51 protein-coding genes and 1 pseudogene (2 of these 52 cut by a window edge) are annotated in these 56,274 nt (G+C 72.6%); 16 read left to right on the top strand and 36 right to left on the bottom strand.

What is annotated here, in order from left to right; translation table 11 throughout:
* Positions 1-578, top strand: the 3' portion of a protein-coding gene (locus CP975_RS03520) for a VOC family protein (protein ID WP_055526797.1). The gene continues 292 nt to the left of window position 1, outside the view; 578 of the gene's 870 nt are visible here — the last part of the coding sequence; the start codon falls outside the window, past its left edge; it ends in the stop codon at positions 576-578.
* Between the two features lie 26 nt (positions 579-604).
* Here the strand turns inward: CP975_RS03520 and CP975_RS03525 are convergent, their stop codons facing one another.
* From CP975_RS03525 to CP975_RS03545, 5 genes are all read right to left on the bottom strand, one after another.
* Positions 605-2,236, bottom strand: a complete 1,632-nt coding sequence (locus tag CP975_RS03525; RefSeq protein WP_055526799.1) for a phytoene desaturase family protein — start codon at positions 2,234-2,236, stop codon at positions 605-607.
* A gap of 12 nt (positions 2,237-2,248) precedes the next feature.
* Positions 2,249-2,701: an SRPBCC family protein gene (locus tag CP975_RS03530; RefSeq protein WP_055526801.1), complete on the bottom strand. Its 453-nt coding sequence runs from the start codon at positions 2,699-2,701 to the stop codon at positions 2,249-2,251.
* A gap of 119 nt (positions 2,702-2,820) precedes the next feature.
* Complete coding sequence (locus CP975_RS03535) at positions 2,821-3,996, bottom strand: FUSC family protein (protein WP_055526803.1); 1,176 nt, start codon at positions 3,994-3,996, stop codon at positions 2,821-2,823.
* Positions 3,997-4,033: 37 nt separating this feature from the next.
* Entirely contained in the window at positions 4,034-4,930 is an 897-nt protein-coding gene (locus CP975_RS03540) for an SDR family oxidoreductase (protein ID WP_055526804.1), read from the bottom strand.
* Positions 4,931-5,091: 161 nt separating this feature from the next.
* Positions 5,092-6,597 carry a SulP family inorganic anion transporter gene (locus CP975_RS03545; RefSeq protein WP_055526806.1) on the bottom strand — a complete coding sequence of 502 codons (1,506 nt, stop codon included), beginning with the start codon at positions 6,595-6,597 and terminating at the stop codon, positions 5,092-5,094.
* A gap of 377 nt (positions 6,598-6,974) precedes the next feature.
* Between CP975_RS03545 and CP975_RS03550 the strand changes: the two genes are divergently transcribed.
* The 5 genes and pseudogenes from CP975_RS03550 (at position 6,975) to CP975_RS03565 (ending at position 11,374) form a co-directional block, all read left to right on the top strand.
* The gene (locus CP975_RS03550; protein ID WP_055526808.1) at positions 6,975-7,616 is read left to right on the top strand and encodes a carbonic anhydrase; all 642 of its coding nucleotides are present in this window, start codon (positions 6,975-6,977) and stop codon (positions 7,614-7,616) included.
* Positions 7,617-7,670: 54 nt separating this feature from the next.
* Positions 7,671-9,242 (top strand): SulP family inorganic anion transporter, encoded by a 1,572-nt coding sequence (locus CP975_RS03555; RefSeq protein WP_150476565.1) that lies wholly within the window; start codon positions 7,671-7,673, stop codon positions 9,240-9,242.
* Positions 9,243-9,333: 91 nt separating this feature from the next.
* Positions 9,334-9,498, top strand: a complete 165-nt coding sequence (locus CP975_RS34945; RefSeq protein ID WP_167532667.1) for a hypothetical protein — start codon at positions 9,334-9,336, stop codon at positions 9,496-9,498.
* A 118-nt stretch (positions 9,499-9,616) separates the two neighbouring features.
* Positions 9,617-10,837 (top strand): annotated as a pseudogene (locus CP975_RS03560) (hypothetical protein); the annotation flags it as partial.
* A gap of 45 nt (positions 10,838-10,882) precedes the next feature.
* Positions 10,883-11,374, top strand: a complete 492-nt coding sequence (locus CP975_RS03565; RefSeq protein WP_150477780.1) for a glycine-rich domain-containing protein — start codon at positions 10,883-10,885, stop codon at positions 11,372-11,374.
* Between the two features lie 134 nt (positions 11,375-11,508).
* On the opposite strand, the gene CP975_RS03570 is transcribed toward CP975_RS03565, so the two are convergent.
* Genes CP975_RS03570 through CP975_RS03585 form a run of 4 tightly spaced genes read right to left on the bottom strand, consistent with a single transcriptional unit; the run spans position 11,509 to position 15,809 of the window.
* Entirely contained in the window at positions 11,509-12,975 is a 1,467-nt protein-coding gene (locus tag CP975_RS03570) for an amino acid adenylation domain-containing protein (RefSeq protein ID WP_055526810.1), read from the bottom strand.
* 1 nt (position 12,976) lies between these two features.
* A complete protein-coding gene (locus CP975_RS03575) occupies positions 12,977-14,266 on the bottom strand; it encodes a condensation domain-containing protein (RefSeq protein WP_055526811.1) in 1,290 nt (429 codons plus the stop codon).
* Positions 14,263-15,516 (bottom strand): cytochrome P450, encoded by a 1,254-nt coding sequence (locus CP975_RS03580; protein ID WP_055526813.1) that lies wholly within the window; start codon positions 15,514-15,516, stop codon positions 14,263-14,265. The genes CP975_RS03575 and CP975_RS03580 overlap by 4 nt, the downstream gene beginning before the upstream one ends.
* Positions 15,513-15,809, bottom strand: coding sequence for a phosphopantetheine-binding protein (locus CP975_RS03585; RefSeq protein WP_055526815.1), 297 nt, complete (start codon positions 15,807-15,809; stop codon positions 15,513-15,515). The genes CP975_RS03580 and CP975_RS03585 overlap by 4 nt, the downstream gene beginning before the upstream one ends.
* 181 nt (positions 15,810-15,990) lie before the next feature.
* Here CP975_RS03585 and CP975_RS03590 point away from each other — a divergent pair, with 181 nt between their 5' ends.
* Positions 15,991-17,301 carry a phytase gene (locus tag CP975_RS03590; RefSeq protein WP_055526839.1) on the top strand — a complete coding sequence of 437 codons (1,311 nt, stop codon included), beginning with the start codon at positions 15,991-15,993 and terminating at the stop codon, positions 17,299-17,301.
* A gap of 37 nt (positions 17,302-17,338) precedes the next feature.
* Here the strand turns inward: CP975_RS03590 and CP975_RS03595 are convergent, their stop codons facing one another.
* From CP975_RS03595 to CP975_RS03630, 8 genes are all read right to left on the bottom strand, one after another.
* On the bottom strand, positions 17,339-17,662 hold the full coding sequence (locus CP975_RS03595; protein ID WP_055526816.1) for a hypothetical protein: 324 nt from the start codon (positions 17,660-17,662) through the stop codon (positions 17,339-17,341).
* Between the two features lie 120 nt (positions 17,663-17,782).
* Positions 17,783-19,327 (bottom strand): FAD-dependent oxidoreductase, encoded by a 1,545-nt coding sequence (locus CP975_RS03600; RefSeq protein ID WP_150476566.1) that lies wholly within the window; start codon positions 19,325-19,327, stop codon positions 17,783-17,785.
* A gap of 51 nt (positions 19,328-19,378) precedes the next feature.
* Entirely contained in the window at positions 19,379-20,293 is a 915-nt protein-coding gene (locus CP975_RS03605; RefSeq protein ID WP_055526817.1) for an AurF N-oxygenase family protein, read from the bottom strand.
* A gap of 147 nt (positions 20,294-20,440) precedes the next feature.
* On the bottom strand, positions 20,441-21,631 hold the full coding sequence (locus tag CP975_RS03610; protein ID WP_199782847.1) for an MFS transporter: 1,191 nt from the start codon (positions 21,629-21,631) through the stop codon (positions 20,441-20,443).
* Positions 21,609-22,169: a GNAT family N-acetyltransferase gene (locus CP975_RS03615; protein WP_055526819.1), complete on the bottom strand. Its 561-nt coding sequence runs from the start codon at positions 22,167-22,169 to the stop codon at positions 21,609-21,611. Before CP975_RS03615 ends, CP975_RS03610 begins: the two co-directional genes overlap by 23 nt.
* Complete coding sequence (locus tag CP975_RS03620) at positions 22,166-23,344, bottom strand: type III PLP-dependent enzyme (RefSeq protein ID WP_055526820.1); 1,179 nt, start codon at positions 23,342-23,344, stop codon at positions 22,166-22,168. Before CP975_RS03620 ends, CP975_RS03615 begins: the two co-directional genes overlap by 4 nt.
* An 8-nt stretch (positions 23,345-23,352) precedes the next feature.
* Positions 23,353-24,672 (bottom strand): DUF6271 family protein, encoded by a 1,320-nt coding sequence (locus tag CP975_RS03625; RefSeq protein ID WP_055526822.1) that lies wholly within the window; start codon positions 24,670-24,672, stop codon positions 23,353-23,355.
* Positions 24,654-25,745 (bottom strand): phytanoyl-CoA dioxygenase family protein, encoded by a 1,092-nt coding sequence (locus tag CP975_RS03630; RefSeq protein WP_055526823.1) that lies wholly within the window; start codon positions 25,743-25,745, stop codon positions 24,654-24,656. The genes CP975_RS03625 and CP975_RS03630 overlap by 19 nt, the downstream gene beginning before the upstream one ends.
* A 327-nt stretch (positions 25,746-26,072) precedes the next feature.
* Between CP975_RS03630 and CP975_RS03635 the strand changes: the two genes are divergently transcribed.
* On the top strand, positions 26,073-27,182 hold the full coding sequence (locus CP975_RS03635; RefSeq protein WP_055526824.1) for an NHL repeat-containing protein: 1,110 nt from the start codon (positions 26,073-26,075) through the stop codon (positions 27,180-27,182).
* Between the two features lie 124 nt (positions 27,183-27,306).
* On the opposite strand, the gene CP975_RS03640 is transcribed toward CP975_RS03635, so the two are convergent.
* The 3 genes from CP975_RS03640 to CP975_RS03650 all read right to left on the bottom strand — a co-directional run bounded on the left by CP975_RS03640 (position 27,307) and on the right by CP975_RS03650 (position 30,759).
* A complete protein-coding gene (locus CP975_RS03640) occupies positions 27,307-28,116 on the bottom strand; it encodes an SDR family NAD(P)-dependent oxidoreductase (RefSeq protein WP_055526825.1) in 810 nt (269 codons plus the stop codon).
* Positions 28,117-28,258: 142 nt separating this feature from the next.
* A complete protein-coding gene (locus CP975_RS03645; RefSeq protein WP_055526827.1) occupies positions 28,259-29,737 on the bottom strand; it encodes an integrin alpha in 1,479 nt (492 codons plus the stop codon).
* Positions 29,738-29,853: 116 nt separating this feature from the next.
* A complete protein-coding gene (locus CP975_RS03650) occupies positions 29,854-30,759 on the bottom strand; it encodes a glycoside hydrolase family 16 protein (protein WP_055526828.1) in 906 nt (301 codons plus the stop codon).
* Positions 30,760-31,006: 247 nt separating this feature from the next.
* Between CP975_RS03650 and CP975_RS35675 the strand changes: the two genes are divergently transcribed.
* Positions 31,007-33,148 (top strand): choice-of-anchor A family protein, encoded by a 2,142-nt coding sequence (locus CP975_RS35675; protein ID WP_246201391.1) that lies wholly within the window; start codon positions 31,007-31,009, stop codon positions 33,146-33,148.
* A 38-nt stretch (positions 33,149-33,186) separates the two neighbouring features.
* On the opposite strand, the gene CP975_RS03660 is transcribed toward CP975_RS35675, so the two are convergent.
* Positions 33,187-33,873, bottom strand: coding sequence for a L,D-transpeptidase (locus tag CP975_RS03660; protein ID WP_055526831.1), 687 nt, complete (start codon positions 33,871-33,873; stop codon positions 33,187-33,189).
* Between the two features lie 120 nt (positions 33,874-33,993).
* Here CP975_RS03660 and CP975_RS03665 point away from each other — a divergent pair, with 120 nt between their 5' ends.
* Together CP975_RS03665 and CP975_RS03670 are read left to right on the top strand one after the other, a co-directional pair.
* Positions 33,994-34,374, top strand: a complete 381-nt coding sequence (locus CP975_RS03665) for a DUF779 domain-containing protein (RefSeq protein ID WP_055526833.1) — start codon at positions 33,994-33,996, stop codon at positions 34,372-34,374.
* Between the two features lie 71 nt (positions 34,375-34,445).
* Complete coding sequence (locus CP975_RS03670) at positions 34,446-35,723, top strand: phosphodiester glycosidase family protein (RefSeq protein ID WP_055526835.1); 1,278 nt, start codon at positions 34,446-34,448, stop codon at positions 35,721-35,723.
* Between the two features lie 18 nt (positions 35,724-35,741).
* On the opposite strand, the gene CP975_RS03675 is transcribed toward CP975_RS03670, so the two are convergent.
* The 12 genes from CP975_RS03675 to CP975_RS03730 all read right to left on the bottom strand — a co-directional run bounded on the left by CP975_RS03675 (position 35,742) and on the right by CP975_RS03730 (position 48,063).
* Positions 35,742-37,310, bottom strand: a complete 1,569-nt coding sequence (locus CP975_RS03675) for a hypothetical protein (RefSeq protein ID WP_150476567.1) — start codon at positions 37,308-37,310, stop codon at positions 35,742-35,744.
* A 79-nt stretch (positions 37,311-37,389) separates the two neighbouring features.
* Positions 37,390-37,584 (bottom strand): hypothetical protein, encoded by a 195-nt coding sequence (locus CP975_RS03680; protein ID WP_030776270.1) that lies wholly within the window; start codon positions 37,582-37,584, stop codon positions 37,390-37,392.
* Positions 37,585-37,713: 129 nt separating this feature from the next.
* On the bottom strand, positions 37,714-38,586 hold the full coding sequence (locus CP975_RS03685) for a phosphatidylinositol-specific phospholipase C/glycerophosphodiester phosphodiesterase family protein (RefSeq protein WP_150476568.1): 873 nt from the start codon (positions 38,584-38,586) through the stop codon (positions 37,714-37,716).
* Positions 38,587-38,917: 331 nt separating this feature from the next.
* Positions 38,918-39,574, bottom strand: a complete 657-nt coding sequence (locus tag CP975_RS03690) for an ABC transporter ATP-binding protein (RefSeq protein WP_055535500.1) — start codon at positions 39,572-39,574, stop codon at positions 38,918-38,920.
* Complete coding sequence (locus CP975_RS03695) at positions 39,567-40,466, bottom strand: ABC transporter ATP-binding protein (RefSeq protein WP_150477782.1); 900 nt, start codon at positions 40,464-40,466, stop codon at positions 39,567-39,569. Before CP975_RS03695 ends, CP975_RS03690 begins: the two co-directional genes overlap by 8 nt.
* 44 nt (positions 40,467-40,510) lie before the next feature.
* Positions 40,511-41,386, bottom strand: coding sequence for an ABC transporter permease (locus CP975_RS03700; protein ID WP_055535495.1), 876 nt, complete (start codon positions 41,384-41,386; stop codon positions 40,511-40,513).
* Positions 41,379-42,344, bottom strand: a complete 966-nt coding sequence (locus tag CP975_RS03705; protein WP_055535504.1) for an ABC transporter permease — start codon at positions 42,342-42,344, stop codon at positions 41,379-41,381. Before CP975_RS03705 ends, CP975_RS03700 begins: the two co-directional genes overlap by 8 nt.
* A 59-nt stretch (positions 42,345-42,403) precedes the next feature.
* A complete protein-coding gene (locus tag CP975_RS03710) occupies positions 42,404-43,996 on the bottom strand; it encodes an ABC transporter substrate-binding protein (protein WP_055535494.1) in 1,593 nt (530 codons plus the stop codon).
* Between the two features lie 100 nt (positions 43,997-44,096).
* Positions 44,097-45,203, bottom strand: a complete 1,107-nt coding sequence (locus tag CP975_RS03715) for an acyl-CoA dehydrogenase family protein (protein WP_055535491.1) — start codon at positions 45,201-45,203, stop codon at positions 44,097-44,099.
* Positions 45,200-46,387 (bottom strand): acyl-CoA dehydrogenase family protein, encoded by a 1,188-nt coding sequence (locus tag CP975_RS03720; protein ID WP_055535490.1) that lies wholly within the window; start codon positions 46,385-46,387, stop codon positions 45,200-45,202. Before CP975_RS03720 ends, CP975_RS03715 begins: the two co-directional genes overlap by 4 nt.
* The gene (locus CP975_RS03725; RefSeq protein ID WP_055535489.1) at positions 46,384-47,352 is read right to left on the bottom strand and encodes an NADPH:quinone oxidoreductase family protein; all 969 of its coding nucleotides are present in this window, start codon (positions 47,350-47,352) and stop codon (positions 46,384-46,386) included. The genes CP975_RS03720 and CP975_RS03725 overlap by 4 nt, the downstream gene beginning before the upstream one ends.
* Positions 47,353-47,451: 99 nt before the next feature.
* Positions 47,452-48,063, bottom strand: a complete 612-nt coding sequence (locus tag CP975_RS03730) for a helix-turn-helix domain-containing protein (RefSeq protein WP_246201392.1) — start codon at positions 48,061-48,063, stop codon at positions 47,452-47,454.
* 119 nt (positions 48,064-48,182) lie between these two features.
* Here CP975_RS03730 and CP975_RS03735 point away from each other — a divergent pair, with 119 nt between their 5' ends.
* Positions 48,183-49,181, top strand: coding sequence for an NAD(P)/FAD-dependent oxidoreductase (locus tag CP975_RS03735; RefSeq protein WP_150476569.1), 999 nt, complete (start codon positions 48,183-48,185; stop codon positions 49,179-49,181).
* Positions 49,182-49,341: 160 nt separating this feature from the next.
* Positions 49,342-50,292: an SDR family oxidoreductase gene (locus tag CP975_RS03740; RefSeq protein ID WP_150476570.1), complete on the top strand. Its 951-nt coding sequence runs from the start codon at positions 49,342-49,344 to the stop codon at positions 50,290-50,292.
* 8 nt (positions 50,293-50,300) lie between these two features.
* Here CP975_RS03740 and CP975_RS03745 read toward each other — a convergent pair whose 3' ends face one another.
* The 3 genes from CP975_RS03745 to CP975_RS03755 form a co-directional block, all read right to left on the bottom strand.
* Positions 50,301-51,134 carry an enoyl-CoA hydratase/isomerase family protein gene (locus CP975_RS03745; RefSeq protein WP_150476571.1) on the bottom strand — a complete coding sequence of 278 codons (834 nt, stop codon included), beginning with the start codon at positions 51,132-51,134 and terminating at the stop codon, positions 50,301-50,303.
* A 71-nt stretch (positions 51,135-51,205) separates the two neighbouring features.
* Entirely contained in the window at positions 51,206-51,973 is a 768-nt protein-coding gene (locus tag CP975_RS03750) for a PIG-L deacetylase family protein (protein WP_030776306.1), read from the bottom strand.
* A gap of 120 nt (positions 51,974-52,093) precedes the next feature.
* Complete coding sequence (locus tag CP975_RS03755; protein WP_055535359.1) at positions 52,094-53,395, bottom strand: alpha/beta fold hydrolase; 1,302 nt, start codon at positions 53,393-53,395, stop codon at positions 52,094-52,096.
* A gap of 138 nt (positions 53,396-53,533) precedes the next feature.
* On the opposite strand from CP975_RS03755, the gene CP975_RS03760 reads away from it, so the two are divergent.
* The 3 genes in view from CP975_RS03760 to CP975_RS03770 are tightly spaced (each overlapping or abutting the next) and all read left to right on the top strand, a layout consistent with a single transcriptional unit that may run on beyond the window.
* On the top strand, positions 53,534-54,352 hold the full coding sequence (locus CP975_RS03760; protein ID WP_055535387.1) for a (Fe-S)-binding protein: 819 nt from the start codon (positions 53,534-53,536) through the stop codon (positions 54,350-54,352).
* Positions 54,349-55,836, top strand: coding sequence for a LutB/LldF family L-lactate oxidation iron-sulfur protein (locus tag CP975_RS03765; protein WP_055535361.1), 1,488 nt, complete (start codon positions 54,349-54,351; stop codon positions 55,834-55,836). The genes CP975_RS03760 and CP975_RS03765 overlap by 4 nt, the downstream gene beginning before the upstream one ends.
* Positions 55,833-56,274 carry the 5' portion of a LutC/YkgG family protein gene (locus CP975_RS03770; RefSeq protein WP_055535363.1) on the top strand. The gene runs 206 nt beyond the window's last position, so only the first 442 of its 648 coding nucleotides appear in the window; its start codon is at positions 55,833-55,835; its stop codon lies off the right edge, out of view. Before CP975_RS03765 ends, CP975_RS03770 begins: the two co-directional genes overlap by 4 nt.

Below are 56,274 nucleotides of genomic sequence, written 5' to 3' on the forward strand. Positions count from 1 at the left end.
GGACGCCCTACTTCGCGGTGCTGAGCGCCGACGAGACGGTCAGCCGCGTGCGGGAGCGCGGCGGCACGACGGCGGTGGGCCCGATCCCCTTCCCCAACGGGCGCGCGGCCCTGCTCTCCGATCGCGACGGCGCCGTCTTCGGCATCTGGGAGGGCGAGATCCTCACCAGTTGGCGCAGCGAACTCCACTCGGCGCCCGCGTGGCTGCGGCTGCGCACGCGCGACGCCTTCGACGCCGCCATCTTCTACGGCGAGGTCCTCGACTGGGCGTGCGGGCGGCCCGAGTGCTGCGAGGTGCGCTACCAACAGGAAGAAGTGGTGGTCTACAGCGCGGGCCGCCCCACGGCCCGGCTGAGTTCGGGCGCCGTCGAGGCCGATCCGGACCCGGCGGTCCGCCCGCACTGGCAGGTCCACTTCACTGTCGCGGACGTCGAGGCGTGTGTGCGGGCCACGGCCGAGAACGGCGGGCACGTGGTCGACCAGGACCTCTCGGCCCAGCCGCCGCTGGCCACGCTGCGGGACCCCGACGGCGCGCAGTTCAGGGTGGTCGCCGGGGACCCGGGGCAGCCGCCGGTCTGATTGACCCGGGCAGCCGCGGGCCTGCTTCAGGGCCGCCCCGGCTCCCTGCCGTTGCGGTCGCGGCGGCCCAGCGCGCGCTGGGCCGCGAAGAAGACGCCCGCCCCGTAGCGGGCGCGCAGGGCGGCCCGCGCGGCGTTGGCGCCCGGGGCGCCGTGCACCCCGCCGCCCGGATGCGCCGAGGCGGACGCGAGATAGAGACCGGGCACCGGGGTCTCCGGTCGGCCGGCCCCGGGGAACGGCCGGAACACGAGCTGCTGGTGCAGGCTGGTCGTACCGGAGTTGATGGCCCCGCCCCGCAGATTCGCGTTCAGCGCTTCCAGGGTGGGCGGTGCCAGGACGCGCCGGGCGATGATCCGCTCGCGGAAGCCGGGCGCGAGCCGTTCGATCCGCGCCTCCACGCGGTCGGCCATCGCCTCGCTCTCCCGCTCGTCCCACCTGCCCGTCAGAGAGTCCGCCCCCGCGTCGCCCTTGATGTGCTGCGGAGTGTGCGTGTAGGCCCAGGCCGACTCGGTCCCGGCCGGTGAGCGGGTGGCGTCGGCCGTGGTCATCTGCCCGACGAGGGCGAACGGCCGGTCCGGCACGAGGCCCCGCGCGATCTGGGCGGCGAACCGCGTCAACTCGTCCACGCCCTCGGCCACATGGACCGTCCCGGCCCGCCGGGCGTCCTGTGCCGTCCAGGGGATGGGCCGGGACAGCGCCCAGTCGACCTTGAACGTGGCGAAGTCCCACTGGAAGCGCCGCAGGTCCCCGAGGAGGCGCGGCGGCAGATGAGCGGCGTCGACCAGCTGCCCGTACAGGGCGGGAGCGGCCACGTCGGCCAGTACCGCCCGGCGTGCCACGACCCCCTCCCCCGCCGCGGTGCGCACCCCGACCGCGCGCCCGCCCCGCACCACCACTTCCGTGACGCGCTCGCCGCAGTGCACGCTCCCTCCGCGGCGTTCGAGCCTGCGGACGAGAGCGGCCGTCAGCGCGCCCGCTCCGCCCACCGGCACGGGGAAGCCGTGGGTCTGTCCCAGCATGGACATCAGCCAGCCGAAGCCGCCGCTCCCCGCTGCCTCGGGCGCCAGATCCGCGTGCAGGGCGTTGCCCGCGAGCAGCAGCCGCCCGCCCTCGCCCTCGAACTCCTCCTCGCCCAGCCGGCGCACCGGGAGCAGGAGCGAGCGGGCCAGCCGCAGACCGCCGCCCGCCCGGACCCGCGCGGCCAGGCCCAGGGCGGGGCGCACCGGCGGGAACGGCGTGAACAGCGCCTGCATCAGCGGCTCCCGCAGGCGCTCCCACATGTCGTACAGGCGGTCCCAGCCGCGGCCGTCACCCGGGGCGAACGCGTCCAGCGACGCGCGGGTCAGGGCGCGGTCACGGTCCAGCACGGCGCAGCGTCCGTCGGCCAGCGGATGTGCCAGGACGTGCCCGGCGTGCGACCACCGCAGGCCTTCGCGTTCCAGGTGCATGGCGCCGAGGACCGGCGAGGCGGCCGCCAGCGGGTAGAAGGCGCTGAACATGTCGCTGACGTAGTGCGGGTGTACGCCATGGTCACTGCGTACGGCGCCGCCGGGCTCCTCCTGGGCCTCCAGGACCACGACGCTCCAGCCCGCGTCGGCCAGTACGTTCGCCGCCACGAGGCCGTTGGGCCCCGCGCCGATCACCACCGCGTCCGGCATGTCCGCTCTCCTTCAGCTCGCGTGAGCCGGGGCGCCGTCGCCTTCGACGAGCCGCGCCAGGCGGCTCAGCATGCTGCGGTGCCGGACCTGGATGAGGGCGTCGACCACGGCGTTGTGCAGCACCCCGCCGGGGCCCTGGAGCGGATGCTCGTCGACGATCACCAGCGTGTGCGCGCCCCACTGCCGCACCTCGATGGCGATACGGGCGGTGCCGAGCGCCCCGCTGTACGCCTCCAGCTCAAGCCGGTCCGGCTTGTCGAGGTGGCGCACCACGGTGTGTCCCGTGACCTTCCGGGGGCCGAGCTTGACGGTGTACTCGATCCGCGAGCCGACCGCCGGCCACCGCGTGTCGAGCGGTCGGGAATCGTGCGTCCCGACCACCCAGTCGGCGTACCGGTGCCCGTCTTCCAGCACCTCCCACACCTGGGAGGGCGGCCTCTTGACCAACTGGTGGCGTACGGCCACGTCCTGCCTCCTCGTCCCGTGCCGACCCCTTGCGGCCGGCGCTCTTGCGTATCCGGACACTCCTTGTGCATCAGCCCACAGCACTCTCGTGCGGCCCGCCACATGTGCGGCCCCGGGTCCTACGCTTCCGCGCTGTCGGTCTGCGGGTCCCCCGCGAGGGTCGTGAGGTCGCTCAGAAGGCGTTGCGTGTCGGCGGTCAGGCCGCCGAGGGCGGGGGTGACCCGGTAGCGGCTGTCCGTCAGCAGGTGGGTCAGCCGCTGGTGGGCCTCCTGCGCCGTGCGCAGCGCGCTGTGGCGGTCCTGCGCCGTCTCCGGGCGGTCCCGCCGCTCGGACCCGGGAGCGTCGCTCACGTCGAGGGCGCACACGTCCCCTGCCGCCCGCAGCAGCTCGGCGAGGATGTCCGACGCGCCTTCCGGCAGGTCGGCGAGGTTCGGGCGGTCCTCGCCGGTCTCGGCGAGAGTGCGCACGGTCGTCCTGATGTGTTCCGTGATCCTGTCCCAGGCGAAGTCCCAGTCGGACGCGGGGGCGCGGGAGACGGACCGGCGCAGTTTGCGGGCAGGGTTGAAGCGGTGGCTCTCGTACGACCAGCGCCGCGCGGTGCGCAGATCCGTCACGAGGTCGGTCAGCCGCTGTGCCCTGTCGTACCAGCCCTGGGCCTTCTTCGTGTCGAACGGCTCCTCCTGGATCCCGTCCGCGACCGCGTGCAGCAGGTCACCGCTCTCCTGGGGCAGCCGGCTCCGCAGGTGCAGGACGTCACGCTCGTGTACCGGCGGCAGGATCAGGGCGTTCACCGCGATGCCGATCACGGCGCCGACCGCGGTCTCGAAGAGGCGGTGCAGGATGTCGTAGCCCGAGTACGTGCCGTACGCGAGGACGAACAGTGCCGCCGTCGGGGCGTACATCCCCTGGGTGCCGAAGCGGGCGTAGGTGCTCAGGAGCACGGTGACGGGCAGGACGAGCGCCATCGCGGCCAGCGTGTTGTTCCCCGTGAGGACGGCAGCGCCCGCGGCCAGCAGCGTGCCGACCATGACGACCGCGATCTGCTGCATCGCCGAGCGCAGCGAGCGGTAGACGGTGCTCTGCACGAGGAACAGTGCCGTCCAGGGGGCGAGGAGGGCCATCGGCGCGCTCCACCACCACCCGGCCACCGCCCAGGCGAGCACTCCGGCGCCCGCCGCCTTGAGCGACTGGACGGTCGTGTCGCGTTCCGGCCCCGGGGTCCTGACCGCCCTGCGCGCGGATTGCCACAGGGCCGAGACCTCCCGGGTCAGCGCGTTCCACCGAATACTGGTCACCTCTTTCCTTCCGTATGCCGCGTCCGGGCGGGCCGCCTCAGGGCAGCGGGGTGCCACCGGTGGCGTTCATGATCTCGGCGGTGATGAAGCTCGCGTGCTCGGACGCGAGGAAGACGTAGGCGGGTGCCATCTCGGCGGGTTGCGCGGGCCGTCCGATCGGCGCCTGCTTGCCGAACTCCTTGGTGTCCGGCAGCGTCGCGGGGATCAGCGGCGTCCACACCGGGCCCGGGGCCACCGCGTTGACGCGGATGCCGTCGTCGACCAGCATCTGCGCGAGTCCCTGGGTGAAGGTGACGATCGCGCCCTTGGTCATGGCGTAGTCGAGGAGGTGCGGGCTCGGCTTGTAGGCCTGCACGGACGTGGTGTTGATGATCGATCCGCCGCGCGGGATGTGGGGCACGGCCATCTTGCAGAGCCAGAACATCCCGTACAGGTTCGTCCGTACGACCTGGTCGAACTGTTCGGTGGAGATGTCACCGATGCCTTCGGGCTGGGACATCTGGTAGGCCGCGTTGTTGACCAGGATGTCGATCCGTCCGAACTCCGTCACCGCGCGCTCCACGAGTCTGCGGCACTGCTCCTCCTCGCGGATGTCGCACGGCACGGCGAACACCTGCCGCCCGGCGTCCTCGACGAGCCGCGCCGTCTCCCGGGCGTCGCCCGCCTCCGAGGGGAGATGGGTGAAGACGATGTCCGCGCCCTCGCGTGCGAAGGCGAGGGCGACCGCCCGGCCGATGCCTGAGTCGCCGCCGGTCAGCAGCACCTTGCGGTCCTTCAGCAGGCCGCTGCCCCGGTACGACTCCTCGCCGTGGTCGGGCGGCGGGTCCATGGCGCCGGTCCAGCCGGGCGGCTCCTGGTCCTGCTGCGGGAACTCGGGCCGGGGATGACGTGTGGTCGGGTCCTGCCGGCCTTCTGCACCGGGGGTGTCGTTCATCTGTCTGCGCCTTCCTGTTCGTCCCTTCCCACCCTCCGCCGCGGGGGCGGCTCCCACCACTTGGGAGGTGGCGGGGCCGCGTGCCGGCCGACTGGTGCCGCCGCCCGCGCGGGGGTCCGTCGGGTGCCCGGGCGGGCCAGCGTGAAACAGGGAGGTGCAGGTCAGTCGCTTCCGGTGAGTTCGCCGCTGAGCTTGTCGTGGAGGTGTGCGCTCGGCTGGTTCAGGCCGATGATCTCGACGGTCTTGCCGCGCCGCGCGTACTTGGTCTCGATCGCGTCCAGGGCCGCGACGGAGGAGGCGTCCCAGATGTGGGCGGCGGTGAGGTCGATGACGATCTTGTCGAGGTCGACGGTGTAGTCGAACTGACTTACGAGGTCGTTGGAGGAGGCGAAGAACAGCTCGCCGGTGACGGAGTAGACCACGCTGTCGCCGTCGGGGCCGGTGGCGGAGGTGACGTGGACGAGGTGGGCGACGCGTCTGGCGAAGATCACCATCGCGGTGAGGGAGCCGGCGACCACACCGACGGCGAGGTTGTGGGTGGCGACCACGCACACGACCGTGACGACCATGACGGTGATCTCGCCGGCGGGCATCCGCTTCAGCGTGCTCGGGGCGACGGAGTGCCAGTCGAAGGTCGCGAAGCAGACCATGACCATGACGGCGACCAGGGCGGCCATGGGGATCTCGGAGACGACGGGGCCGAAGACGATGCAGAGCACCAGCAGGAACGAACCGGCCAGGAAGGTGGAGAGGCGGGTGCGGGCGCCGGACACCTTTACGTTGATCATCGTCTGGCCGATCACGGCGCAGCCGCCCATGCCGCCGAGGAAGCCGGTCACGATGTTGGCGATGCCCTGGCCGATCGACTCGCGGGTCTTGGAGGAGTGCGTGTCGGTGAGGTCGTCGACCAGCTTCGCGGTCATCAGGGACTCCATCAGGCCGACGAGCGCCATGGCGAGCGCGTAGGGCGCGATGGTCGTCAGGGTCTCCACGGTGAACGGCACGTCGGGGATCCCCGGCACCGGCAGGGAGGACGGAAGGTCGCCCCGGTCGCCCACGGTCGGCACGGCGATTCCCGCGCCCACCGTGAGGGAGGTGAGGATCACGATGGAGACGAGGGGCGCCGGGACCACCTTGGTGACCTTCGGGAGGAACACCATGAGCGCCAGGCCGCCGATGATCAGCGGGTAGACCGCCCAGGGCACGTCGCGCATCTCGGGAACCTGCGCCATGAAGACCAGGATGGCGAGGGCGTTGACGAAGCCGACCATCACGCTGCGCGGCACGAACCGCATCAGCCTGGCGACGCCGAGCACGCCGAGGACGATCTGGAAGACGCCGGCCAGGATCACGCAGGCGATCAGATGGCCGAGGCCGTGCTCGCGGTTGAGCGGGCCGATGACGAGGGCGACGGCGCCGGTCGCCGCGGAGATCATGGCGCGGCGCCCGCCGACGACCGAGAGGGTCACGGCCATGGTGAAGGAGGCGAACAGGCCGATCGCAGGGTCGACTCCGGCGATGATCGAGAACGAGATCGCCTCGGGGATCAGCGCGAGGGCGACGACGAGGCCCGCCAGGACCTCGGTGCGCCACACCTTCGGATCGGACAGCCAGTCGGGGCGAAGACCCCGCAGCCGGTCGGCCGGGGAGAGGGTGGAGGAGGACAAAAGTGCGGGAACCTGTCGTGCTCGGGCACACCGGGGGTCACTAGGGGGTGTGCGGGGGGCCTGAACGGCAAACACTTGACTGTACCCGTCTGCCCCGCATGCTCCACATGATCTCCATGCGAACCCCTGCCCAACGGTTGATCACTGCACTAACTCGCAGGCCAGTGACGGTTATTACTCATTCTTTGGCAAGAATTTTCTCTGCTGCCGAACCTTAATGTGATGGTAAAGTAGTGGACATGACAGCCGATCAGGCTGTGTCCGGGGCGACGCGAAGTCCGCTGCCACAGCGGCCCGCGCCGCCCCACTGTCACCATCGACCCGACCACACCGCGTCCCGGCACCAGCCGAGGAGACGCAGGAGGCAGGCCACCACCATGAAGTCCCTGATCGACAACGCCCGTTCGTTCGCCGCGACGCACGTCGCGGATCCCCGGAACGCCGCATCCTTCGAGGCCCTCGGGGCCGGGCAGTCCCCCGAAGCACTGTTCGTCACATGCTCCGACTCGCGCGTCGTCCCGTCCCTCATCACCGGAGCGCGCCCCGGCGAACTCTTCGAACTCCGTACGGCGGGCAACGTCGTACCCCCTTACCCCTCCGAGGGTCACCCGGACCGCGCAGGCCACCCCATGAGCGAGGCGGCCACCATCGAGTACGCGGTCCGCGTGCTCGGCGTCCGCGACATCGTCGTCTGCGGACACTCGCACTGCGGCGCGGTGGGCGCCCTGGTGCGGGGCGAAGACCTGTCGGCCGTCCCGGCCGTACGCGACTGGCTGGAGCACTCCGTCGCTCCCGACGCCGCCCTGCGCACCCTCGCCCCGGCCACGCCGGACGTGGCGGAGGCCGTACAGACGCATGTGCTCGCCCAGTTGGAGAGGCTCCGGGAGTACCCCTGCGTCAGCGAGCGGACAGCCGACGGCTCGCTCACCCTGCACGCCTGGTACTACGAAGTGCACACCGGCGTCGTCTCCGCCCACCGTCCGTCGTCCGACGGCCGCGCGGCGTTCGGTCCGCTGTGAGGACCGTCGCGCTCCTCCGCCCGGCCCGCTCCGACGACAGGACTCCCCACCCTCATGTCCTCCTTCCTCTCTTCCTCCCTCGCTCATTTCCGCCCGCTGCGTGAGCCCGGCGTCCTGCGCCAGGACATCCTCGCCTCGCTCGTCGTCTTCCTGGTCGCCTTGCCGTTGTGCGTCGGCGTGGCGGTCGCCTCGGGTGTGCCGGCCGAACTGGGCCTGGTCACCGGCATCGTCGGCGGTCTCGTCGTCGGCTTCCTGCCGGGCAGCGCCCTCCAGGTCAGCGGGCCCGCGGCCGGCCTGACCGTGCTCGTCTTCGAGGCGGTACAGGAGTTCGGGCTCGGCATGCTCGGCGCGATCGTGCTGCTGACCGGCGCGCTCCAGATCACCCTCGGCCTGCTGCGCTGCGGCCGGTGGTTCCGTGCGATATCCGTCTCCGTCGTCCAGGGCATGCTGGCGGGCATCGGACTCGTACTGATCCTCGGTCAGCTGTACACCATGGCCGGGGCCAAGCAGCCCCGCTCCGGGATCGACAAGATCGCCGGACTGCCCGGACTGTTCGCCGACATCGCGAGCGACAGCGCTTCGCTGACCGCCGCGGCCGTCGGCCTCGGCACCATCGCGGTCCTCGTGCTCTGGCCGAAGCTGCCCGCCGCCGTGCGTGTGGTGCCCGCCCCGCTGGCCGCCGTCGCGCTGGCCACCGCCGTCGTCGCCGGGTTCGGCCTGGACGTGGCGAACGTCTCGGTACGGGGCCTGGTCGACGCCGTGCAGCCGCCGGGGCTCGGTGACCTGGCGGAGCTGGGCAGCGTGGCGGTGCTCGGCACCGTCCTCGCGTTCACCCTGATCGCGTCCGCCGAGTCGCTGTTCAGCGCGGCGGCCGTGGACCGTATGCACGACGGGCCCCGCACGCACTACGACAAGGAGCTCGTCGCCCAGGGCGTCGGCAACACGGTGTGCGGCGTGCTCGGCGCACTGCCGATGACCGCGGTCATCGTCCGCAGCTCCGCCAACGTCGCGGCGGGGGCCCGCACCCCGCTCTCGCGCATCCTGCACGGCGCGTGGCTGCTGCTGTTCGCCGTGCTGCTGCCCACCGCGCTCGGCATCATCCCGCTGGCCGCGCTCGCCGGCGTCCTGGTGCACGCGGGCTGCAAGCTGATCCCCGTCAAGGAGATCGTCCCGCTCGCCCGCGCCCACCGCGGCGAGGCCTTCGTGCTGGCCGCCACGGCGATCGCCATCCTGGTGACCAACATGTTCGAGGGCGTGGTGCTCGGCCTGATCCTCGCCGTGGTCAAGTCCGCCTGGGAGACCTCCCATGTGCACGTGGACGTACGGGAACTGCCCGGCGGCCGGCAGATCGTGACCCTCACCGGCAACGCCACGTTCCTGCGGCTGCCCCGCATCCTGGAGACGCTGGAGGCCCTGCCCAAGGACCGGCCCATAGAGCTGGACCTGACCGTGGTGCGCCACCTGGACCACGCCTGCCGCACGACGCTGGAGAACTGGGCGTTGCGGCACAACGACAGCGGCACGGAAGCGGTCCGGATGCGGACGCTGCCAGTGGCGGTCGCCCCGGCCGCCGGGCCTGCCGCGGCCGAGGAGCCCGAGCGCGCCGAGGCCCAGGCACGGAGCTGACGCTCCTGCCGTTCCCCCATCCGTCCGGGCACGGCGTTCTGCCTCGCCGTGCCCGGATGTGCTGCATACCCACCACCTATGGAGGTTCACCATGGAACAGCTCATCAAGCGCATGACGCAGGAGTCCGTCTGGCAGAAGTGGGTCGCCGCCAACTCGGCCGGCGGCGCCACGCAGGCCGCGAAGGACGGCTGCATCAGCGCGACGCCGAAGAGCGGGTGCATCAGCGCCGCCGGCAAGACCGGCTGCATCTCCTGACCGGATGAGCCCCGCGGGGCCGCCGCCACGGCCGTACACGCCGTGGCGGCGGCCCCGCTCCTTCCAGAGCCCGCGTCGAGAAACCCCTGCCACTCCCCGACCCCGCACCGGAGCCCCCTTGAACCCCGTGCCGAGCGCCGACGTCCTGGACCGCATCCGGGACATCCCCCTCTACCGCGCGTCCGTCGAGCGCGGTGACTTCCCGATCCTGGAGAAGCCGGAGATCGCCCGGGACTTTCCCGACAACTGGATGACCCCCGAGCTGGCCCGCGCCCTGGAGACGGGCGACGCCGAGTTCGTGCTGTCCACCGGCACCAACCACGCCCGGATGCAGCTGATTCGGCCTCCGTACTTCCTGCTCCGCTCCTACTACCGCCTGTGGAGCGAGCACCCCGACCTCGGGCCCCTCTGGCACGCCGGTGCGCGGCGGATCTCGCTGACCACCGTCCTCGCCACCGAGCACGTCGCCCGCGTCAACTCCCGCAAGCCGGGCGGCACACCGGGCGAACGCTGGCTCGACGACCGGACGCTGTACCTCAACCGCCGCCTGGACCCGGCCGACTGGGACCGCGCGGAGGTCGAGCGCATGCTCGTGGAGATCCGGGAGGTCGCCGCCGCCCACCCGCAAGGCTCCTATCTCCTGGACTGTTCCGGCTACCACCTGGCTCACCTCGTCCGCAAAGTCACCGAATGGGAGCTGTGGGACGACTTCCCGCGGCCCTCGGGCATCGTGCACGCCTACGAGTACACGCCGCTGAATGTCCGCGCCTACCTGCGCGCCCACTTCGACTGCCCCGTGATCGACCTCTTCGGCAGTACGGAACTGGGCTATCTGTTCTACAGCGACGCCGACGGCTCCTACCGGCCCTACCTGCACGGGATGAGCGTGGAGTTGATCCCCGTGGAGCCCGGCAGCGGCATCCACAGCCTCATCGTCACCAGCATCCGCAACCCGTACATGCCGCTGGTGCGCTACCGCTCCGGTGACTGCGTGCGCACCAGCGACGGCAGCGCCGACCCGGAGCGGATCGTCTCCTTCTGCGGCCGCGAGAAGGAACTCCTCGCGACGCCCGAGGGCCCGGTGGCCCAGGCCGACCTCGACGCCCGCGTCGCAGCCGTCAGCCCCCGCGTGTTCCTGCACCAGCTGCGTCTGACCGGTGACGGCCGGTGCCGCCTGTCGTACACGACGTTCGACGGCGAGCCCCTCGCCGCCGAGGCGGAGGCCGAACTGGCTGCGTCCGTAGGCGCGTTGACGGGCCGCACCTGCGGCGTGGAGCACCGCGCGCACGTGCCGATCGGCCGGTCCGGCAAGTACGCGTGGCTCACCGCACCGGAAAGCACCCCGGACAGCGCCCCGGACACCACGCCTCCCACCGCCGAAGCGCTGCTGGGCCATGACCTGCACGACGAGGTGGTGCGCCACTTCGCCGAGAAGCCCGGCGCACCCGAGGCCGACCAGGTCAGGCATCAGGTCCGCGAGTGCCTCCGCTACCTCTACCTGGTCTCCCGTCACCCCGACCGGCTCGGCGGCCTCTTCCTCCCCGTCGAGCAGGACATCGACGAGATCTGGCACTACCTCATTCTCCAGACCCGCGAATACCGGGAGCTGTGCGAGCAACGGCTCCCCGGCGGCTACTTCATCCACCACCGGAGCGTTTCCTACGACACCTACCAGGCGGCCCCGGGGCGTGAGGCGGCCGCCGAGGAGGCGCTGCGCTGGATCCCCCTCTACACCGCCGCGTTCGGGCCGTTCGACGAGGACGCCCTGCCGCACTGGACGGTCGTACGGTTCCTGCACGACGAACTGGGCATGACCCTGGCGGAGATCGCGGCCCTGGAGGCGGGGGTGGCAGCGAGCCCGGCGGACATGCGCTAAGGTTGATCTTGTGCTCGTCGCCGAAACACCGGTGACAGGCCCGGCGTTGGTGGTCCAAGGAAAGGCGCCCTACTTCCTGTAGGGAGATGCAGGTGCAAGGCCTGCCCAGCGCTCGTGAAAGGCCCCGGTATCCGTCATGGACACCGGGGCCTTCTTGTTGTCGCCCGGCGGTCCAGCGCTCGGTAGTCGACCTTTCCGTTGGGCAGGCGGGGCAGCGCGGGCACGGCGACGACGCGGGCGGGCAGGGCGGTGGTGGGGAGGCTGCTCAGGAGTTGCGTGCGGATGCGCCGCTCGTCGAGCGCGCCGCCGTCGGTGACCACGAAGCCGATCGGGCGCGGCCTGGCCGTGCCGGTGACTCCGACGCCCGCCTCCGTGATGCCGTCGCAGGACGTGAGGGCCTGCTCGATCTCGGCCCGTTCGACGCGCATGCCGCCCAGTTTGAGCTGGTGGTCGGTGCGGCCGTGGAAGAGCAGCTCCCCGTCGTCCCTGACCGTCACCAGGTCGCCCGTACGGAAACAGCGCATGCCGTCGCGGATCACGAAGCGGTCCGCTCTGCCACCTTCCACGGCCAGGCCGGGGCCGGCGAGGTACAGCTCCCCGGGGGCGCCCTCCTCGCTGGGCTCGATGTGCGCGGTGACTCCGGTGACGGGCCTGCCGATGGGTACCGTGCGTGCCGCCGCGTCGGCGGGTGTGCAGGTATGGACGGTGGCCCATACCGTGCACTCGGTCGGCCCGTATTCGTTGTACAGCGCCGCCCGTGGCAGGTCCGCGAGGTGGCGGGCGACCAGCGCGGGTGGGCACGTCTCACCGGCCACGATCACGGTCGTGAGGGTACGCAGCCGGGGCGCGAGGCCGCCGCGCAGCGCGGCGCCGTACAGCGAGGGGACCATCAACACGTGGGTGGCATCGTGCAGTTCGGCGGCGCGGGCCAGGGCGAGCAGGTCGCCGGGGCGGCCGTCGGGGACGACGAGCAGACCGCCGGTGGCGAGGGTCCACCAGATGCCCGCCATGGAGCTGTCGAAGGAGATCGACGAGCAGAGCAGGAAGGCTCCGACCGGCGCCGGGTAGTGCGTCAGGCGTGCGGCGGTGGACCAGCCGAGCGCGGTCGCGGAGATGGTCACCGGTTCGGGCAGGCCCGTCGAGCCACTGGTGAAGCACGTGTAGGCGTGGCTGCCCCGGCGGAGCGGGAACCGGTCGTCCCGCGGGGCGTCCGAGAACGCAGAACCGCAGGGGACGGGCTCGGGCCCGCCGGGCAGGGCGAGGGCGTGCCCGTCCGGTGCGAGGAGGAAGCGGGCGCCGCTGCGGCGGACCATCAGGCGCCGGCGCTCCCCGGGGAAGCCCGCGTCGACGGGGACGAAGCGGCAGCCCGCGCGCACCACGCCGAGCAGCGCGGCGACGGTCCCTCGGGAGGCGGTGGCGTGCACCACGACCGGCTCGTCGCGCCGTGCGCCGCGTGCGAGCAGCAGGCGGGCCACCGCCCGGGAGGCCGCGTCCAGTTCGCGGTAGCCGAAGGTCCCCTCGCTGTCGGCGACGGCCGGTCCGGGCGCGTGCAGGCGGGGCTCGACGAGGTCGAGGATGTGGGGTGGTCCGCTTGCGCCCATGTCAGCGGACCAGTTCGCTCAGGACGCCCAGGTAGGTGTCGACGGCGCGCTCCATCCACGCTGTGCTGAACAGGTGCGCGTCGTAGGTGACGTATCCGCCCGGCTCGTCGTCCCAGCGCATGGTCCACAGGAACGGCAGCGGGATCGGCAGCGGCGGCTGGGCGTCCAGGGGCAGGCGGTCGAGACGGAGGTCGGATGTCTCGTGCGAGGGGCGCTCGGGCCGGCGGACGATCATCTGGAAGACGGGGGCGACGCGGTCGCGTGCGGTCATGCGCTCCAGGAGGTGCGGGTTCTCCCGCAGGACGGGCAGGAGCGGGATGTCGTTCGCGTACGCCTCGCGGCACCGCCGGTCGACGCGCGGGAGCAGGTCGTGCAGGCCGTCGCGGCCGGTGTGCTCGACGCGGATCTGGAGGACGTTGAGCAGGAATCCGACGGTGTTCCACTCGGAGGGGATGCGCCCCGCGGTGATCACCGGCACCATCGCGTCGCCGGGCGGCAGCAGCGCGCCGACGAACGCGGTCAGGAGCAGCGTGAAGGGGGTGGTGCGCCCGCGCCGGGCGGCGTCGCGCACCGCGCGGCGCAGCGCGCCGTCGACGCGGAAGGCGTGTACGGCGCTCGGTCCGGGCGCGGCGTCCGGTGTCTCGGCGGGCAGGCCGAGCCCCTGCGCGTCGGCGAGGCGGTCGCGCCAGTACGGCAGTGCCTCGGCGATGCGGGCCTGCCACTCGTCGCTGCGGTCCTCCGCGGCGATGTCGGCGTACTGCATGACATCGGCAGGGAGGGGTTCCTCGCCGCGCAGCCGGGCGGTGTAGGCGGTGGCGAGGTCGTGGGCGATCACGTCCTGCGACCAGGCGTCGGACGCGATGTGGTGGGCGACGAGGGCGAGGAGCGTCACACCCTCGTCGCGGTGGGCCACGTAGGCGTAGAGCAGGGGGAGTTCGTCGTGGGGGTGGGGCCGGGTGGTGACGTCGGCGATCCAGTCGTCGGCCGATTCGTCCGGGCCGAGGCGGGTGACGGTCAGGGGGACGGACTTCGGCGGGAGCACCCGCTGGCGCAGGGTTTCGCCGTCGCGCAGGAGCAGGGTGCGCAGCGCCCCGTGCCGGGCGACCACGTCGTCGAGCGCCTGGCGCAGGGTCTTCTCGTCCACCGGCCCCGACAGGCGGTAGGCCGCGCGGACCAGGAATCCCGGTTGGAGGACGGTGCCCGGCAGGAGCGTCTCCACCAGGTTCAGCAGGTCCTGCGCGTACGTCGCTTCATACGTGCCCTCTGTCGCGCTGGGCGTGGCCGCGGTCACCGCGCCACCTCCTTGTGCCTCGGCTGTACGTGTACGGGCAGGTGTGTGATGCCGGCGAGGAACGTCGAACGGGCCCGCAGGGGCGCGCCGGTCACCTCGATCCGCGCATACCGGTCGAACAGTTCCGCGAAGAACAGGCGGAGCGTCACCCGGGCGACGCTCGCCCCCGCGCAGTAGTGCGGTCCCGCGCCGAACGCCAGATGGCGGTTGGGGCGGCGGGCCGGGTCGAACACCTCGGGCCGGCCGAAGGCCGCGGCGTCGCGGTTGGCGGAGCCGAGCCAGGCCACGACCGCGTCACCGCGCGCCACCCGAACGCCCGCCAGGTCGAGAGGGCGGCGCGCGTGCCGCATGAAGTGGCCGGCGGGCGACGCCCACCGCAGCGCCTCCTCCACGCCGCTGCCGAGGAGTTCGGGGCGGGCGGCCCAGTGGGCGTAGCCGCCGGTGCGGGCCAGTTCGAGGACGGCGGCCGGGGGGACGTGGGCGAGTGTCACGCCGGCGCCGAGGAGCAGGCTGTAGCAGTTGGACAGGACCTCGCCGGGTGTCAGGCGCTCCCCGTCGACCTCCATCGTCAGGAGTACGTCGACCAGGTCCTCCGCGCTCTTGCCGGGCCGTTCCGCCAGTCGGCGCCGCCGGTCCCGCACCAGGTCGGAGAAGTACGCGAACAGTTCGCGGTGGGCCTGCCGCAAGGTGGCCTCGGGGCCACCGGGCAGCTGGTGTCCGGGGTCGTCCTCGGCCGCGCACATCATCGCCAGACGCACCAGGCGGGGGCGGTCCCGGGCGGGCAGTCCGAGCAGCGGTCCGAGGACCACCAGGGGGAGCTGCGCGCAGGCCTCGGCGAAGTCGAAGGAGCACCCGGTGCCGGGCGGGGCCTCGGGCAGCAGCGCTCGGATGCCCGCCCGGATCTCGTCGGCGTGGGCCTCCGCGGACCGCAGGCGCAGCGCCCGGTGCAGCGGGGCCCGCATCCGGCCGTGGCGGGGCGGGTCGGTGACCGCCATCTGACGGCCCCCCGCCGGGTCGTGGCGGCCGAGGAGGCTGAGCAGGGTGCCGCGCTCGGAGGTGAAGCTCGCGTGATCCTCCAGGACCCGTTCGACGTCCGGGTAGCGGGTCACGGACCAGAAGCCGAGGGAGTCGCCGACCGGCTGCCAGTGGACGGGGTCGCGTTCGCGCAGCGTGCGCCAGACCGCGTGCGGGTCGCCGACGGCGTACAGGTCCGGGTCGGCGAGGTTCACCTGCGGGGAGCGCGTGTTCATGGCCTCGGCTCCGGGCGCGCGGCCCGCCGGGCCGCCTGCGCCTCCTCGGCCGCCGCTGCCAGGGCCTGCGCGAGGGCGGCGACGGTGGGTGTCAGGAACAGTGCGGCGGCGGGCACTTCGACACCGAACTCCTGGTCGATGGCCAGTTGCAGCTCGGCGGCGAGCAAGGAGTCACCGCCGAGTTCGAAGAAGTCGTCCGCCACCCCGATGGGCGCGACCTCCAGACCGGCGCTCCAGAGGGCGACGAGGCGGTGCTCGGTGGGGGTGCGGGGGGCGAGGTAGGCGGAACTCATGCCGAGTAACTCCCGCTGCTTCACCGTTTGTTCACGTCCCGCATCGGTCGCGGACGCGTTACCTCGCGGTAAGTCTTCATACGCGGAACACACACTCTGCACGTCCTTGCCTCCCGATCTTCCGTTCTCTTACGTGTGCTTGCTTTCTCTTGCGTTCTCTCTGAAGGAGCCCCGCGTGGTCATGAACCGCGATGCCCGATCGACGACGCTCGCCCTCGCCACGGCGGTCGTGGCGCTCGCCGCGGCCGCCCTGCCCGGCGAGGCCCTGGCCGCCCCGGCCGCCCCGGCCGCCCTGCCCGCTGTCGCTCCGCGGGCCGAGACCCCGCCGCTGCACGATGACGAGGCGGGCGGTGACGCCGACGCGGACGACCCGGCGATCTGGCGCGATGCCGCCGCCCCGGGCCGCAGCCTGGTGATCGCCACCGCCAAGCAGGGCGGCCTGCGCGTCTACGACCTGGAAGCCCGCGAGGTGCAGTCCGTGCCCGCACCCCCCGCGCCGGGCCCGGACCACGCGCCCGGCCGCTTCAACAACGTCGACCTGGTGCACGGTCTGCGCCTTTCCTCGGGCCGCGCCGACCTCGCCGTGACCAGCGACCGGGGCGGGGACCGGCTCCGCTTCTACCGCGTCGACCGCGACCGCGCGGGCGGCCCCCTCACCGACGTCACGGACCCGGCCGCGCCGCCCGTGTTCTCCGCCTCCCAGGAGGAGATCGACGAGCAGCGCACCGCGTACGGGCTCGCCACCTGGACGGACAAGTCCACGGGCCGCTCCTACGCGCTGGTCAGCCGCCGGGAGCGGACGAGCGTCGCCCTGCTGGAGATCACACCCGGAGCCGGCGGCAAGGTCGGCTACCGCAAGGTCCGCTCCCTCGACCTGCCCGCGACGTTCCGCCTCCCCAACGGCACTTCGTGGACCCCCTGCGGCGAGCCCGGCGAACTCCCCCAGGTCGAGGGCATGGTGGTCGACCCGGCCAATGGCACGCTGTACGCGGGTCAGGAGGACGTCGGCATCTGGCGGATGCGCGCCGACCTGACCGGAGCACCGGAACTCGTCGACAGGGTCCGCGAGTTCGGCGTACCCGGCACCTACGACGAGGAGACCGAGGAGTGCGAGGCGGGCGCCGACCCCGGCTACGGCGGCACCCGCCTCAGTGCCGATGTCGAAGGACTGACGCTGCTCACCGAGCCGGACGGCGACGGCCACCTGCTGGCGTCCAGCCAGGGCGACAACACGTTCGCCGCCTATGACCGCGAGCTGTCCGACGCCAACGAGTACGAGGGCGGCTTCCGCGTCACCTCTGCCTCCTCCGCCCTCGACGGTTCGGAGGAGTGCGACGGGGCCGCCGCGCTCGCCGCGCCGCTCGGCCGCAGGTACCCGAACGGCCTGCTCGTCGTGCAGGACGGCCACGACGCTCCCGGGGACGGCGAACGCCCCTCCACCAACTTCAAGTTCGTGGACCTCGGGGACGTCCGGGAAGCCCTGGAGGACTGAAGCCGGCAGGTCACGTCAGCGGTGTCGGCGCCCGCCGTCAGTAGATGTTGACGAAGCCCCACCATGTCGTGCCGCTCCGCTGGCAGTAGCCCTCGTTCGCGGGCGTGGCAATGATGTGCTGGAGGACACCGGCGTCACACCGCGGCTCCGTCGAGTAGGGCGACAGGCAACGGAAGCCCGCTCTGGGCCTCGGCGCGCCGGGCGGACAGGACAGGATTCCCACGTCGGACGCCGATGCCTGTGCCGGGGCGGACCGCGTGGGCGCGGACTGGGCCGGGGCGGCCTGTGCGGGGGCCGCCACGGCTCCCAGGGCCAGCGCGGCGCCCAGCCCCGCGCTCGCGAGCAACGTACGAACAGCCATGGTGTTTCCCCTCCGAGGACGCCGACTGGTTTCCACGCCCCACTGTGCGGCGCGGGCCTGCGGCAGACCTTGGAGATACCTTGAATCGGCAGCGTACGGACCTCGCGGCGGCCAGCACACTCAGCGCGCCGCCCCCGCCCGCCGCCGCCCTCGACCGCGGCGGGCGCGGCCGCGCGCCAGGCGGTGGAAGGCGCGGGAGGCCCGCGTCGGTGTGGGCAGGGTCCCGGCGACCGCGTCGGCCAGCAGGGTCGAGACCGTTTCGGCGGCGCAGGTGCGGTTGGCCCCGATGCCGCCGGTGGGGCCGCGTTTGATCCAGCCCACGACGTAGGTGCCCGGATGTCCGGTGACCCGGCCGCCCTCGTGCGGGACCGTGCCGGTGCTCTCGTCGAAGGGAAGTCCCGGCACCGGCAGACCGCGGTAGCCGATCGCACGGAGCATCATGCCCGCGCGCAGGGTCCGCTCCCCCGCGTCCGAGGTGACGCGCACGGCCTCCACCCGGCCCTCGCCGAGGACTTCGGTGGGACGGCTGTGGAAGCGCAGGACGATACGCCGCCCGGGCGCGGGCGGCTCGTCCCAGTCGAGGTGCCTGCGCGTGACGCCGCGCAGGAGGGCCGCCTTGCTCCCCGGGCCGGCCGCCTCGACGGCGGCGGCTGTCCGCGGGTCGTGGTCGTCGACGACCAGCTCCACACCGGGCAGGTGCGTGAGGGCGAGCAGTTCGGAGGTGGTGTACGCGGCGTGTTCGGGTCCGCGGCGCGCGAGCAGGACCACCTCGCGGACCGCACTGCCGCGCAGCGCCGCCAGGGCGCATTCGGCGATGTCGGTGCGGGCCAGGGCGTCCGGGTCGGCGAGCAGGATGCGGGCCACGTCGAGGGCGACGTTGCCGTTGCCGACCACGACGACGCGCTCCGCCGACAGGTCGAAGCCCTCCGGCGCCGCTTCGGGGTGGCCGTTGTACCAGGCGACGAACGCGCTCGCGGCGACGCTGCCGGGCAGGTCCTCGCCGGGTACGGACAGCCGGCGGTCGGCGGACGCCCCCACGGCGTAGATCACCGCGTCGTGGTGCGCGGCCAGCTCCGCCGTGGTGACGTCGGTGCCCACGTCGAGTCCCAGGTGCATCCGCACCCGGGGATGCGTGCGGAAGCGGGCGAAGGCGTCGCCCACCTTCTTGGTGGCGGGATGGTCGGGCGCGACGCCGTAGCGCACGAGTCCGCCGGCCACCGGCAGCCGGTCGACCAGTGTCACCTCGGCGCTGGTGTGCAGCAGAAGATCCTGCGCGGCGTACATGCCGGCCGGGCCGGTACCGACGACGGCGACCTTGAGCGGCGCGAAGTCCGCGGGCAGGACGCGCGGGAAGTCCGGCTCGCCCCAAGGGTGGAAGTTCGGCCCGTCCGGGTCCTGTCGGGGTGCCTCGGCTTCTTCGAAGTACGCCGCGTTGATCGCGGCGTACTCCTTCTGGGCCGCGGGCAGGCGGTCCACCGGGAAGATCGCGTCGACCGGGCAGGCGTCGGCGCACGCGCCGCAGCCTATGCAGGTGGCGGGGTCGATGTGCAGCATCTCCGTGCTGCCGAACGCCCGCTCCTGCGGTGTGGGGTGGATGCAGTTGACGGGGCACACGGCCACGCAGGCGGCGTCGCCGCAACAGGTCTGGGTGATGGCGTAGGTCATGTTCCTGGACTCGGCTCGGCGAAGGCGACGGTGACAGTGACGGTTACGGCGTCAGATGAGGTGGGCGCGCTTGTAGAAGGCCAGCGCGGGCTTGGTGAGCAGGCCGCACGAGGCCAGGAACTCCATGAGGCCCGCACAGCTGGAACGCATCATGGACTTGTGGTGTTCGTTGGTCCTCGCCTCCGCGAGGGCACGCGCCTCGTCGAGCCCGGCGTTCGCGTAGACCTGGCGGTTCACCATGCTGGTGACGATGACGTACGACGCGATGGCGATCACGAGGGCGTTGACCTGGCGGCGCACCCGGCCCGCGCCGGCCAGCCGCTTGCGCGTCTGGTCGCGGGCGAACTTCATGTGCCGCGACTCCTCGACGACATGGATGTTGTTGATGGTGCGGACGAAGGGCACGACCCTCTCGTCCCGCATCCAGTCGCGCTGCATGACGTCGAGCACCTCTTCGGCGACGAGGATCGCGGCGTACGCCGCCTCCCCGAAGGCGACCGTCTTGAAGACCCTGCCCAGCTCGACCGCGCTCCGGCGCGGCCGGTACGGGGGCGCGCCCAGCTTCTCGGCTCCGCGCGCGAACATGATCGAGTGGCGGCACTCCTCGGCGATCTCCGTGAGCGCCCACTGGACTTCGGCGCTGGTGGGGTCCTTCGCGTAGACATCGCGCAGCACCATCTGCTGGAGGATCATCTCGAACCAGATGCCGGTGCTGGCCACCGACGCCGCCTCCTGCCGGGTCAGCTCCTTGCGCTGCTCCTCGGTCAACTCCTGCCAGTACGCGGTGCCGTAGAGCGTGCTCCACTCCGGGCTCGCGCCGTGGCAGTCGCGGTCCAGCGGGGTCTCCCAGTCGACCTCGGTGGCGGGGTCGTACGCGAGGACCGCGGCCGAGTCGAGCAGCCGCCGGGAGATGTCGCCCTCCGGGGAATCCTCCTGCGCGCTCGGCCGGACAGTGCTGCTCGCCATGGTGCGGCTCCTTGACTCGGACGTCAGGGCAAGGACCGCGACGCCCGCCTCGCGGCACGCCACGACCCCCTTGTTAGACAGACCGTATAACAAGGGGGTCGGGTAGGCCTACCCTCAAGTAGGCACGAGTGAGGCGGGATGCGGGAGTTACGTGCGGGTCAGCTGCTCGGGCTCGGCGGCCGTCCACGTGATCCGCGTACTGCACGCGCAGACGACGAGCGCCGACGCGGCGACCGCCGCGAAGCCCCAGACCAGGCTGCTCGCGCCCGCGATGAAGCCGATCAGCGGTGGCCCGGCCAGCAGACCCGTGGTCCCCATGGCGGCGACGAGCGTCAGCGAGTCGGAGCCCTGCCCGGCCGCGGCCACGTAGACGCACGGGGTGACGGCCGCGATGCCGAGGCCCACGCAGGCGAAGCCGAGCAGCGCGGGGACCAGACCGCCGCTGAGCAGGGCGAGGAGCAGGCCCACGCCCGCCAGCGCGCTGCCGGCCAGGACGACGCGGCCGTCGCCCCAGCGGCCGCGCCATCCGTCGGCGAAGAGCCGGGCCACGACCATCATTCCGGAGACGACGGCGATGCCCAGGGGCGCCAGCTCGGCGGAGGCGTCGGTGACGTCCTCCAGATAGAGCGCCGACCAGTCGTTCATCGCACCTTCGGTCACGGTGCCGAACGCCATCGCGACACACATCCACAGCGTCACGCGGGAGGGCGCGGTCCACTTCCCGGCGCGCTTCTTCTTCTTCTGCCCTGTCTCCGCCGGGAGTTGATCGTCCGTCAGCAGCCCGGTACGCGCGTACGCCACCAGCAGGAGCAGGATCGCGGCGGCCGCGGTGAAGTGGACGGCCACCGCCGACGTGACCGCGTTCATGCCGGAGGCGAGCAGCGCCGCGAGCAGGGAGCCGCCGCTGAACGTGGCGTGCAGCCGGGCCATGGTGTTGCGCTCGAATCTGGTTTCGAGGGCAGCGCCTTGGGCGTTCATGGCGACGTTGAGGCAGCCCACGAGGACGCCGTCGACGCACATGACCAGCAGGGCGACGGGGTAGTTCGGCGCCGCGGCGAGGGCCGGGAGCAGCAGGGCCAGGCAGAGCGCCGACAGGAGCGCGAGGCGCTGGGAGCCGAGGTGCCGCATCAGCGCCGCGACCACGGGGAAGGACACCGCGGCGCCGACGCCCGCGGCCATCAGCAGGACGCCGACCTCCGCCGCGCTCAGACCGAGGCCGCTCTTGAGAGCGGGGATCCGGGATGCCCAGGTGGCGTACTGGAAGCCGAGCGAGCAGAACAGGGCGGCGATCGCCAATTGGCCCCGATGGAAAGGATCACGTACGCGGAGCACCGACATCAGCCCACTTCTCTGTTTCTCTGCGCGGTGCCGGTCCGGCCGGCACCGTCATGGACATGTACACAGCGGTCGGGCCGTATCCGGCCGGCGGCACGGCCCCGCGCCCGGTGGTGAAGCCGCGGGCCGACCAGAACGTCTCGCTGCCGCCGACAGCCACCAGGGAGATCTGCTCGTAGCCGTGCGAACGGGCCGTCGCGGTCAGGTGGTTGAGGAGGTGGCGCGCGAGGCCCCGGTGCCGCAGGTCCTCCGCGACGACGATGTCGTGCAGATGGAGATTGCGCGAGGTGGGCGTCGGCTCGTCGTCGGTGGCGCCCAGCTGCGGGTAGGCGGATTCCGGGTAGGGCAGGGCCAGCAGGTAGCCCGCGAGGCGCCCGCTCAGGTCCAGCGCGAAGCAGGTGGCCGGCGACGCGTGCGCCTTGGCCTCCAGCGCGGCCCGCCCCTCCGACAGGCCGAGGCGGTGGTAGGCGCGGTGTTCGAGGAGGGCGATGCCGTCCCAGTCGCCGTCGGCGACGGGGCGTGTCCGTATCTCGTGGTTCACGCGTCGCCGCCGTCTATCCAGGTGTACGGGAGCGGGCTGAAGCCGTTGAAGCCCCGCGTCATGTAGCTGGTCGCGTACGCGCCGCAGGACAGCACCCATACGGGGTCGCCGGAGGCCAGCGCCTTGGGCACCTGGATCAGGCCGTGTTCGTGCGAGAAGGCGTCGTCGCTGTCGCAGGTGGGGCCGGCCACTACGGCCGGCACCGACTCGGCATCGCGGTGCGAGGGGAAGACCAGGCGGTACTGCACCTGGTCCATCTCGTACAGGCCGTTGAACTTGCCGCAGCTCAGATACAGCCAGTACTGGCGCTCGCCGCCGGGGCCGCGCCGCGCGGAGAGCCGGGAGACGTGCGCGCGGATGGCGCCCTGGTCGGCGACGAGATAGCGGCCGGGTTCGACGACGTAGCCGAGCCGGTGGCCGCGGATCCCGCTCAGGCGTGCCATGCCGTCGCGGATCACGGCGAAGATCTTGTCCATCGGGGGATCGAGGGCTCTGCCCCGCTGATCGCGGTAGCCGAGGGCGGGCAGGCCGCCGCCGAGGTTGACGTGGTCCAGGCAGATGCCGCGCCGGCCGAGGGCGACGAGGACGTCCGCGATGCGGTCGAACGCCTCGTGCCAGGCGTCGGCCGACATCTGCTGGGAGCCGACGTGCACGGACAGACCGGCGGGGGTCAGCCCCAGCTCGCGCGCCCTGTCCAGCACGGCGACGGCGTCGGCGGGCGAACATCCGTACTTGTGACTGAGCCCCCAGAGCGCGCCCTCGCCGGTGGTGGCGATGCGGCAGAACACCCGGGCGCCCGGGGCGTGTTCCGCGATGGCGGTGACGTCCTCCAGGCTGTCGGTCGCGAAGTCCCCGATGCCGAGGCGGTGTGCGTCGGCGATGTTGTCGTCGGACTTGACGGTGTTGCCGTAGTGCATCCTGGCGGGCGGCACCCCGGCGCGCAGGGCCTGTGCCACTTCGTGGGGGCTCGCCGCGTCGACGCCGCAGCCCCGCCGGGCCAGGCGGGCGAGGACCTCGTCCACCGGGCAGGCCTTCATGGCGAAGCGGACGGCGACGCCGGGCAGTTCGCGGCGCAGGGTGTCGTAGCGCTCCTCGATGCCGGGGAGGTCGAAGACGATCTGGTCCTCGGCCGCGTTCGCCAGGGCGTCGAGGAGCGGGACGGTGTCGTGCGTCATCGTGGCACTCAAGTGGGCCGCCCCGCCGACAGGAGCGGACCGGTGTCCTTGCTCGCCCGCACCAGGGGCTCCCAGGCCTCGGTCAGCAGCGCGAAGTCCTCGATGTCGCCGCGCGCCTCGTCCAGGAGGCGTTCGCGGCGGGTGGCGAGGAGGTCGGCGAACCGGGCGTATCTGCCGCCGAGTCTGCGGTAGGCGGCGTCGACGCGGTCCAGGCGGTGCACGTTCTCGGCGCGGTCGAGCGTGGCGCTCTGCCGGGCGAGGGCGCTGATGACGGCCCCGCGCACCTGGCCCCCGTCGTCGAGGAGCGCCTCACCGGCCGCGGCCATCCGCTCGTAGACGTGGTTGAAGTAGAGCATCGACAGGAAGAACTTGACGAAGCGCGTCTGGTACGCGACGAAGCCGGCGTCGGTCCTGCGTTCCGCGGTGTAGAAGTTGACGATGTTGCGGTTGTGCAGGACACCGGGAAGCGCCGCGTCGTGGACCAGGTGGATGAGGAAGTAGTCGCTGCCGATGGTGTCGGTGGCGGGCGGCAGCGGTACGCGTTCGTGGACGCCGTGGAAGCTGATGTTGCACATGTCCACGCGCATCGGGTCGACCAGCGTCAGGGTCGCCCGGTCGCCCGTGAACGCCTCCGTACCGGCGCCCCTGAAGGAGTCGTCGACGAGGTCCCGCTTCTGCTCGTCCGACCAGTGGCCGGGTGCCCAGAGGCTGACCACGTCGTAGTAGGCCTCGGGGTCGAGATCCCGTATCTCGCCGATGTCCACGGACAGCTCCCCGACGAAGGAGCTGGCGACCATCGCGACGCGCTTGTGGGCGTGCCGCTGGTCGAGGGCGGTCTCGACGGCGCCGTGCGCGGCGTCGGCGGCGCGCTTGCCGAGCGAGGTCAGTTCGTGGTGGACGGGGTAGACGGGCTCCCCGTCGGCGAGTTGGTAGCGGCTGTCGGAGTCCCTGCGGTGGACGGACTCGCAGCCGAGCGCGGCGGCGATCAGGAACGCGCGGTTGGTGCAGGCGCCGTAGGAGAGCCCGGCCGGGAGCATCAGCTCCAGCATCAGCTCGGGCTTGGCGACCTCGGCCCGGTCGATGACCCGGCGCAGGAAGGCTCGCTGCGCCGCCTCGCCGAGGTGGTGGGTGATGACGTGCGGGACCTCGCCCAGGGCGTGGACGGCCCGGGTGTGGGCGGCGAAGGTGTCCGCGTCGGAGGAGTCGAGGATCAGCAGGTGGACCTCGACGTCGAAGTGCGCGGCGGCGTAGGCCGCTTCCCCGCCGATCGCCGCGATCGTCTCCGGGCAGGCCCGGTTGGTGGGGAGGGTCAGACAGACACGGCGCATGCGGCTTCCCCGATCGGCTGGTCGGAGTGGACGCCGGGGGAAGCGGCGTCGGCGGACTGTCCGGTCCAGGACGTGAGGCCCAGCAGCTTCTCGCCGAGGTCGTTCAGCGTGGCGGTGCCGTAGCGCAGGGACTCGTGCTTGTCGGCGTCGCCGAGGAGCGTGGCGTTCCAGTCCGGGGTGGTGAGGTGACGCCAGGAGTCGACGCGGGAGCGGCGCAGCTCCTCGTGGGTCTCCAGCGCGGGCATCATCGACAGGTACTGGACGGCGCGCACCCCGTTCGCCGAGGTGTTGGGGGCCACGCCGTGCGCGAGGAGACCGTTCCAGATCAGCAGGTCGCCGGCCTCCAGTTCGGGCCGGACGACGGGCATGTCGTCCTGGTCGATCGCCGGGCGGATCGGGTCGCGGTCGTCCGGCTGGAGGGCCTTCCACCGGTCGAAGCGGCGGAACAGTTCGGGGCAGCACTGGAAGCCGCCGTGCTCGTGCCGGGTGTCGTCCAGGGCGATGATGCCCTGCACCCGCTGGGGCAGCACGCCGAGGGTGGTGTCGACGTCCCAGTGGAGGTTGATGTCGAACCCGCGCTCGGTGGGGGCGATCAGGGAGCGGGAGCGGTTCTTGACGTTGGGGGGATTGAGGTTGAGCCGGTCCAGGGTGACCCACAGCTCGTCGCAGTCCCATACGTCGGTGAACGCCTCGTAGACCCGCCGCGTCTGCCGGCTGTCCCAGATGAGCTGGTGGTGGTAGGCCTCGACGAAGCCGTAGACGTGCAGCTCGCGGTCGAGGTCGGAACGGAACGCGCGCTCCTCGTACCAGGTCTCCGGGCGGCCCCGGTCGAGCCCCTGGAACTCCCAGGCGAAGTCCAGCAGGTCCTTGGCCGCCCCGGTGGGGATCGCCTGCTTCACGACGACGTAGCCGTACGTCTGCCAGAAGGCGAAGTCCTCCTCGGACAGCACCTTGAGCGGCTGTGTCTTGGTCAGGTCCCGCAGCTGTGTCCGCGCCAGGTACGTCTCGCCGTCGGCGCTGAAGTACGGGACGGCGGAGGGGGCTCGGTGGAGGTAGGGGTCGGAAGCTGGCATGGGGGCTCCAAGGATCGGTTTCGTCTGAAGGCGGGCGCGGCGGCGCCTGTCACATCCGCCCCTCGTCGAACTTACGTGCCACCAAAATGGACTAGACCAACTCGCGCTGTCAACAATTGACTTGGGCGCCTTGTCGAGCAAAACACCGATATTCGCCCCCGGTTCACGCGCCCGCCATATGAGGGTGGAGCGAAAATTCTGTCTTCAACTGCCGTGCCTACCACAGCAGTTGTCGTCGAGAGTCGGTACGAACGTGCATTGACGCGTTGCGGTGCCCGGTTCAGGGTGTTGCCCACATCGAACCCGCGCACCCGAAGAAGGTTTCTCATGCGAAGACGTGCTTTTGTCCAAGGACTCGCCACCGCCGGAGCGGGACTGGCCCTTCCCGCATCCCTGGCGGGCCGGGCCGCGGCCCGGCCCGCGCCGGCCGCCGCGTCCTGGCGGGAAGTCCCCGCCCCCGCCGGGACACCGGCCGCGCGCCTCTACGGCGTGGCCGCCGCGGGACCCGGCCTGGCCTGGGCCGTCGGCCAGGAGGACATCGACAACACCAAGCGGGGTGCCGCCGTCGCCCGGCACTGGGACGGCACGGCCTGGTTACCGACCGACCTGTCCCACCTGACGTACACCACTTTGCGGGCCGTCGCCGTCAGCCCCTCGGGCGGGGCGGCCTGGGCCGTGGGCACCGACGCCGCGGGCCACGACCAGCTCCTCGCCTGGGACGGCACGACCTGGCGGGAGACCTCCTTTCCCGGACGCGGCGAGGCGGGAACGCGGCTGACGGATGTCGCCGCCGCGCCCGACGGCCGGTTCTGGGTGTCCGGGCGGCACGGCGACCGCGCGGGGCTGCTGCGCGGCGACGGCAAGACGTGGCGCTGGTGCCGGCCGCTGCCGGACGAGGCCGCGCCCACCCCGGACGGCGTGCACGTCACGCCCGGCGGGGAGGTGTGGGTCTTCGGCGACGTCATCGCCCGCTACGACGGCGCCTGGACGGTGATACCCCGCCTGCTCGGCATCCGCGCCTCGGTGTCCGGCCTGCTGCCCGTCGCCCACGACGACATCTGGCTGACCGGCTGGGCCTACGGCATCGGCGGGCCGCCCGGAAAGCCGCCGGGGGTCCGCCTCGAACACTGGGACGGCACGCAGTGGAACGGCGTGAAGGGGCCCTTCGGCGTCGGGATGCTGACCTCGATCGTGGGGGACGCGGACGGCAAGCCGGACCGGATCTCGGGCTGGGACTTCTGGGACGACAAGCGCGCGCACTACCTGCGCTGGGACGGCACGGCCTGGGCGAGTGAGCGGGGCCCGCAGTCGAACTCCACGGTGCTGCCCGTGGCGCTCGCGCGGATCCCCGGCACGGACGGCGGCCTCTGGTCGGTCGGCACGACCTCCTTCTACCCGAACCCACCGGCCCAGATCCGCGTCGAACGCTTCGGCTGACGGCGTCCCGGGCCGGCCGGACCCTGGCCCGGACCCGGCCGGCCCGCTAGGGCGTGTCCGCAAAGTCCCGCCTGCGCCGCGACGCCCGCCCTGCGGGCGAACGACGGCACTTTACGGACACGCCCTAGCCGCGCGGTGTGATGCTGAAGTCGAACGCGACCGTTCCGGGATCGATCGCCGTCACGCCGCCGTCCACGGTCAGCGCCGCGCCGTTGACGAACGACGCCGCGGGCGACAGCAGCCAGCTGATCGCCTCGGACACCTCCTCCGGCCGCCCGGGGCGGCCGGCGGGGATCAGCCGCGCCGCCTCCTCGTACGCCGCGTCGCTGCCGCCCTCCCCGAGACCGGCCTCCTCGGCGAACCGCGTCATCCGGCGGTCGGCCATCTCGGTCCGCACCCAGCTGGGGCACACCGTGTTGGCGCGCAGCCCGTCCTTGCCGTAGTCGACGGCGAGGGAGCGGCACAGCTGGAGGAGCGCCGCCTTCGACGTCGCGTACGCCGCGTTCGCCACGCCGTTGCGCAGCGCGGCCACCGAGGCGACCGCGACGACCGAGCCGCGCGCCGCAAGCAGGTGCGGCAGCGCGGCCCGCAGCAGGAGGAACGGGCCGGTGAGGTTGGTGCGCATCACCAGCTCCCAGTCCTCGTCGGTGATGTCGCCGACCGCGCCGCTGCGCCCGACCCCGGCGTTGAGCACGAGCCCGTCGATCCGGCCGTACGCCGCCACGGTCGCGTCGACGAGACCGGCGACGCCCTCGGGGTCGCCCGCGTCCGCGGGGTGGGCGAGCGCCCCGGTCTCCTCGGCGATGCGGCGCAGCGGTTCGGGGCGGCGTCCCGAGACCACCACCTGGTGCCCCTCGGCCCGCAGTTGGCGGGCGGTGGCGGCACCGATGCCGGTCCCGCCGCCCGTGACGATGACAACTCGGCTCCCTGTCATGCCTGTTCAGCCTCCGAACGCAGTCGTGAGCACGTGGCGCGATCCCCCCGTGACATCGCCATGATCTTACGGAGAGGTCCGCTCACGACCGCGGCCGGATGGCCTGTTCGGGCCCGTCCGACGGGCAGGCCCTACGCCCCGCTCACTCGTCGATCGCCGCGCCGAACGCCGCCCCCGTGCCCGGCGCGCCCAGCGACGAACCGCCGTACGTCCAGGACCCCGTGGCGGTGACGCCGCCGGTGCCGGCCGACAGGACCCACACCACGCCGTCCCCGGCGTTCTCACCGGGCGCGGCCGCGAGGAGGCCGAAGCGGCCGTCGTTGTTCGGGTCCGAGAGCCGCACCTGCGCGCCCCACTTGTCACCCTTCTCGGGCACGCCCGGGATGTCCGCGGAGTCCTGGTCCCACGACGTGGCACCGGTCGCCGTCATGCCGTTCTCGGAACCGCGCAGCACCCACACCGCGCCCGCGTCGGCGACGGTGCCGATGTCCTCGCCGGGCGCGCCGATCGCCACGTCCGCGTAGCCGTCGCCGTTGGTGTCCGCGACGGACAGGTCGGCGCCCCAGCCGTCACCGCGCTCGGGGTTGCCGGGCACGCCCGTGGAGCCCTGCGTCCACCACTTGGCCTCCTCGCCGAGGCCCTCCGCGGTGCCGTAGCGCACGCCGACCAGGCCGCCGGTCATCGTCTCGCCGCCGTCGTCCGGGGAGGCGGGCTCGCCGGTCACCAGGTCGTCGTAGCCGTCGTTGTTGATGTCACCGGACGCGGCCGCGGGGCCGCCGCGCAGTTCGCCCTCGTACGTGAGCCCTTCGGCGCGCCCCGAGAAGTGCAGGGACCAGCCGTGGCCCGGCTCCTCCTCGCCCACGGTCACGCCCGAGACGACGAGGTCGGCGTAGCCGTTGTCGTCGTAGTCGCCGGTGGTGAGGGACTTCGGCCGGATGGCCCGCTCCTCGGCGGCCGCGGCGAGCCGCTGGGTGTCCTGGCGGCGCAGCGGTGCCTGGCCGGGCTGCGGCGAGGCGTCGTACACGAACAGTTCCAGCCCGTCGCGGTCCAGTACGGCGAGCACGTCGCCCGGCGTGTCGCCGGTGAGGTGCGCCGCGGCGAGGCTCGCGCCGAACTGCTCGCCCGCGGTGGGTTCCTGGGACTGGAGCCAGTCGCTGGCCGAGCCGGTGAGCCCGGCCTTGGAGCCCCACAGGATCGCGACGCCACCGGCGTCCGCCCGGCCGTCGAGGTCCTCGCCGGGGATGCCGACGATCGCGTCGTCGAAGCCGTCGCCGTCCAGGTCGCCCGTGGCGACGGCCTTGCCGAAGCCGTCGCCCGCCTCGGCGGCGCCCGCGACCCCGGACGTGGACTGGCTGAACCGGCCGACGTCGGTCGTGCCGATGCCTCTGGTCGAGCCGTACTGGACCGTGACGAGCCCCGCGCCCTTGTGGCCGCTGACGGTGGCGCCCGGGGCGCCGACCAGCACGTCTTCGTACCCGTCGCCGTTGAAGTCGCTGTTGCGGTCGTCGGCGTGCGTACCCCCGGGGGTGCCGGCGAAGGCGGCGGGGGCGGTGGCGATGCCGGCCCCGGTCAGCAGAAGGAACGAGGCCGCGGCGAGGGCGGCCGAACGGTTCTTGCGCACGAGCGGCTCCTGTCAAGGAAGGTGGCCGGGCAGGCGCGGGGGTGTGCCGGAAAGGGCCCGTTCCTTGTCCGGCGCCCTGTTCGACACGGGATGGGGGACAAGGGTTGTACGAGAGTTCACTTCCAGCCGTACGCGTAGGCCGCGACCCAGGTGATCTCCAGCTGCGCGCTGCTGCCGGGCGCCGCCCCGGGCCCTTCCAGCGCGCTCTCGTTCTGCATGACCCAGGACAGGGGCCGGTCCGGCACGTCCCTCGTGTCGTGCCCGATCTCCCGGCCGTCGACGAAGAACCGCACGTGGCCGGGGGTCCACTCGGTCGACACGGTGTGCCATTCGGTCCAGTCGTCGGCGCCGCGGAACGAGCCCTGGCCGCCTCCCCCGCAGGGGTGGTGGAAGGCGCTGAGCGCCCCGGTCCACTCGCCCTCGGGGTGGTCCATCTCGCAGCCCCCGCCGTAGTGCAGCCAGGCCGACTTGTAGCCGGGGGCCTGCTTGGTCACCTTGATGCGGGCGCTGTACTTGCCGTACTTCATCTGCATGACGGCGCGCGGTACGACCGCCGCGGCGTGGACGGGCCCTCCGTCGGCGGGCCGCCACATCCGGATACGCATCCGGCCGTCGCCGTTCTCCGCGGGGCCCACGCTCACGGTGTCCTCGGGGTGGTAGACACCGGCGACGGCACGGGCCCGGTCATTCGCCGTGTCGCGCCAACCGGTCGGGTACGCCCACCAGTTGTCGCGGTACTCACCCTTCAGGCCCGCGCAGTACGCGGCGGAGGTGTCCGCGTGGTGGTCGCAGTCGCTGAACGCGCCCAGCGGCATCCGGTCGCCGTTGAAGTCCTCGGCCATGACCTGCCAGAAGGGCCCGCAGTCGCCGCGCGGCAGCGAGGTGCCCATGTCGCGGCAGGCGTCGGCCGACACCGGTGCGCCTCCCGCGCCCGGTATGGACAGCAGGGCGACGAGCAGCGTCACGCCGAGCGCACCGAGCACGAGCGGCCTGCGCCGTCCCGCCGCCGCGTGTGATCCCATCGCGCTGCCTCCGCTCCACGGACGCCCCCAGAGAGGGGCCATCCTGGCGGAGCGCGCACCGCTCCGCCAGCTTTTCCGGGGAACCCGGCGCACAGCCCGGACACCCCCCGAACGCGCCCCGCGGAGCCGACGACTCGTCCTTTGCGGTGTTCTTCGTATGGATGAACGGATCGGTTCAACGGCACCGGCCCTCCCCCGTGCGAGCCTCCTCCACGTCTCTTTGACCCCATGAGGAGCTGATGTGCACGTGACCTCCCCTTCCTTCATCCAGTCCGGGATGAGGTATCTCTGTCTCCTCGGCCTCGTGGCCGGAAGCGGCCTGTCGGCCGTGCCCGCCGCGCACGCCAAGCCGGGCCCCGCGCCGGACAGGGCCGCCGCGGCCGCCGCAGCGAAGCCCCTGCCCGGGGGGCTCGGCCCGTGTGTGCCGGGCAACTGCCCGCCCGACGGCTACCCGCCCGTCCACAACGGGGCGATCCGGTGGCGCGACGCCGGCATCAACATGTACGTGGGCAAGGACTTCCTCGTCCGCGAGCGGGCCGCGGAGGCCGAGGGGCGTGTCGTCGTCCTCGGCGACTTCGACCAGGACAAGGCGACGGGCTTCAGCGCCGTCTACAACGTCGGCGAGGCCGGTGTCGGCTCCCGCGTGGCGCCTCCGGTGGGCTCGGACTGGCTCACCACCGGAGGGGACGTGAGGGTCGGCGCCGGGGAGCGGCTGCTCGCCGAGGGCGGTGTCGTGCGCCATGCCGGCGACGCCTCCGGCAGGATCCTCGGCACCCTGCGCAAGGACCCCGACGCGGCCGCCCCGTACGCTCCGCTGCGGGACGAACTGACGGAGGCCAGCCAGTGCTACGCCCACCCCGGGGGCGGTACGCGCACGCCCACCGGCACGGTCGTGCACGCGGGCGGCGAGACGCTGTTCACCGGTGACGGCATCTCCGCGCTCCAGGTCTTCAACGTCGACTTCGACCTGATGAGCGGCAGCGGCGGCCAGGAGGGCATCCGCTTCGCGGGCATCCCGGACGGCGCCACCGTACTGGTCAATGTGCTCGGCACGGCCCGTACCATCAACACCTACAGCGGCACCATCGACGACAGCAGCCCGTTCAACCAGCTGCGCGGCCGTCTGCTGTGGAACTTCCCCGACGCCACGTCCGTCGAGTTCAAGGGCACCGGCCAGTTCCAGGGCAGCGTCCTGGTCGGAAACCAGCGCTCCATGACGACGGTCAGCGTGCCGGGCATGAACGGCCGCTTCTTCACCACCGGCTCGCTCACCCACACCAGTTCGGCGTCGGGTGGCGGGGGCCAGGAGTTCCACAACTACCCCTTCGACGGGGACCTGCCCGACTGCGGCGACCCCGTCACCACCGGCCAGGTCGAGGTCGTCAAGAAGGACGAGGACGACGGGGACCGGCTCGCGGGCGCCGAGTTCGAGCTGTGGCGGGAGTCCAACGGCGTCGACGGCTTGCAGACCCGCGGCGACGACGCCGACACGAAGGTCGGCGGCGACTGCGTCACCGAGGCGGCCGGCACGTGCGCACGCACGGTGCCGCTCGGCACGTACTACTGGCGCGAGACCAAGGCCCCGAGCGGCTACGAGCTTCCCGCGCCGAACGTGTTCGGCCCGCTGGAGCTGACCGCGGCGAACGCCTCCGACGGCGTGTCGGTCACGGCGACGAACGAGAAGGAGGACGACGACGTCACGGAGGGCGACGTCACCGTCGTGAAGAAGGACAAGAAGACGGGCCTGCCGCTCGCCGGTGCCGTCTTCCAGCTGTGGCGCGAGACCAACGGCACCCCGGGCCTCCAGCGGCGCGGCACGGACCCCGACACCGCGACGGGCGCGCCGTGCACGACGGGCTCCGCGGGCCGGTGCCGCACGAGCGTCCCCCTCGGGACGTACTACTGGGTCGAGACGAAGGCGCCGGACGGCTATGTCCTTCCCGACCCGGCGGTCTTCGGTCCGCTGGTCCTGACCGAGGCGAGCGCCTCGGGCGGCGTGTCCGTCGAGGCGTTCAACGCCACGCGGGACGAGCCCACCACGACGGGCAGGCTCACGGTCCTGAAGAAGGACAAGAAGACGAACAAGCCGCTGGCCGGTGCCGTCTTCCAGCTGTGGCGCGAGACCAACGGCACCCCGGGCCTCCAGACGACGGGCGGTCGCCGGGACAGCCTCGTCGACCGGGGCTGTGCGACGGACGGCCGGGGCCGGTGCGAGTTCCAGGGGCTCGACCTCGGCTCGTACTACCTCAAGGAGACCGCCGTTCCCGACGGTTACGTGCTGCCCCGCAAGACGGTGAGCGGACCGCACGAAGTCACCAGGGGCAATGCCGCCACGGGCGTCACGGTGAAGCTCACCAACGAGCGCGGCGGAGGCAAGAAGGGCAAGTAGGAGCATGCGAGGCGTGACGGAACCGGGTACGGGTGGTGTCAGCCGCCCGTACCCGGTTTCGTCCCCCAGATGAACAGGTGGTCGTCCTTCTTCAGGAGCCGGTACAGCCGCTCGGCGTCGCCCAGCGCGAGGTTCACGCAGCCGCCCGAGCCGGAGGAGAAGAGGTCCGAGCGGGTGCCGTGCAGGGCCTGGCCGCCGTTGAAGAACTGCGCGAACGGCATGGGGACGTTGTAGAGGGTGGAGAAGTGGTCGCGGTTCTTCCAGTAGACGCGATGCCATCCGCGCCGGGTCTCCAGTCCGTCGCGGCCGCTGCGGACCGGCACGGGGTCGAAGACCAGTCGGCGTCCGGTCTGTGTCCACAGGATCTGCCGGGTCAGGTCCACGCAGGTGACCCGGTACGACCTGATGGGGCAGTTGCGCCGCTCGGCGGGGTCGCGCCGGATCCGGTCCGCGACGACGAACCGGTAGGTGCGCAGGGAGGCACGCCCGTCCGCGGGGCTGATGCCGAGGCGCTGTTGCAGACGGCGGATGGCCACGCAGTCGGCCGCGGACTGCCTCCCGTCGACCGGCAGCCCCAGTTCACTCTCCAGTTCGCGCTGGTAGGGGGCGGTGCCCGCGTCGCACGGCGGTTCGGGAGCCGGGGCTCCCACCGCGGCCGAGGGCGGGACGGCCGCGAGGGAGGCGGCCAAGGACAGGGCGGCGATCGACGAGGTGACCCAGCGCATCGCCCCAGCTTCACCGCTGCGCGGCCGTACGAGCGGCGACACGACCCGACAATCCCACGATTGGTCCACGTGTACCCCCGTGCAACCCTGTCGCAACGTGCCGAGAGGGAGGGTCGTGTCATGGACCGTCAGGAGAGCCCCGAGAGCAAGAACGCGCCCCGCGTGGAGCTGACCCCCGCCGCCGCCGGCCTGCTGCGACGGCTGCGGGAGGCGCACGGGCCGCTGATGTTCCATCAGTCCGGCGGCTGCTGCGACGGCAGCGCACCCATGTGCTACCCCGAGGGGGAGTTCCGTACCGGTGACTCCGACGTACTTCTCGCGTCGCTGACCGTGGATGGGGTGGCGGAGCCCATAACCTTCTGGATGTCGAGGAGCCAGTACGAATTGTGGAGCCACACCCGGCTGATCGTGGATGTCGTGCCGGGGCGCGGCAGCGGCTTCTCGCTGGAGGCGCCGGAAGGCGTACGTTTTCTGATCCGTTCCCGGATGGTGGGGGCATAGCCGCCGACCTCTGGTGAACTCCGCTGACCGCTGGGACAGTTGGGTGGCCCGGCCGACCCCAGGGGGAATCTGTGACACGGCAGACGCAGCACGGCGGACGGTTCAGAGCGGCGCTCGCCCTCGTCTCCACGCTCGGCGCGCTGGCCGGTGCGGCTCTCACGGGAGCGGCACCGGCCAGCGGCGCTGTGGAGAAGGAGCGGCAGCCGGCGGCCACGAGGATCGCGCCGGGTGTCGAGTACCGCTCCTTCGACATCCCGGCCTCGCGCGGCACCGCACGCGCCCATGTGCTCGACGTCGACCTGCGCGATCCGCGCACCCGTGTCGGCCTGCTCTACCCGGGCAAGGTCGCGGCGCGCTCGCCCGTCTCCGCGCTCGCGGACGGGGCCGGCGCGGTCGGCGGGATCAACGGCGACTTCTTCAACATCACCGAGACCCAGCATCCCGGTGTCGAGGCGACCGGCGCGCCGGTCGGCCCGATGATCGCGAACGGTCGTGCGCTGAAGGCCGCCGTCCCCGACGGGCAGCGCTTCGGTCCCGCCATGCCGCCGGGCGTCACCACCCGGGCCGTGCTGGGGGTGGGGACCGACCGCAGAGCGCGTCTTGGCGACCTCGCGCTGGACGGGGAGGTACGCACCCGGGGCTCCCGCCTCCCGCTGGGCGGGCTCAACCAGTACGCCCTGCCGGTGGGTTCCGTCGGCGCGTTCACCAGCGACTGGGGTGCCGTCTCGCGGGTGCGTGCGACGTGCGGCACGGACACGAGCCGCGGTGCGCCCTGTAGCACGGACACACACGAGGTGACGGTCCGCCACGGGCGTGTCGTGGCCTCGGCCGACACGCCGGGCACCGGCCCGATCGCCCCCGGCAGCACGGTCCTGGTCGGCCGCGAGGCGGGCGCGCAGGAGCTTCGCAAGCTGTCGGAGGGTGACCGGGTGGGGGTCAGGCACCGCCTGGTGGCCGCCGATTCGCGTGTTCCCTTCCGCTTCGCGCTCGGCGGCTACCCCGTGCTGCGGGGCGGCGCGCCACTGCCCGGCCTGGACACGACCGCGTCGGCGGTGCGCACCGCGGCCGGGATCTCCGACGGCGGCCGGCGTCTGGTGCTGCTCTCGCTCGACGGCTCGCCGGAGTTCCGTACGGGCCTGACGATCGCCGAGGTGGCGCGGACCTTGCGGGAGCTGGGCGCGAGCGACGGCTTCAGCCTGGACGGCGGCGGCTCGTCCACCCTGGTCTCCGCCACGTCCACGCTGGTCGCGCGGGCCCCGGGGGCCGATGCCGTGACCGTGCGCAACAACCCGAGCGGCGGGGTGGAGCGTCCGGTGCCGAACGGCATCGGCGTCTTCTCCGGGAAGTGAAGGCCGCGCCCCGCGGGCTCACTCCGTGTCCCGCACCGCCACCAGGCCGTTGAAGACGCCCACGTAGGCCGTGCCGTCGGGGCCCAGTGTCACGGGCGCCCAGTTGTTGTCGTACGCGACGCCCGTACCGGCGAGCCGCTTCCATCTGGTGTCGCCGGTGCGGAAGTCGACAGCGGTGAGGTACCAGGCGTCGACACCGAGGCTGTTGGGCTCCTTGGTGTAGAAGTACAGCAGGCCGTTGCCGGTGGAGAGTTTGGGCACGGTGGAGGGGGCGCGCACGTCGCTCTCCCAGACCGTGTCGCAGCCGCTGCCGTCCTCGCGCACGTCGATCCGGCTGACACCGCCGACGACGCTGCGGCCGAGGGTGAGCGAGGTGATGTTCTCGTAGCCGTAGTTGTTCTCGACGACGAGGCTGTCTCCCCAGGTGATCAGCGAGTTGTCGGTGGTGGAGGCGCCGGAGCCGAAGACGGGGACCTTGCAGACGAGCCGCTTGCCGGCCGGTACGCCGGCGCCGCGCCGATAGACGAGGACGTTCATCCGGTCGTCGGCGTTGTCGGTGATCGCCACGTACTCGTCGCGGGCACCGAAGAGGTCGGGCGTGGTGCCCGAGCCCTGGTTCACCGAGCCGGGTTTGGTGCCGGTGCCGCGGTCGTACGTCTCGCGCCAGAGGACCTTCGGCGTCCCGTCGGGGGCGGCACGGAAGCTGTAGAGGGCGTGGTCGGAGACGATGGAGACGCCGTCCTCGGCGACGGAGAAGGAGTTCTGGATCTCCTCGCCGTCGAGGCGCACGGCCCTGATGTCACCGGAGGCGGGGTCGACGGTCCCGACGCGGCCCTGCCGTGTCACCCACCAGATGCGCCCGTCCCAGTCCGGCATCACGGACGTGACCGGGTCACATTCGCCACTGGGGTAGAGATTTGACCAGGTAACGCAGTCGTGCGGGACGTGTGCCGTGAGGTCCCACTCCTTGTCGACGACGAAGCGCCACCCGCCGTCGGCGGTCCGCTCGTGCGCGAGCCGGACGATGTGCTGCCGGGAGTCGGCGAGGACGAGCCGGTCCCTGTCGTCGAGGTAGGAATAGGCGCCCCCCGAGGTGTCCTTGAAGATCTTGGAGAAGTCCAGCCGGGTGATGGCCTCGACAGTGGAGGGGCGCTGGGGCAGCTTGTACTCGGCGAGCGTGTCCAGCGTCCTGGGGTCGAGCAGCTTGACCAGGAAGCCGGTGAAGGTGCCGCAGACGGTGATGATCCGGCCGTCCCGGTCGAAGGTGACGGTCGCGCACTCGCCGCCGAGCGCCGCCATCTTCTCGCTGTCGACCTCCGGCCGCCTCCCGAGCGGGCCGCTCCAGGGGTACGTACCGCTGCCCGCCGCGTCGGCGTGCATGCCGCTGCGGCCGTTCGCGGCGAGGTGGGGGTGCTGGGGCAGCGGGGTGCCGGGCAGCGGGCGGGCGGCGGCGGGCGCCCCCTCGTAGCTCTTGACGAGCCGGTGCCCGGGCGCTTTGGGGATGTCGTCGGCGTACGCGGGGACGGCGAGGGACACGGACAGGGCGAGGACACTGGCGAGGACGAGGCGGCGCGGTCTGCTGGACATGCGCCGAAGCTAGAGCGAGCCCCTTGAAGTGTCCATGAAACGGCGTCAGTTGTTCATGAACCCGCAAGGAAGGGCACGGTCACGGCTGGATTCCGCTGACGATGTCGGCGGTGGCCGTCAGACCGTCCTGGATGGTCGGCGCCATGCTCGTGCTCGCGAGGTAGAAACCGAGCAGCAGGCAGACGATGGCGTGCGAGAGCTTGAGTGCTCCGTTGCGCAGAAAGACCACCGCAAGGATCACGAGCAGCAGTACGACAGAGATCGAAACGGCCATGGGAAGTACCTCCTCCGCCACGCGGGACCGCGGCTTCCGGCCGTCAGTGTGGCGCAGCGGAGGGGGCGTCCGGGTCTCTGACCTGTGCTCCGAACGGGTTCTACTTGCGCGGAGGTTGATCCGTGGAGATCAGCCGCGACGGGCGTCGAGGAAGGCTTCGAGCCCCGCGAGGTCATCGGTGTTGAGGTGATCGACACCGGCGGCGAGCAGTTCGCCCCAGACCGCGTCACGCTGCGGGCCCGGCAGGTCCGGCGTCGCCCAGAACCGGACGCGCTGCCCGCGCTTGTGGGCGGAGGAGACGATGCCGCGCAGCTTGTCGCGCTCGGCCGCGGGGATCGGGCCCGTGCCCTGCCAGCTGAAGTTGAGCGACCAGTTGTCGCTGATCAGCGGGATGAGCGAGGCGGGTGCCGCGGTGCCGAGGTCGGCGAGGCGGCCGTCGTAGAAGGCGTACCGCACCTGCTGCGCCTCCATCGGGGCGCGCGCGGCGCGGTGGCCGGAGACGACGGCCGTGACCGCGGAACGGCGCACCTTTCCGTGGACGTACGACGTGAACAGGTGGCGGTAGGGCCGCAGATGGCGGTGGAGCTCGGCGTACGTCGAGGCGCCTTCGGTCTTGATGTCGATGAGGAGCTGGAAGGGCGGGTGGTGACAGCCCCGGTAGACAGAGCCGTGCTGGGCGCGTATGCGGGCCGCGAGCGGCTCCAGGTAGAGGGATTCGAGGGTGCGGGAGGGGTCGAGGTCCACCGGGTCGTGGGCGACCAGGAGCTGTCCGTCGACGAGGAAGATGTCGGCCTCGACGCTGCCGAAGCGGTGGTCGAGGGCGTCGAGGAGGGGCCGTGGGTGTTCGTAGTCGTTGTGGGCGTGGGCGCGGATCAGGGGGCGGGGACGCGGGCGCGGGTGGCGGCCGCGTTCGCCCGCCTGCGCGTGGGTGGAGAGCACGGCACTGCCCGCGAGGGCGGCGCCGAGGGTGGTGAGGGCTCTGCGACGGGTGGTGAGGGCCATGTCTGCCTCCCGGGGACGGATGAGCGGGGCGCTGGGGGCGCCTCGGAGTACGACGATGAGCGGAGCCTAGGGCGTGTCCGCGAAGTCCCGTCGTCCGCCCGCAGGGCGGGCGTCGCGGCGCAGGCGGGACTCTGCGGACACGCCCTGGTGAGTATGCGGCCGCGCTCTCGTCAGGACACCTGCTCCGTCCGGGAGTTGGCGTGCTCGACGCCGGGCGTTCACGGCGGCGCGGGTCGCGCCCCGATCGGGGGTGTGTGCCTTCAGGGGCGCGGGGAACTGCGCGACCAGCCACAAACGGCCCGCACCCCGCGAACGCCCCTCCGAGGCTCCCCTACCCGGCCAACTCCTCCCACCGCACGGTGCGATCACACCACCGCTCGAGCAACACCCGGTCATGGCCCACGGCCAGCATCCCCGCACCGGACTCCCGCCGGTACTCCTCCACGACGTGGACGAGTGCCGCCGTCGTCGACGCGTCGAGCATCGCCGTCATCTCGTCGCAGATGAGCCAACGCGGCCGCAGCACCAGCGCACGCGCCAGACACGCCCGCTGCAACTGGCCGTCGCTGACCTCGTGCGGCCGCCGCCCCAGCAGGTCCTTGCCGAGGCCGACACGGGCAGTCAGTTCCGGGACGAGGTCCGCGGCCTCCGAGGACCGGCCGACCGCCCGCAACGGCTCCGCGACGAGGTCCCTCAGTGCCAGCCGGGGGTCGGCGGACAGCCGCGGCTGCTGGAAGACCACGCCGAAGGCGGTGCGCTGCCGGCGCGGTGCGCGGTGCCGCCAGCCCTGCGCGGCCTCGCCGTCGATGACGACCTGCCCGGCGTCGGGCCGGTGCAACAGCGCCGCGACCCGCGCCAGCGTCGACTTGCCGCAGCCGCTGGGGCCGAGGAGCCCGACGGACTCGCCGGGGGCGATGGTGAGATCCACGGACCGGACGACGGGGGCGCGCCGGTCGTATCCGGCGCTGATGGCACGCAGTTCAAGCACGGGGTGCCTCCAGCACGTCCACGTGGGGGTGGTGGCAGGCGGCCCCGCCGGTGAGCGCGGGCACGGTGGCGCACGCCGTGTCGGCCCGGTCGCAGCGCGCCGCGAACGCACAGCCCTCGGGGAGCGCGGTCAGCTCGGGCGGCATGCCGGGGATGGGCGTGAACTCCCGCTCGGGCAGGGCGTTGAGGAGCCCCCGGGCGTAGGGGTGCCGCGGCCCGCGCGCGCCGAAGAAGTCGGCGGCGTCGGCGATCTCGACGACACGGCTCGCGTACATGACGGCGACCCGGTCCGCGATGCGCTCGGCGGCGGCCAGGTCGTGGGTGATCAGGAGCAGCGCGCGGTCCTCCCCGACGTGCCGGCGCAGTTCGTCGACGGTGCGGTCGACGAGGTCGCGGTCGAGGCCGGTGGTGGGCTCGTCGGCGAGCAGCAGCGGTGCGTCGCCGATGAGGGCGAGCGCGGTGGCGGCGCGCTGGGCGAGGCCGCCGGACAGTTCGTGGGGGTAGCGGTCGAGGTGGCCCGCGGGGAACGCGGCCCGCTCGGCGGCGGCCCGCAGCCGCGGCCCGCGCACGCCTGCCAGCTCGCGCAGGGTCTCCTCCAGCTGGGAGCGCACGGTGCGGACCGGCGTCAGGTGCGCGGCGGGGCTCTGCGGTACGAGGCCGACGCGCCGCCCGCGGACGGTGCGGGCGAGGGTGCGCTCGTCGGCGGTGAGCAGATCGGTGTCGCCGAGCAGCGCCGACCCGGCCGTCTCCGCGTTCCCGGGAAGCAGCCCGAGCAGCGCGGAGGCCAGCACGGACTTGCCGCAGCCGCTCTCGCCGACCAGGGCGAGGCACTCCCCCGCCGCGAGGTCGAAGGTGGCGTCGGTGACGGCGGAGACGTGGGTGCCGCCCCGCATGCGGAAGCGTACGGACAGGCCCTTGACGGAGAGGACGGGGACCGTCACAGCATCAGCTCCGATCGGCGCCGGGGGTTGATCCGTTCCCGCCAGGCGCCCGCGAGGCCCGCGATGGCCAGGGTGGGCACGATGATGAACAGGCCGGGAAAGAGCGTCGGCCACCAGTCGCCCGCGAGGAGCGAGCCGCGCGCGCTCTGCACGAGCGTGCCGAGGCTGGCCTGGTGGGTGGGCAGGCCGAGGCCGAGGAAGGACAGCGCGGACTCGTGCCAGATGGCGTGCGGCACCATCAGGACGGCGGCGAGTCCGGCCTGCGGCAGGACGCCGGGCAGCAGGTGCCGCACGGCGACGCGCAGCCGTGAGGCGCCGCCGGAGATCGCCGCGTCGACGTAGGGCCGCGAGCGCAGGGACAGCACCTCGGCGCGCACGATGCGGGCGGTGGAGAGCCAGTGCGTGAGCGCCACGGAGACGACGACGGGCCAGACCCCGGGCCGGAACATCGCGACGATGAAGATGCCGAGCAGTAGGTGGGGCACGGACGAGAAGACGTCCACGAGCCGCATCACGACCCGGTCCACCCATCCCCCGGAGGCGGCCGCGAGGGCGCCCACGGCGGTGCCGATGACGGTGGCGACGACGGCCGCCACGACGCCGACCAGCAGGGAGACGCGCAGGCCGTAGACGCAGCGCAGGAGCAGGTCGCGGCCGACGTCGTCGGTGCCGAAGGGGTGCGCGAGCGAGGGCGGCCGCAGCTTGGCCGCCAGGTCGACGGCCTGCTCGTCGAGGTTGACGAGCGGGGGCACGACGAGGACGGCGAGGACGACCGCGGCGACGATCACCGCGGAGGTGCGGACCCGCCACGCGCGCGTGGAGCGCCGCACGCCCCCATGGGCGCGCCAGACGATGTCGGCCGTGTCAGCCATCGAAACCCACCCTCGGATCGGCGAGGCCGTACAGGAGGTCGGCCACGAGGTTGCCGAGCAGCACCGCGGCCGTGGCGAGCGCGGTCAGCGCGGCGAGCAGCGGGAAGTCGACGGAGGTCGCGGCCTGCACGGTGGCCGCGGCGATGCCGGGCCAGCTGAAGACGGTCTCCACCAGAAGCGCCCCGGTGATCAGTTCGGGCACGCGGGAGCCGATGAGCGTGAGCACGGGGAGCATGCCGGAGCGCAGGGCGTGCCCGAGCAGGACGGTGCGTTCGGCGAGGCCACGCGCGCGTGCCCCGCGCACGGGGTCGTCGCCGAGGGCGTCACCGACGCCTTGACGGACGTAGAGGACGAACCAGGGGAGCTGCGAGATCGCCAGCACCCCGGCGGGCAGCACCAGGTGGGTCGCGACCTGCCCGGCGGTCACGGCAGAACTGGCCGTGTCGGTCAGGCCGCCCGAGGGCAGCACACCCAGCTTCAGTGCGAAGAGCCAGACGGCGAGCAGTCCGAGCCAGAACGGCGGCGCGGCCTCCAGGGTGTACGCGAGTGAGGTCACCGCCCGGTCGAGCCAGCCGCCGGGGCGGCGCGCGGCGAGGACGCCGAGTGCCGTGCCGAGGAGGATCGCGACGAGGAACGCGGTCGCGGCGAGGAGCACGGACCAGCCGACGCGCTCGCCGATGACGTCGGCGACGGGCTGGCGGAGCGTGCTGGAGTCCCCGAGGTCCCCGGTGAGGGCCGAGGTCAGCCACTCCCACCAGCGGGCGGCCAGCGGCCGGTCGACGCCGAGGTTGGCGCGCAGCTGGTCGAGGTTGTCCTGCGAGGCGGTGAGTCCGGCCGTGCCCGCGTACGCCTTGACGGGGTCGAAGGGCGAGGCGGCGGCGATGGCGAAGACGCCGAAGGTGACGACGAGCAGCACGGGCACGGCGAACAGGGCCCGCCGTCCCACCAGGCGCGCCATCGGCGCCCAGGGAAGCCGGCGCGCGGCGCGCTTCCCCGGGGCCTTGGATATCGCGGAGGTCACTTGGCGGGCTGCCAGTCCTCGACGTTCCACCAGGGGCCGGACGCGAGGCCGTGGTCGTGCGGCTCGACCTGGGTGCTCAGGTCACCGAAGCGCTTGTCGACGACGTAGAGGTGGTCGATGTGGGTGAGGAAGGTGTAGCCGGGGTTCTTCACCAGCTCGCGCTGGATGGTGTCGTAGGCCACCTGGCGCTTGGCGTGGTCGCCGCTCTTGCGGGCGTCCTCCAGGGCCTCGTCGACCTTCTTGTTGTCGTAGTGCGCCATGTTGTTGAAGCCGTCGCCCGCGAGGGAGGACTTCAGAAGCGTGTACTGGTCGAAGTCGGGGTCGGCTGGGCTGCCGCCGCCGGCGAGGACGGCGTCCTTCGGCATGCGGGGCTCGATGACCTCCCACGTGCCGGACTGCACCTCGACCTTGATGCCGAGCTTCTTGGCGTCGGAGGCGTAGGCGAGGGCGTGGTCCTGGCGGAGCTTGTCGCCGGAGAGGTACCAGAGCGGGAACGCGGCGCGGACGCCGTCCTTCTCGCGGATCCCGTCCTTGCCCGGCTTCCACCCGGCCTGGTCGAGGATCTTCTTGGCCTTGCCCGCGTCGAACTTGCGCTCGGTGCCCTTGGTGAACCAGGGGCTGTCGGTCGGGACGGGCCCGTAGGCCTCCTTGCCGGCGCCGTCGAGGATCGAGTCGACCATGGCCTTGCGGTTCACGCCGACGTCGAGGGCGCGGCGGATGTCGGTGTCCCCGGCGACCTTGTTTCCGGTGGGCAGCGTGACGACGCGGTAGTCGAAGGTCTTGGCGGCGTACGTCTTCTTCCCGCCGTCGTCCTCGTACTTCTTCGCGAGGTTCGGCGGCAGGATCGCGCCGTCCAGCTCACCGGCGTCGAGCCGGGTCGCGCGCACGTCGTCGTCCTTGATGATCGCCATCGTGAAGTTCTTGATCTTCGGCGCGCCGCCCCAGTAGCCGGGGTTGGCCTTGAAGGTCAGCTTCTCGCCCCTGGACCACTTCACGAGTTCGTAGGGGCCCGTGCCGACCGGCTTGGTCGTGAAGGCGCCGGTGTTCACATCCTGCTTGCCCGCGATGTGCTCGGGGGCGATGGGCAGGACGGTCCGCTCGGCGAACGGCGCGTAGGGGTACTTCAGGTGGAAGACGACCGTGTCGTCGCCCTTGGCCTCGACGCTCTTGACGGCGTCCAGCTCGGTCTTGGAGGCGTTGTTCGTCTTCTTGTCGAGGATCGTCTCGTAGGTGAAGACGACGTCCTTGGCGGAGAAGGGCTTGCCGTCGCTGAACTTGACGCCCTCGCGCAGCTTGTACGTGTACGTCTTGCCGTCGTCGGCGACCTTGGGCAGGTCGGCGGCGAGCGCAGGCCGCAGCTTCATGTCGGCGTCGTGCGTGAGCAGCCCGTCGAAGATCTTCGAGTTGCCGTCCTTGCCGTAGCCGAGGAGCGGGCTGAGGGTGTCGGGCTCGTACGCGATGCCGACCACCGCCGAGTCCTTGGCGCCCCCGGCACTGCCGTCGCCCGGCGCCGAGCAGGCGGAGGCCGCCACCGCTATCGCGATGGCCGCCGCCGCGCCGCCCGTGCCCCGTATCGATCGGGCCCTCATGCTCCACACCCCTACTGAAGATCAAGCGTTGTTGCGAACGGGTCGCAATTATGCCTTACGCAGTAGGGGCCGCAGGTCGGGGTGGAGTCGGGGCCGCAGGTCAGGGCGCCGGAAGCTCGACAAGACCGGCCAGCGCCTCGCGGTGGGCGCCCGCCGTGCCATAGGCGATCGAGTCGGCCTTGGCGCGCTTCAGATAGAGGTGGACGGGGTGCTCCCAGGTCATGCCGATGCCGCCGTGCAGCTGCACGGCCTCCTCTGCGGCGCGCACCGCGACGGGCGACGCGTATGCCTGGGCGAGGGCTGACGTGAGGTCGGTGTCCGCGCTGCCGGTGGCCAGGGCGTCGGCCGCGGCCCGGGCGGCGGCGCGGGTGCCCACGACCTCCAGCCAGAGCTGGGCGAGGCGGTGCTTGAGCGCCTGGAAGGAGCCGACGGGGCGATTGAACTGGTGCCGTTCCTTGGTGTAGCGGACGGTTTCGGTCAGGCACCATTCGGCGACGCCCAGCTGTTCGGAGGCGAGCAGCGCGGCCCCGGCCCGCAGGGCCCGTCGCACCGCCGCGTCCGCGTCCTGCGTGAGGGCACGCGCGCGTGCCCCTTCGAAGGTGACCGTGGCGAGCGGGCGGGTGAGGTCGAGGGAGGTCCGCGGGGTGACGGTGACACCGTCCTGGGCCGTGTGGACAGCGAAGAGCCCGCCGCCCGCCGGGACGAGCAGCACGTCGGCGCCGACCGCGTCCGCGATGCCGGTCAACTCCCCGTGCAGGGCGCCGCCTTGATCGCCTACTTCTTCATGACGTACACCGTTGAAGGGAGCGCCCGGGGCGGTGGCGAGGCTCACGGCGAGCGCGCCGACCGTGCGTCCGGCGGCGAGCGCGGCGAGCAGCTCGGTCGCTTCGGGCCCCTCGCAGGCGAGCAGCGCCTCCGTGGCGACGACGGCGCTCGTGAGGTAGGGCGTGGGCGCCACCGCGCGGCCCAGCTCCTCCAGGACCACGGCGGCCTCGCGGTGCGTGGCGCCCTGGCCGCCCAGCTCCTCGGGCACGAGGAGGCCCGCGAGGCCCATGCCCTCGGCGAGCGCCTTCCACAGTTCCCGGTCGTGCGGGGTGTCGGTCTCGGCGCGGGCGAGGACGGCCGCGGCGTCGCAGCGGTCGGTGAGCAGGTCGCGCACCGCCGAGCGCAGTGCCTCTTCCTCTTCGGAGTAGAGCAGGTCAGTCATCGCGCGAGGTCCTTCCAGGCGACGTCCTTGTCGGTGCGCGGCTCGGACGGCAGGCCCAGGACGCGCTCGGCGACGATGTTCAGCAGGACCTCGCTGGTCCCGCCCTCGATGCTGTTGCCCTTGGACCGCAGATAGCGGTAGCCCGCCTCGCGGCCCGTGAAGTCGACCAGTTCGGGCCTGCGCATCGTCCAGTCGTCGTACAACAGCCCCTCCTCACCGAGGAGTTCCACCTCCAAGCCGCTGATCTCCTGGTTGAGGCGGGCGAAGCCGAGCTTCATGCCGGAGCCCTCGGGGCCGGGCTGGCCCGCGACGAGCTGCTGGCGCAGCCGCTCGCCGGTGAGCCGGGCCACCTCGGCGTCGACCCACAGCTTCATCAGCCGCTGGTGGAGGTCGTGGGTGCGCAGCTCGGGTCGCTCGCGCCAGGCCTTGGCGACGGGGCCGATCATGCCGCCCTCGCGCGGGATGCGCATGCCGCCGATGGAGACGCGCTCGTTCATAAGCGTGGTCTGGGCGACCTTCCAGCCCTCGCCGACCGCGCCGAGGCGGTGCGCGTCGGGGATGCGCACGTCGGTCAGGAACACCTCGTTGAACTCCGCCTCGCCGGTGATCTGGCGCAGCGGCCGCACGTCGACGCCCGGGTCGGTCATGTCGCACACGAAGTACGTGATGCCGCGGTGCTTGGGCTGCTCCGGGTCGGTGCGGGCGATGAGGATGGCCCAGCGGGCGCTGTGGGCACTGGACGTCCACACCTTCTGGCCGTTGACGATCCAGTCGCCGCTCGCCTCGTCACGGACGGCGCGCGTGCCGAGCGCGGCGAGGTCGGATCCGGCACCCGGCTCGCTGAAGAGCTGGCACCACACCTCCTCGCCGGTCCACAGTGGCCGCAGGAAGCGGCGCTTCTGCTCCTCGGTGCCGAAGCCGAGGACGGTCGGCGCCGCCATGCCGAGGCCGATCCCGATCCGGCGCGGGTCGTTGTCGGGTGCGCCCGCGGCCTCCAGCTCGGCGTCCACGACGGCTTGCAGGGAGCGGGGTGCGCCGAGGCCGCCGAGGCCCTCGGGGTAGTGCACCCAGGCGAGTCCGGCGTCGAAGCGGGCCTTGAGGAAGTCGCCGCGGTCGGTGCTCGCGGGCGGATGCGCGGCGAGGAACTCCTCGGTGCGCAGGCGCAGTTCGGTGGCGTCGGTCATGCGGCACCGTCCTGGGGGAGGACGGCCACACGGCCGGTGGTGACGCCGTCGGCGACGCGCTGCACGGCCTGCGCGGCGCCGGCCATCGGCACTCGCTCGCTGACCAGCGGCTTGATGGCGCCCCTCGTGGCGAGTTCGGTCAGTTCCTCGTGGCAACGGGCGATCGAGCGTGGGTCCTTGGTGTTGTAGAGGCCCCAGTGCAGGCCCATGATCGCGTAGTTCTTCACCAGGGCGTGGTTGAGCGCGGGCGAGGGGATGGTGCCGCTCGCGAAGCCGACGACGACGATCCGGCCCTCGAAGGCCACGCACTTGGCGGACTTGGTGTACGCGTCGCCACCGACGGGGTCGTAGACGACGTCGGCGCCGCGGCCGCCGGTGGCCTCCTTCACGGCGGCGGCGACGTCGTCCGCGCGCCGGTCGAGGACGAGGTCGCAGCCGAGTTCGCGCGCGACCCGCGCCTTGTCCGCGCCGCCGACGACTCCGATGACCTTGGCGCCCGCGGCCTTGCCGAGCTGTACGGCGGCGCTGCCGACGCCGCCCGCGGCCGCGTGCACGAGCAGGGTCTCGCCCTCCTGGAGGTGGGCGCGGCGGTGCAGGCCGAACCATCCCGTCTGGTAGCCGATGTGCAGCGCGGCGGCCTCGGCGTCGTCCAGCGCGTCGGGCGCGGGCAGCAGGGCGGCGGCGTCCGCGACGGCGTACTCGGCGAAGCCGCCGTGGGGCAGTGCCGGGTTGGCGATCACGCGCCGCCCGTCCTCGGTCTCGCCGCAGATCTCCACGCCCGGCGTGAACGGCAGCGGGGGCCTGACCTGGTACTGGCCGCGGCAGAGCAGCGCGTCCGGGAAGTTGATGTTCGCGGCACGGACCTTCAGCAGCACCTGCCCGTCGCCTGGCTCCGGGCGGTCCACCTCCGCGAGGCACATCACCTCGCCCGGCTCGCCGTTCTCGTGCACTTGCCATGCCTGCATGCGGGGCCTCCACGGGGCTGTCGTAGACCGTGCTCGTCGACCGTGCTCATCAACCGTGCTCGTCCGCATACTAAGCGGTCGCTTGCCGGGAGGGAACCGTCAGCCGCCGCTCTCCTTGCGGGTGGGCCGTGCTCGTACGTGCATCCGCTCGCCCTGCGGCCCGAAGAGGCTGAGGAACTCGGCTCCCCCCTCACCCGCGGCCCCGAACCAGTGCGGGACCCGGGTGTCGAACTCCGCGGCCTCGCCGGGGCCGAGCACTACGTCGTGGTCGCCGAGGACCAGCCGCAGCTTCCCCGAGAGGACGTACAGCCACTCGTATCCCTCGTGCGTCCGCGGGTCGGGCACCTGCGAGGCGCGGGCGGGCTCGATGACCTTGTACGCCTGGAGGCCGCCGGGCTGCCGGGTGAGCGGCAGCATCGTGCGGCCGTGCCGGACGATCGGCTTGGCCCGCACGCGCGGGTCGCCCACGGGCGGGGCGCCCACCAGTTCGTCCAGGGGGACCTGGTGGGCACGGGCGATGGGGAGCAGCAGTTCGAGGCTGGGCTTGCGGTTGCCGGACTCCAGGCGGGACAGGGTGCTGACCGAGATGCCGGTGGCGGCGGAGAGAGCCGCGAGGGTGGCGCCGCGCTCCTTTCGGATGCGGCGCAGCCGGGGGCCGACCTCGGTGAGGACCTGGTCCATCTCTTGCGGTACGTCCGTCTCTTCGCTCATGGCTCCATCATGGCGCACTTATTGCGGTACCGGCAAAGGCATTTGTCGCTTTCGCACAACCGGGGCGATGCTCTGAAGGAAAGGAACGGAACGGACACACGCAACGCAAGGGGAAGCGGATGTACGACGTAGTAGTCATCGGAGGCGGCGCGGCGGGTCTGAGCGCGGCACTCGTGCTCGGCAGGTCGCGGCGGCGGGTCCTCGTCGTCGACGCCGGCGAACCCCGCAACGCGCCCGCCGCGCACATGCAGGGCTATCTGTCGCGCGACGGCATGCCGCCTGCGGAGTTCCTCGCCGAGGGGCGGCGTGAGCTGGAGCGGTACGGGGTCGAGGTGGTCCGGGGCCGGGTCGCGGAGGTGGTGCCGGACGGCGGCGGCGAGTTCGATGTGCGGCTCGCGGACGGCGGGGCGGCGCACGCGCGCCGGGTCGTCATGGCCACGGGCCTGGTGGACGAGCCGCCCGCAGTGCCGGGGGTGGCCGAGCGCTGGGGCCGCGATGTGCTGCACTGCCCGTACTGCCACGCCTGGGAGGTGCGGGACCAGGCGTTCGGCGCCCTCGCTTCGGAGCCGTTCAACAGCCACCAGGCGCTGCTCGTCACCCAGTGGTCCAAGGACGTGACGCTCTTCCTGCACACCGTGCGGGACCTTCCGGACGCGGAGTGGGAGCGCCTCGCGGCCGCCGGTGTCTCGGTGGTGCGGGGCGAGGTCGCGGGCCTGGAGGTCGCGGACGACCGGCTGACGGGCGTACGGCTCGCCGACGGCCGGGTCTTCCCCCGCTCGGTCCTGTTCGTCGCCGCGAAGCCGGTCCCCCGGGACGGTCTGCTCACCGCGCTCGGCGCCGGGACCAGGGACACCCCGGCCGGCCCGTACCCGGCGGTCGACGAGGTGGGCCGCACCACCGTCCCCGGCGTCTGGGCGGTCGGCAACGCGGCGGGCCCCACGGAGCAGGTGATCAACGCGGCCTCGGCGGGCTACCGGGCCGGCCTCATGATCAACGCCGAGCTGCTGATGACCGACATCGACGCGGAGGCCGCCCGCCGCCGGGCGGGAGCCTTCTCACCCGAAACGGAAGCGGCGGTGGCACGGGGGGCGGCGGGTGGTCGGGGACACGGCCTCTAGAACCGCGGGAACGCACGGGGCGGCGTCACGTGGGCCTGGGTTGGCCGGTCCTCCCCCCCCCAACTGGGCACCGCCCGGCGGGAGCCTTCCCGCCCGCCGACGGGCTGGGTCAAAGTGGCCGCCATGGCGGATTCACCCCGTACGCGATATCGATGCGCACATGACTGACGAGAACGCACGAGACTGCGTCGGGCCGCCGGGGCTGCCCGGGCCTCCCCCGGTGGGGGCGAGCGCGTTGCCCTCGGGTACCTACGACGGCACGGTGGTTCTGGTCACGGGTGGGGGGACGGGGCTCGGCAGGGCGATCGCGGCGGAGTTCGCCCGGCTCGGCGCGGATCTGGTGATCGCGAGCCGTAACGCGGACCGGCTGAAGGCGGCTCGGGACGAACTGGCGGCGCTGGGCGGTCGCGTGACGGCCGCGGTGTGTGACATCCGGGACCCCCGGCGCGTCCGCGAGGTCTTCGACACGGCGGGCGAGGCGTACGGCCTGCCCGACGTCCTGGTGAACAACGCGGCCGCGAACTTCCCCGTACCCGCCGAGGACATGTCACCGGGCGCCTGGAGCGCGGTCGTCGACATCACCCTCACCGGCACGTTCCTCATGACCCGCGAGTTCGGCCGCCGCCACCTGGCCGCGGGCACCCCCGGCTCGATCATCGACGTCGGGGCGTCGTACGCGTGGACGGGCGGCCCCGGTTTCGCGCACAGCGCGGCCGCCAAGGCGGGCGTGAAGAGCCTGGTGGAGACCCTGGCCGTGGAGTGGGGCCCGTACGGCATCCAGGTCAACGGCCTGGTACCGGGGCTGATGCCGCACGGCGACATGACGGCGGAGATCCGCGGCAACCTCGAACGGGCAGAGGACACAGGCGGTCACCGCGTGCACGACCAGCACCGGCCACCGGACGACAAGGCCTCCCGCCAGCCCGCCCTGCGCGTCGGCCTGCCCCGCGAACTGGGCTGGGCCGCCACCTTCCTGGCCTCTCCCTACGCCCGCTTCATCACGGGTCACACGCTGGTGGTCGACGGCGCCAACTGGCAACGGCGAGACCTCGTCAGTCCGCCGGTGGTGACGGTCCGGGAGCAGTTGGGGAGAGCGGCGTTCGAGGGCTGACCGCAGCCTCACTTCCCCTCGAACGTCGGCGTGCGCCCCGCCCCCTTCGCCCCGTACCCCTCCCGGGAGTCCTCCGAGGTGAGGGTGATCGCCGCGTTCATCGCCACGCGGTCGAGCGCCCCGGCCAGCCCCGCGTCGGCGTACGCGTCGATGCCGCGCTTGATGCCCCGCACGGCGAGCGGGGCGTTCGCGGCGATCTCGGCCGCCAGGGCGTGTGCCGTACCCGCCAACTCGCCTGGCGGTACGACCTGTTGGAGCAGACGCAGCCGTTCGGCCGTCGCGGCGTCGATGCGGCGTCCGGTGAGCGCGAGGAGCTTGGCCCATCCCGCACCAGCCTCGCGCGCGACGCGCAGGTCGCCGCCCGCGTCGACGGCGACGCCCACCTGCGCCTCGGGGAAGGCGAACACCGCGTCGTCAGCGGCGACCCGCACGTCCGCCATGAGCGCCAGCTCGAAGCCGAAGCCCAGGCAGTACCCCTGCACCGCCGCGACCACCGGCTGCGGAAGCCCGGCGAAGGCCCGGAAGCGCTCGTGGGCCCAGCGCACGCCCTCGTACGTGTGGTGGGCGCGTTCGGCACCGGAGCGGCCCGTGATCGCGCCGCCCGGCGCCGTGATGTCGATGCCCGCGCAGAACGCCCGGCCCTCGGCCCGCAGCAGGACCGCCCTGATCGAGTCGTCGAAGCGGATCCGGTCGGCGAACAGGCCCAGTTGGCGCGTCGACTCCCAGCTCCACGCGTTGAGCTTGCCGGGGCGGCAGAGGGTGAGGATTCCGACCCCGTCCTCGACGTCCAGGCGTAGCCGCTCCTCGCCCGCCGGGATGTCCCCGCCGACGGTGTCGATCATCCGCACCCCCCCACGCCGCGACTTATCTGATGGGCCGTCAGGGTAGGGGTGCGGCTCCTTCTTCTGAAGCCTCAGCGGCTGAAGACCTCGAAGCCGACGGCCGGCCTGCCGCCGAAGCGCGGCGCAAGCGCCTCGGCGTTGCCGGTCAGGAACGTACGGCAGTACTTCTCGGGGTCCTCGTCCGTCAATGCCTCGATGTAGGTGCGGTGTTCGAGGAGCGAGGCCACCGAGCGGTCCAGCCCCGCCGACGCGTCCACCGCGTGCGTGGGCGTCGACGAACCGGCGACGGCGACCCACCGCACGCCGTCCCACGGCTCAAGGCCCTGCTCGGCGATCAGCTCGGGGAAGATCCAGCGGTTGCCCGCGTCCGCCGCGGCGTCGAGCGTGGCCCGGCCCACCGCCACGTGATCGGGGGTGTTCCAGGCGACGCCGCCCCACGTGTCGCGGTAGTTGAGCGTGATGACCAGCTCGGGCCGGTGCCTGCGGATCGCGGCGGCGATGTCGCGGCGCAGCGCCGTGCCGTACTCGATGACGCCGTCCCTGTGGTCGAGGAACTCCACCGTGTCCACGCCGACGACGGCCGCGCTCGCCCGCTGCTCCCGCTCGCGCAGCGGGGCGCAGGTGGCGGGGTCGATCGTGTCGATGCCCGCCTCGCCGCGGCTCGCCAGGAGGTACGCGACCTCACGGCCGCCGTCCGTCCAGCCCGCGATCGCCGCCGCGCACCCGTACTCCAGGTCGTCGGGGTGCGCGACGACGGCGAGCGCGCGCCGCCAGTCCTCGGGCATGGGGGTGAGCTGGGCGGGCGCTGCGGCCTCGGCTGCGGTGTGCGACTCGGTCATGACCGCAGCCTAACCGGGCCCCGTGTCGACGAGTTGACCGCAGCCTGACCAGGGCCTGTGTCAACGAGTTGACCGCGCCTCACGCCTCCCCGTGCCTCACGCCTCCCCGGGCCCCCTACCTCACGCCTCCCCGCGCACCATCGCGAGCAGCCGGTCGAGCACCCTCGGGCCGCCCGCCCGCAGCCCGTCGTGCTCGAACTCGTCCGTGACCCAGGTGCGCAGCCCGCGGATGGCACGGGCGGTGCGCAGCGAGTGTCCGGCGTCCACGTACATGTCGTCGTGGTAGACGGCCGCGGCCACGGGCACCTCGTTCGCCGCGAGGCGGTCCGCGTCGTACAGGCGCGGCCAGTCGGTGCGCGCGGCGAGCAGGTCGGCGGTCTCGCGCAGCGGGCGCAGCGCCGGGTCGGTGTCGAACATCCAGCGCTGCACGGCCTCCCCGGTGAACAGCACCGGCTCGTCGCCCGCCAGGGCCTTGCCCGCGTCGAACCGCGGGAACTCGGCCCGCACCCGCTCGGCCGCCCAGGCCGTGGGCCGCTCGTCCTGGCCGTAGATCGCCTCGTGCAGCACGGCGAAGAGCGGGTTGCCCGCGTGCGAGAGGGCGGCCTGCACGTTCTCCTGGAACGCGTCGGAGAGCACGGTCCCCGACGGCGTACGGACGAAGGCGTCCTCCAGGAGGTAGTGCAGGCGGTCGCTTCCGTCGCCCATGCCGAGCAGCATGCCGAGGGACTGGAAGGCGGGGACGGTGAGTTTGTAGCCGCCGTTCAGGACCGGCTCGTGCTCGGCGAGGTGGGCGGCGACGCGGCGGGCGCGCTCGACGTCCTGCGGGTAGCGGGCGTAGTGGGCGGCGCTCTTGCGCGCCATGTGCGGATAGGTCGCGCGGTACACGTCGTCGGCGTGGCCGTCGAGGGGCGGCAGGCCGCCGGTGACGATCGCGGCGGCCAGGCCCTCGGGCGCCGCCGACAGGTAGTGCGTGACGCAGAAGCCGCCGAAGCTCTGGCCGAGGACGGTCCAGGGGGCTCCGCCGGTCACCTCGGGGCGGATCGCCTCGCAGTCGCGCACGATGGAGTCGGCGCGGAAGTGCGTGAGGTAGTCGGCCTGTTCGCGGGGTCCGCCGCGCAGCGGGAGCGTCTGGCGGTTGGCGGGCGAGGAGTTGCCGGTGCCGCGCTGGTCCAGCAGGAGCACGCGGAAGTCCCGCAGGGCGCGGGCGAGCCAGGACTCCTTGCCGTGGAAGCGGGGGGCCGCGCAGCCCGGACCGCCCTGGAGGTAGACCAGCCAGGGCAGGTCCGCGCCGCCGCGCGACGCGGAGACCACTTCGCGGGCGTAGATCTCGATCCGCTCCCCCGCCGGATCGTCGTGGTCGAGCGGCACGCTGAAGCGGCGGTCGGTGAGGACGACTCCCGGCTGGCGGTACGTGAGGGTCAAGGCTGCTCCTGGGCGCTTGTTCGAGGGCTGATCTCGGGCCCAGTCCAGCACACCCGCGGGCGCGTACGAACGACTCCCGCGGTGCTCCGCCGCCACGTACGCTGCATCCATCCGATGACCCACGAGGAGGAACCCGCGATGCGTGTCGCCCTGTTCCTGACCTGTGTCAACGACACGCTCTACCCGGATACGGGCCGCGCGGTGGTGAAACTCCTGACCAGACTGGGCGTCGAGGTCGACTTCCCGATGGCGCAGACCTGTTGCGGGCAGGCGCACTACAACACCGGCTACCGGCATCAGGCGGAGCCGCTCGCCCGGCATTTCTCCGATGTCTTCGGGGCGGATGCGTATGACGCGATCGTGACACCGTCCGGTTCGTGCGGGGCGATGGTCCGCGAGGCGTATCCCCGCATGGGCGAGCGGGCGCGGGCCGAGGGACGCGGAGGCGGCCTCGCGCGGCACCTCGCGCCGGTGGTCCCGAAGACGTACGAACTGACCGAGTTCCTGGTGGACGTCCTCGGCGTCACGGACGTCGGGGCGTACTACCCGCACAAGGTCACCTACCACCCGACCTGCCACGGTCTTCGCAGCCTCGGACTCGGTGAGCGGCCCGCCCGGCTGCTCCGGGCGGTCAAGGGGCTCGAACTGGTGGAACTGCCCGGCGCCGAGGAGTGCTGCGGCTTCGGCGGCACCTTCGCCGTGAAGAACTCCGACGTATCCGCGGCGATGGGCGTGGACAAGGTCCGCCACGCCGAGTCGACCGGCGCCGACGTGCTGTGCGCGGCGGACAACTCCTGTCTGGCGCACATCGGCGGCACGATGGCACGGCTCAGGAGCGGCGTACGTCCCGTCCACATCGCGGAGATCCTGGCCAGCACGGAGATCTCGGCGAGCACGAGCATCTCGGCGAGCGCGGAGATCTCGGCGAGCACGGACGAAGAGGAGTCCCCGTCATGAGCGGCGGCACATTCGTGGGCATGCCCGCCTTCCCCGAAGCCGCCCGTGAGGCGGTGGGCGACACGACGCTGCGCGCCAACCTGCGCCACGCGACCCGCACCATCCGCGACAAGCGCGCGAAGGCCGTCGCCGAGCTGGCCGACTGGGCGGAGCTGCGCGAGGCGGGCAAGCGCGTCAAGGACCACACACTGCGCCATCTCGACCACTACTTGGTGCGGTTGGAGGAGTCCGTCGTCCGCGCCGGGGGCACCGTGCACTGGGCGGCGGACGCCGAAGAGGCGAACCGCGTCGTCGCGAGCCTGGTCAAGGCGACCGGCGAGACGGAGGTGGTCAAGGTCAAGTCGATGGCCACCCAGGAGATCGGCCTCAACGAAGCGCTCGCCGCCGAAGGCATCCGCGCCTACGAGACGGACCTCGCCGAACTCATCGTGCAGCTCGGCGACGACCGCCCCTCGCACATCCTGGTGCCCGCCATCCACCGCAACCGCGGCGAGATCCGTGACATCTTCGAGCGGGAGATGGGCAGTTGGGGCCGCCCGGCACCCGAGGGCCTCACCGACTCCCCCGGCGAACTCGCCGAGGCGGCCCGCCGTCACCTGCGGGAGAAGTTCCTGCGCGCGAAGGTGGGGATCTCCGGGGCGAACTTCATGGTCGCGGAGACCGGCACCATGGTCGTCGTGGAGTCGGAGGGCAACGGCCGGATGTGCCTCACCCTTCCCGAGACGCTGATCTCCGTCGTCGGCGTCGAGAAGGTCGTCCCGGCCTGGCGCGACCTGGAGATCTTCCTCCAGACGCTCCCCCGCTCCTCGACGGCCGAGCGCATGAACCCGTACACCTCGATGTGGACCGGAACCACCGACGAGGACGGCCCGAGCGCCTTTCACCTGGTCCTGCTCGACAACGGCCGCACCGACACCCTCGCCGACGAGGTGGGCCGCCAGGCCCTGCGCTGTATCCGCTGCTCGGCGTGCCTGAACGTGTGCCCGGTCTACGAGCGGGCGGGCGGGCACGCGTACGGCTCGGTGTATCCGGGCCCGATCGGCGCGATCCTCAGCCCGCAGCTGCGGGGCACCCGGAGCGAGATCGACGCCTCCCTGCCGTACGCCTCCTCGCTCTGCGGGGCCTGCTACGAGGTGTGTCCGGTCGCCATCGACATCCCCGAGGTCCTCGTACATCTGCGAGAGCGCGTCGTACAGGGCGGCGCGGTCACCCGGCACGGCAACAGGGTGACGCTGAAGCCCGCGAAGGGGCACGCGGCGGAGCGGGCGGCGATGCGCGCGGCGGGTCTGGCGTTCGCCCGGCCCGGGGTGTTGCGTCTCGGCCAGCGCCTCGCGTCACGCACCCGGCGGCTCCACCCGCGCACGCTGCCGGGACCGGGGCGGGCCTGGAGTGCGGCCCGGGAGCTGCCGAAGGTCCCCGCGGAGCCGTTCCGCGACTGGTGGCAGCGCACGCGCGGCGGAACGACCGAAGGGAACGGAAAGTGAGCAGCAGGGACCGGATCCTCGGCCGGGTGCGGCGGGCACTGGCCGATGTGGCGGACGACGACACCCCGTACGAGCAGGCGGTGGGCCGCGCATATCTGCGGGAGCACGGTGAGCGCACGGCCGGACAGACCGTCGACCTGCTCGCGGAGAACCTGGCGGACTACCGCGCGCTCGTGCACCGCTGCGCCGACGAGGAGCTGCCCGAGCTGCTGGCGCGGCTGCTCGCCGAACGCGGCTCCAGGACCGTGCTCGTGCCGCCCGGCCTGCCCCCGCATTGGCTGGCGGCCGCCGCTGCCACGCGCGTCCCCGACCGGGCCACGAGCACCGCGCGCGATCTCGACCGGGTGGACAGCGTCCTGACCGGCTGCGCGGTCGCGGTCGCCGAGACCGGCACGCTGGTCCTCGACGGCTCCCCCGACCAGGGCCGCCGCCGCATCA

This window comes from Streptomyces alboniger, assembly GCF_008704395.1.
Lineage (GTDB): Bacteria > Actinomycetota > Actinomycetes > Streptomycetales > Streptomycetaceae > Streptomyces > Streptomyces alboniger.

Coding starts and splice junctions, on each gene's coding strand:
- CP975_RS03525 (WP_055526799.1), bottom strand. CDS start 2,236: ATGCCGGACGCGGTGGTGATCGGCGCGGGGCCCAACGGCCTCGTGGCG.
- CP975_RS03540 (WP_055526804.1), bottom strand. CDS start 4,930: ATGAACGACACCCCCGGTGCAGAAGGCCGGCAGGACCCGACCACACGT.
- CP975_RS03550 (WP_055526808.1), top strand. CDS start 6,975: ATGAAGTCCCTGATCGACAACGCCCGTTCGTTCGCCGCGACGCACGTC.
- CP975_RS03555 (WP_150476565.1), top strand. CDS start 7,671: ATGTCCTCCTTCCTCTCTTCCTCCCTCGCTCATTTCCGCCCGCTGCGT.
- CP975_RS34945 (WP_167532667.1), top strand. CDS start 9,334: ATGGAACAGCTCATCAAGCGCATGACGCAGGAGTCCGTCTGGCAGAAG.
- CP975_RS03570 (WP_055526810.1), bottom strand. CDS start 12,975: ATGGGCGCAAGCGGACCACCCCACATCCTCGACCTCGTCGAGCCCCGC.
- CP975_RS03580 (WP_055526813.1), bottom strand. CDS start 15,516: ATGAACACGCGCTCCCCGCAGGTGAACCTCGCCGACCCGGACCTGTAC.
- CP975_RS03585 (WP_055526815.1), bottom strand. CDS start 15,809: ATGAGTTCCGCCTACCTCGCCCCCCGCACCCCCACCGAGCACCGCCTC.
- CP975_RS03590 (WP_055526839.1), top strand. CDS start 15,991: ATGAACCGCGATGCCCGATCGACGACGCTCGCCCTCGCCACGGCGGTC.
- CP975_RS03595 (WP_055526816.1), bottom strand. CDS start 17,662: ATGGCTGTTCGTACGTTGCTCGCGAGCGCGGGGCTGGGCGCCGCGCTG.
- CP975_RS03600 (WP_150476566.1), bottom strand. CDS start 19,327: ATGACCTACGCCATCACCCAGACCTGTTGCGGCGACGCCGCCTGCGTG.
- CP975_RS03605 (WP_055526817.1), bottom strand. CDS start 20,293: ATGGCGAGCAGCACTGTCCGGCCGAGCGCGCAGGAGGATTCCCCGGAG.
- CP975_RS03610 (WP_199782847.1), bottom strand. CDS start 21,631: ATGTCGGTGCTCCGCGTACGTGATCCTTTCCATCGGGGCCAATTGGCG.
- CP975_RS03620 (WP_055526820.1), bottom strand. CDS start 23,344: ATGACGCACGACACCGTCCCGCTCCTCGACGCCCTGGCGAACGCGGCC.
- CP975_RS03625 (WP_055526822.1), bottom strand. CDS start 24,672: ATGCGCCGTGTCTGTCTGACCCTCCCCACCAACCGGGCCTGCCCGGAG.
- CP975_RS03630 (WP_055526823.1), bottom strand. CDS start 25,745: ATGCCAGCTTCCGACCCCTACCTCCACCGAGCCCCCTCCGCCGTCCCG.
- CP975_RS03635 (WP_055526824.1), top strand. CDS start 26,073: ATGCGAAGACGTGCTTTTGTCCAAGGACTCGCCACCGCCGGAGCGGGA.
- CP975_RS03640 (WP_055526825.1), bottom strand. CDS start 28,116: ATGACAGGGAGCCGAGTTGTCATCGTCACGGGCGGCGGGACCGGCATC.
- CP975_RS03650 (WP_055526828.1), bottom strand. CDS start 30,759: ATGGGATCACACGCGGCGGCGGGACGGCGCAGGCCGCTCGTGCTCGGT.
- CP975_RS03660 (WP_055526831.1), bottom strand. CDS start 33,873: ATGCGCTGGGTCACCTCGTCGATCGCCGCCCTGTCCTTGGCCGCCTCC.
- CP975_RS03665 (WP_055526833.1), top strand. CDS start 33,994: ATGGACCGTCAGGAGAGCCCCGAGAGCAAGAACGCGCCCCGCGTGGAG.
- CP975_RS03675 (WP_150476567.1), bottom strand. CDS start 37,310: ATGTCCAGCAGACCGCGCCGCCTCGTCCTCGCCAGTGTCCTCGCCCTG.
- CP975_RS03680 (WP_030776270.1), bottom strand. CDS start 37,584: ATGGCCGTTTCGATCTCTGTCGTACTGCTGCTCGTGATCCTTGCGGTG.
- CP975_RS03685 (WP_150476568.1), bottom strand. CDS start 38,586: ATGGCCCTCACCACCCGTCGCAGAGCCCTCACCACCCTCGGCGCCGCC.
- CP975_RS03695 (WP_150477782.1), bottom strand. CDS start 40,466: ATGCGGGGCGGCACCCACGTCTCCGCCGTCACCGACGCCACCTTCGAC.
- CP975_RS03700 (WP_055535495.1), bottom strand. CDS start 41,386: ATGGCTGACACGGCCGACATCGTCTGGCGCGCCCATGGGGGCGTGCGG.
- CP975_RS03705 (WP_055535504.1), bottom strand. CDS start 42,344: ATGGCGCGCCTGGTGGGACGGCGGGCCCTGTTCGCCGTGCCCGTGCTG.
- CP975_RS03710 (WP_055535494.1), bottom strand. CDS start 43,996: ATGAGGGCCCGATCGATACGGGGCACGGGCGGCGCGGCGGCGGCCATC.
- CP975_RS03715 (WP_055535491.1), bottom strand. CDS start 45,203: ATGACTGACCTGCTCTACTCCGAAGAGGAAGAGGCACTGCGCTCGGCG.
- CP975_RS03720 (WP_055535490.1), bottom strand. CDS start 46,387: ATGACCGACGCCACCGAACTGCGCCTGCGCACCGAGGAGTTCCTCGCC.
- CP975_RS03725 (WP_055535489.1), bottom strand. CDS start 47,352: ATGCAGGCATGGCAAGTGCACGAGAACGGCGAGCCGGGCGAGGTGATG.
- CP975_RS03730 (WP_246201392.1), bottom strand. CDS start 48,063: ATGAGCGAAGAGACGGACGTACCGCAAGAGATGGACCAGGTCCTCACC.
- CP975_RS03735 (WP_150476569.1), top strand. CDS start 48,183: ATGTACGACGTAGTAGTCATCGGAGGCGGCGCGGCGGGTCTGAGCGCG.
- CP975_RS03740 (WP_150476570.1), top strand. CDS start 49,342: ATGACTGACGAGAACGCACGAGACTGCGTCGGGCCGCCGGGGCTGCCC.
- CP975_RS03745 (WP_150476571.1), bottom strand. CDS start 51,134: ATGATCGACACCGTCGGCGGGGACATCCCGGCGGGCGAGGAGCGGCTA.
- CP975_RS03750 (WP_030776306.1), bottom strand. CDS start 51,973: ATGACCGAGTCGCACACCGCAGCCGAGGCCGCAGCGCCCGCCCAGCTC.
- CP975_RS03760 (WP_055535387.1), top strand. CDS start 53,534: ATGCGTGTCGCCCTGTTCCTGACCTGTGTCAACGACACGCTCTACCCG.
- CP975_RS03765 (WP_055535361.1), top strand. CDS start 54,349: ATGAGCGGCGGCACATTCGTGGGCATGCCCGCCTTCCCCGAAGCCGCC.